The organism is Micromonospora sp. WMMB482, assembly GCF_019038635.1.
GTDB classification, from domain to species: domain Bacteria; phylum Actinomycetota; class Actinomycetes; order Mycobacteriales; family Micromonosporaceae; genus Micromonospora; species Micromonospora marina.
This window is the reverse complement of sequence record NZ_JAHOPD010000020.1, coordinates 4308955-4363885: the sequence shown is the minus strand read 5'-3', so window position 1 is coordinate 4363885 and position 54931 is coordinate 4308955. Positions and strand designations below refer to the sequence as shown.

Here is a 54931-nt window from a genome sequence, read left to right as displayed (position 1 = left end):
ACCGGGCAGCCTGGCGAGCAACTACTCGGCCGGCGCGTACGACGTCAACAACAACATCGCCAGCTTCTCGTCGCGGGGCACCGGGCAGAACGGCGAGATCAAGCCGAACATCTCGGCGCCGGGTGTGAACGTGCGCTCCAGCGTGCCGACCAACTCGTACGCCAGCATCAGCGGCACCTCGATGGCGGCGCCGCACCTGGCCGGCGCGATCGCGCTGCTCTGGTCGGCGGCGCCCACCCTGGTCGGCGACGTCACGGCCACCCGCGCGCTGCTCAACGACACGGCGATCGACAAGGCCGACGCGCAGTGCGGCGGCACCACCGACGACAACAACGTCTACGGCGAGGGCCGGCTGGACGCGCTCGCGCTGCTCGCCGCCGCCCCGATCGGGGACAACGGCACGCTGGCCGGCAAGGTCACCGACGCCGCCACCGGGGCCGGGGTCGCCGGCGCGACTGTCACCCTGACCGGCGCGGCGGACCGCACGCTGACCACCGGCGCGGACGGGACGTACTCCTCGCTCCTGCCGGCCGGTGACTACCAGGTGGTCGTCTCGGCGTTCGGGTACGCGACCCGCACGCTGCCGGCGACGATCACCGCGAACACGACCACCACGCTCGACGTGGCGCTCACCGCGGTAGCGAGCGTCACGGTCAGCGGGCAGGTCACCGACGGGTCCGGGCACGGCTGGCCGCTGTACGCGAAGGTGAGCGTCGAGGGCACGCCGATCTCCGACTACACCACGCCGTCGACCGGCCGCTACAGCCTGTCGCTGCCGTCCGGGACGACGTACCGGCTCACCGTCGAGCCGCAGTACGCGGGCTACCTGACCACCACCGAGGAGGTCACCGTCGGCACGGGCAACGTGACCGCTGACATCGCGGTGGAGGCGAACCCGGAGGCGTGCGCCACCGCCCCCGGCTACACGGTCAGCTCCGACGGCGAGTACGAGACGTTCGACGGCACGGGTGTGCCGGACGGCTGGACCGTGGTGGACAACGCCGGCAGCGGCCAGGTCTGGGAGTTCGCCGACGCCGGTGAGCGCGGCAACCTGACCGGCGGCAGCGGCAACTTCGCCATCATCGACAGCGACAACTACGGCAGCGGCGGGCGGCAGGACACGTCGCTGGTCAGCCCGGTGGTCGACCTGACCGGCGTGACCGCGCCGGTGATCCGGTTCAACCAGGACTACAACTGGCTCAACAGCGACCGCGCGGACGTCGACCTGAGCCTGGACGGCGGTGCCACGTGGAGCAACGTGCTCCGCCAGGCCGCCGACGTACGCGGTCCGAGGGTGACCGAGGTGCCGATCCCGCAGGCGGCCGGCCAGTCGCAGGTGCAGGTGCGCTTCCACTACTACGAGGCGAGCTGGGAATGGTGGTGGCAGGTCGACAACGTCCTCATCGGCAGCAAGCTCGTCTGCAAGCCGGTCAAGGGCGGCCTGGTCCTCGGCCACGTCCGGGACGCCAACGACAACGGCTATGTCAACGGCGCGACGGTGACCAGCAAGGACCGCCCGGCGGAGAAGGCCACCACAGTCGCCACGCCCGACGACACCGAACTGCCCGACGGCTTCTACTGGATGTTCTCGTCGCTGACCGGGAGGCACCCGTTCACCGCCAGTGCCGGGAACTACGTGAGCCAGACCAAGCAGGTCACGGTCGAGGAGGACTGGGCCACCGCGGCCAACTTCCGGCTCGCCGCCGGCCGGCTGTCGGTGAAGCCGACGTCGATCACCGGCACGGTCCGGATGCCCAGCGGGAAGGTCAGCAAGACGTTCACCGTCACCAACACCGGCGGGGCCCCGGTCACCGCCGAGTTCAGTGAGCGCGACGGCGGGTTCGTGCTGCAACGGGCCGACGGCTCCACCCTGTCCGAGCAGCAACTGCTCGGCTCCACCGGTGCGCCGGTCCAGCGGCTGACCGCCGCCACGTCGCTCGCGGCCCGCTCGTCGGGCAAGTCGTCGAACGCGATCGCCGCCGCCGCACCGCAGGCGGACCCCTGGACCACCATCCCGGGCTACCCGGCGAACGTGATGGACAACCGGGTCGTCAACGTCGACGGCACCGTCTACTCCATCGCCGGTGGCGACGGCACCACGTCGAGCGCCAAGAACTACAGGTACGACCCGATCACCCAGGCGTGGACCGGCATCGCCGACCTGCCCGGCGCGCGCAACGCCATGACTGTGGGCGTGATCGACGGCAAGATCATCGCCACCGGTGGCTGGGGCGCCGCCGGACCGGACGCCGCCACCTTCTCGTACGACCCGGCGGCGAACACCTGGACCCGCAAGGCCGACAATCCGGCGCCGCGCGCGGCGGCCGGCCAGGCGGTCGCGGGCGGCAAGCTGTACGCGATCGGCGGCTGCACCACCGCGAGCTGCACGCCGATGGCCAACTCGGTGGTCCGGTACGACCCGGGCGCCGACGCCTGGGAGACGCTGCCGGCGTACCCGAAGTCGGTGGCGTTCCTGTCCTGCGGCGGGATCGACGGCACCGTCTACTGCACCGGCGGCAACGACGGGACGGTCTCGCAGAAGGCCGGTTACGCCTTCGACCCGGGCGCCGGCGCCTGGACCGCCATCCCGGACGCGCCGGCCGACAGCTGGGCCGCCTCGTACGCGGTGGCCAACGGCAAGCTCCTGGTCGTCGGCGGGTCGCAGGGCGGCGCCATCACCAACGCCGGCTTCGCGTTCGACCCGGCGACCGGCTCGTGGGCCAACCTGCCCAACGCCAACACCCCCCGCTACCGGGGTGGCGCGGCCTGCGGGTTCTACAAGATCGGCGGTTCGTCGGGCGGCTTCACGGCCACCAAGGACAGCGAGGTCCTGCCCGGCTTCGGCGAGTGCGCCGAGGGCTCTGCGGACGTGAGCTGGCTGACCGTCGACAAGTCCAAGGTCACGCTGGCGCCGGGTGAGAAGGTCACCGTCACGGTCGGCATGACCGCGAACGTCGACCAGCCCGGCACGTACTCCGCGTCCGTGGTGATCAAGGAGAACACCCCGTACACGGTGGAGCCGGTGGCGGTCACCATGATCGCGCAGCCGCCGACCACCTGGGGCAAGCTGTCCGGCACGGTCTCCGGCAAGAGCTGCCAGGGCGCCACCGCGCCGCTGGCGGGCGTGACCGTGCAGGTCGACTCCTGGGCGAACTCGTACACCTTCACCACCGACGCCGAGGGCCGATACGCCTACTGGATGGACCGGCGCAACAACCCGCTGACGCTGATCGTCGCGAAGGACGGCTGGAAGCCCCAGACGCGCCAGACGAAGATCAACAGCAGCACGCCCACCGTTGAGGACTTCACCCTCTCCCCCACCCGCTGCTGACCCAGCACCCGACGAGGACGGCCCGCCCGGCGCACAACACCGGGCGGGCCGTCCCACTCTTGTCGATCAGTGAGTGAGGGTTGTCAATCGGCTCCCGGAGAGATTTTGGTACCAAACGGCCCCCATAGGGCCCTTTCCTACCAAGATCCTCGACCCTCCCATCATACGGAACGCCAATCTCGCGGGGCGGGAGGCAGCCGAGGCAGCAGCCAGCCGAACCAGGATCTCCAGCCCGTACCGGCCCACGAGCTGCGAGCGGCGGGCAGGCCCGAGTGGAACATCACGGGTGTCAAACCGCCCTCGACACACCCCTCACGTTCCACTCCCGCCGCACTCACCCCTGTGCGGCGTGATCTTGCGCTTTCGGCCCTGGCAAAGCGCGCCAAAGGGGTATCCCGAGGGCCGGAACTGCAAGATCGCCGGGGCGGGGCGGCGGGGCGGGGCGGGGTTACGGGGTGAGGCGGAAACCTACGCCTCTCACCGCGTGGATCGTGGCGGGGGCGTCCAGGCGGCCGAGCTTGTGCCGGATCCGGCGGACCACGGAGTGCATGTCCGAGCCCCGGCCGAGGTGGTCGTTGCCCCACACCGCCCGGTGCAGTCGGGCGTACGGCCACACCTGGCCGGGCGTACCGGTGAGGCAGACGAGCAGGTCGTGCTCCAGCGGCGTCAACCCGATCTCCCGCTCCCGCCAGCGCAGCACCCGCCGGTCGGAGTCGACGGCCAGCTCCCGCCCGGACGGCTCGGCCGGCGTCTCGTCGGCGGAGGGCGGGGGCGGCGCCGGGGCCAGCGCGGGCCGGCGCACGAGGTCGAGGAATCGGCGGGCCTGATGGGCACTGGAGACGATCAGGAACGACTCGGTGCCGCCGAGCAGTTGGGCGAGCTGCCGGCGCTCGGCCGACGAGGACGCGATGCCGATGACCAAGGACGGGAGCCCTGTCATCCGTTCCCACCTTTCCGGCAGGCCGAACCACAACGCCGGGTGGTCGCCAGGCACGACGTTGCGGAGGCACCTGGCTTGCGGAGTTCGACCCGAGGGGTGCGGGAGCTGCGGCTTCGTGAGGCTTCGGGGTGAACTACCGGGATCATATAGCCGAGCACCGATGATTGGTATAGCAGTTAACGTCGATGTAACTACCTGCAACAAGGTGTTCGAGGCAAGGTGCGCGGGCCGCACGCGTACCGATGAGAGCCGGGACGTACGGCGGTCCAATGCATGTGATCACGCACATGCTCTGCCTGGCCGACGGGACACCGACCCGCGCGGACATCGCGGCCCGCTGCGCCGAACTGGCCGAGGCGCTGCGCGGCCGCGACCGGGGCGTGGTGGTGTGCGACGTGTCCGCGGTGACCGCGCCCGACCTCGTCACGGTCGAGGTGCTGGCGCGGATGCGCCTGACCGCCCGGCGGTTCGGCTGGCGGCTGGAGGTACGCGGCGCGGGCGACGACCTACGCGAGCTCGCGGGCCTGCTCGGGCTGGCCGGCGCCCTCCTCGAGCCGGTCGGGCAGCCCGAACAGCGGGAACAGGCGGTCGACGTCGAGGAAGTTGTTGAGCGACGTGATCCGGCCGCCGGAGACGCCGACCACGATCAGCGCCCAGGGCACGTGGCCTGATCCGTCCGGGTCGCGCCGGTAGTGACCGAACGCGGGCATGCCGTTGGCGGCGGTCGCGACCAGGCGGGAGCCGCGGCAGCCGCTACCGGTGCCGGACATCCACGCCGCGATGTGCTCGGGCCCGCGCAGCCACAGCGGCAGCGGCGGCATCGACAGCGTCGCGTCCTCGTGCAGCAGCGCGGTGAGCGCCGTCAGGTCGTACGCCTCGAAGGCGCGCACGTAACGGGCGAGCAGTGCCTGCTGCTCGCTGTCGAGCGGCCGGCGCACGTCGGCCTCGGTGTCGGCCGAGGCGAGCGTGGCGCGCGCCCGTTGCAGCGCGCTGTTGACGCTCGCCACCGACGTGTCGAGCAGGTCGGCGACCTCCTGGGCCGACCAGGCCAGCACCTCGCGCAGGATCAGCACGGCCCGCTGCTTCGGCGGCAGGTGCTGCAACGCCGCGACGAACGCCAGCCGGACCGACTCCCGGCCGGCGACCACCTCGGCCGGGTCGGCGACCTCGGGCAGCACCCGGTCGTCGGGCGCCGGGCCGAGCCAGATCTGCTCCGGTCGCGGCTCACCGGGGTGGGTGGCGGTGCCGCTGCCCGCCGGGCCGAGGTCCATCGGCCGGATCCGGCGCTGCGCGCTGGTGGACATGGTGAGGCAGACGTTCGTCGCGATCCGGTAGAGCCAGGTCCGCAGCGCGGACCGCCCCTCGAACCTGTCGAAGTTGCGCCAGGCCCGGACGAACGTGTCCTGCACCGCGTCCTCGGCCTCGAAGGCCGAACCCAGCATCCGGTAGCAGTAGCCGGTCAGCTCCGACCGGTACGCCTCGAGTTGCGCCTCGACGGGGACGCTCGCCACCTCGCTCACCTGGCTGAAACTAGCCCACATGCTGCGTGAACGCGAGCACGGCGGGCTCGCACCGATGAATCCGGCCCGCCCGCCCGGTCCGACAGTCGTCAGGTCACCACGTCCGAGGAGCACCGATGACCACAGCGCAGCGCGACGAGACCCACGCCCCGGGACGGTACGCCGACGTGAACGGCGTCCACCTCTACTACGAGACGCACGGCGAGGGCCGGCCGATGATCCTGCTGCACGGCGGTCTCACCTCGGGTGAGATGTTCGCGCCGATCCTGCCCGCGCTCACCGCGAAGCACCGGGTGATCCTGGTGGACCTGCAGGGGCACGGCCGCACCGCCGACGTGGACCGGCCGCTCGACATGGCGCTGATGGCCGACGACGTCGCCGCGCTGATCGACCACCTCGGGCTGGACCGGCCGGACGTGGTCGGCTTCTCCCTCGGCGGCGGCGTCGCCCTGCACACCGGTTTCCGGCACCCGGGCAAGGTGCGCCGGCTGGTCGCCGCGTCCGCGCACATCCGCCGCGACGCGGTGTACCCGGAGATGCTGGCGCAGCAGGGCCAGGTCGATGCCGCGGCGGCCGAGTACATGAAGGACACCCCGATGTACGAGCTGTACCAGCGGGTCGCGCCGCGTCCGGAGGACTTCCCCCGGCTGCTCGACAAGATCGGCGAGGCGATGCGGACGGACTTCGACCTGACCGAGCAGGTCCGTGCCCTGCGGGTGCCGACGCTGGTGGTCGCCGCGGACGCGGACATGGCCCCGCCGAGCCACTTCGTCGAGGTGTTCGGGCTGCTCGACGGCGGCCGGCGCGACGGCGGCTGGGCCGGTGAGGGTCGGCCGGCGGGCGGGCACGCGCTGGCGATCCTGCCCGGCCTGACCCACTACGACATCGACCAGTCGCCGCTGTTCGCCGCGGTCACCCTGGACTTCCTCGACCGGGACCGCTGACCCGTCAGCGCTCCGGGCGCCACGGTCCGGTCGCACCGCCCGACCAGATCCGCCGATCATGGAGTGGTGGCACCAGGCAAAATCCGCATCGAAGACATCTGAGGCGCCACAAGTCCAGGATCGACGAAATCGGCCGGGAGCGTCGGGCGCGTTCGGCACTACGATGCGAGCGTGGCTCGGGTTCGGCGTCCGTACGGGATGGTTGCCGCCGTCATGGCGGTGCTGGTGCTCGGCGCGGGCGCGGCCTGGGGAGTCGACGACGCGTTGGGGCTGAGCCACACCCCTGCCGACGTGCCCCGGGAGCTAGCCGTGGCAGCGCCGCCGCGGCCGGCCGCGGCGGTGCCGCCGCTGTCCTCGATTGTGGTGCCCGACCACGTCCGCACGCGCAAGGCCGCCGCGGCCGTGGCAGACGCGCTGTCCGCACGGGGCCGCCCCCGCCCCACAGTCACCCGGACCGCGCCGGACCGGCCCGCGCCGCCCACGGGCACGAGCAACAGCCCGGGCGGGGCCGGCATGTCGACGGTGACCACGCTGCGGGCGGACCTGCGGCCCGGCGGCGCCGCCGAGTCGTACCGGATCGACGCCGGCCGGGCCGCGCTGACCGTCACCGGCGACCTCGCGGGCGTCACGGCCGGGCTCTACCGGCTGGCCGACCGGATCCGCTCGGGCGCGGAGGTGCTACCGGCGGCGGAGGCGGGCCGTCCGGTCACGCCCAGGCTGGGGCTGCGGTTGACCGACGCCGGCTCGGTCGGCCGTGAGCCGGACCCGGCGGCGTTCGCGGCCGGCGACGACTACAGCCTGAACGCCGACGTGGTCGCTCCGGCGCTGCTGCCCCGAGCGCCGTGGGTGGACGCCGCCGCGGTGGCCCGCATCGGCGCGCAGTTCCGGCAGTTCGTCGACCACGCGGTCGCGCGGGGCTACAACGGCGTCGTGGTGCCGGGCTTCCTGGAGTACGTCACGTTCGCCGGAGTCGGCGACGGGCACGCGGTCTACCCGGCCGGGGACCCGCACGTCGACCGGGCGCGAGCGATGGTCGCGGCGTTCGGCCCGGTCTTCCGGTACGCCGACGAGATGGGCCTGCGGGTCTTCCTGCTCACCGACATGCTCGCGGTCTCGCCGCCGCTGGAGAGGTACCTGGAGCGGACCGTCGGCGGGCTCGACCCGACCGACCCGCGCCTCTGGACGGTCTACCGGGCCGGGCTGACCGAGCTGTTCGGGAGCATGCCGTTCGTCGCCGGTCTGATGGTCCGCGTCGGTGAGGGCGGCGAGGTCTACGCCGGCAGCGGCTGGGACTACACGTCGAAGCTCGCGGTCACCACGCCCGCCGGCGTACGCGCCATGCTGCGGGCGCTGCTCGACACGGCGGCACAAGCCGGCAAGGAGATCGTCTTCCGGACCTGGACGGTCGGTGTCGGCGCAGTCGGTGACCTGCACACCAACCCCGAGTCCTACGAAGAGGTGCTGGGCGGGTTCGACGACCCGCACCTGATCGTGTCCACCAAGTACACGCTCGGGGACTTCTACAGCCACCTGCCGCTGAACACCACCCTGCTCGGCGGCGCACACCGCAGGATCGTGGAGTTCCAGGCCCGGCGCGAGTTCGAGGGGTTCGGCGCGCTGCCCAACGACCTCGGTCCGCTGCACCGCGACGCGCTGCGCGCGTTCCTCGCCGCCAACCCGCGCGTCGAGGGGGTGTGGAACTGGACCCAGGACGGCGGTCCGCTGCGCGCCGGGCCCATGTCGCTCTACCTGCGCACCGGCTTCTGGCAGCTCTACGAGCTGAACACGGCGGCGGTGGCGCGGCTGGCCTGGAACCCGGACACCGACCCGGCCCAGGTGACCGCGGAGTGGGCGTACCGGACGTACTCCGCCGACCCGGCCACCGTGGCGGCGATCGGGCAGGCGATGGCCCTTTCCCGGGCGGCGGTCACCACCGGTCTCTACATCGGCCCGTACGCGGACACGTCGGTGCGGGCCCTCGGGCTGGAACCGCCGCCGATGATGTGGATCTTCGAGTGGGACATCGTCACCGGCGACTCGGCCGCGCTCGACAGCATCTACGCGGTCGCCCGCGACCGGGTGGACGCGGCGGTCGCCGAGGGCGACGAGGCCGTGGCGACCGCCCGGCGGATGCGCGACCTGGTGGCCGGCACCGACCCGGCCACGTGGCGGGACGCCGGCCTGCGGCAGCGGTTCGTCGACACGCTCGACTACCAGGTGGACCTGTTCGTGACGCTCGGCGCGTACCGGACCATGGTGCTGCGGCACGCGCAGTGGCTCGACACCGGCGCCGACGCCGCGTACAAGCGCTGGCGGTCCGCCGCCGACGCCTACCGGGAGGCGCGCGACCACCACCGGCAGCGCTACGGCGGGAACCTCGACCTGCCGGCGTACCGCTTCACGGCGGCCGACCTCGGCGCACAGCGGGCGGACCGCGACCCGGCGATGGCCTGGGCGGCGCGGGCGCTGCTGATCCTGGTCGCGGCCCTGGTGGGGTGGGGCCTGTGGGGGCGCGGACCGGGCGGCGCGGCGGCGCGGGCGCTGCTGAGCGGCGCGCTGCGCCCGTGGCGGCCGGCCGAGTTGCCGACGCCGGCGGCTCGGGTGGACCGGGTGCTGGTCTGGCTGGTGCCGGCGGTGGTGCTGGTGGCGAGCCGGTTGGTGTTCACCTGGTTCGCCGCACCCGCGCACCTGCTGGTCACGCTCGGCGGGTGGGCGCTGTTCGCGCTTGTCGCCCGGCTGGCGGTGGGCCGCCGGGATCCGTTCGCACTATGGGCGGTCCTCGGCGGGGTGGCGGTGCTGCGCAGCGCCCTGCTGCTGGCGGTGCTGGCCGGGCGGGGCCCCGGCGGCTACTGGTTCGTGTTCTGGACCGCGCCGGCCCGCCGGGCGGTCTACCTGACCGTGGCGGTGGCGGCGTTCTGCTGGCTGTTCGTGGCGACCGCGCTGGTGCTGCGTGACCGGTACGGCATGACCCGCCGCCGCGCCGCCGGGCTGGTGCTCGCCGCCGCCGGGATGCCGCTCGCGGTGCTCGGCGGGCTGGTCGCGTGGGCCGGCGCGGAACGCGCGCTGACCGTGTGGAACGACCAGATGGCGCTGCTGCCGTGGGGGTTGTCCCGGATCCTCGGCATCACCGTTCATCTGGGCATCCCCACCGGGCTGCCCGGGTACGCGGCCGGCGCCGGGGTGGTCCTGGCCGCCGCCGGGCTGCTGCTGTCGGCCGGTCGTCAGGTCAGCGGGGACGGCGACTCCGCGCCCGGCACCAGCAGCCGGGGATCGCCGGTCCCGTCGGCCGGCACCGACCAGACGTCCGGGCGGCCGTCGTCCTGGCGCAGCGTGTAGGCCAGCGTCGCGCCGTCCAGCCAGGCTGCCTGGTCGTCCACGCTGGCGCGCTCGGCGGTTGCGGTCACCCCCATGGTGCGCAGATCGAGCACGGACAGCCGCCAGCCCTTCGCCGGGTCCGCGTCGACCGCCTCCTTGAACGCGATCCGGGTGCCGTCCGGCGACAACGACGGGCACTCGACGTTCTCCCGTACCGTCGTCACGGTCCGGGCGCCGGCGTCGCCCCGGACCAGCCAGCGCTTCCCGGCGCTGGACATGGTGGCGTAGAAGACGTTGTCGTCGTCCGCGAACGTGACGCCCCAGAAGTTGACGTCGGCGCTGCGGTAGGGCCGGCCGCCGAGCCGGACCGCGAAGTCCTCCAGCGTGGTCACCTCGGCGCCGGTACGGGTGTCGAGGAATCCGGTGCGGGTGGAGAAGCCGCTGCTGGTGTAGGAGTCCCCGCCGACGAACGTGGTCCAGGAGACCATCCGGCCCGACGCCGACACCCGGGCCCGGTTGGGCAGCCCCGGCACGTCCAGCCGTCGGATCGGGCGCAGCTCCGCGTCCAGCACCACCACCTGGTACGACCACGGGCTGCTCGGGGCCAGGCAGACGCCGGTGCCGGCGGCCGCGTACACCCGCAGGCACTCCTGGTGCGAGATTGCGCGGGGGCCGGTGGGGTCGGCCAGCGCGGCGGTCGACACGTGCCGGTCGGTGACCGTGAGCAGCCGTGGGCCGGGGCGCAGCGTCACCGCCCGGTCGGCGGCCGGCGCGGGGGCGGCGCGCGGCGCGGACACGACGGCGTAGCCGGTAGCCAGCGCGCCCAGCGCGACCGCCGACGCGAGCACCGTGGCCAGCTTCGCTCGGGTCGACATCATCGGGACCACCTCGGGGTAGCGGACACGGGAGCGAGTAGGAGCACGCTGACCAGCAGCGCGGCGGCCACGGCCACGGCGGCGACGCCGGTCGCCACGCGCGGACCCCAGACCTGCCAGGCCAGGCCGAACAGGACCGAGGAGACCAGGTACGCCAGCGCCTGGCCGGTCTGCACGAGCGCGATGCCGGTGGTGCGGACCCGGGCCGGCAGGACCGGCCCGGCAAGCGCGATCAGCACGCCGTCGGTGGCGGCGTAGAACAGGCCGTAGAGCCCGAGCGTGAGCACGAGCAGCGGCCAGCCGTGCACCGGACCGGCGAGCAGCAGGTACGTCCCGCCGAGCGCGACGTAACCGCCGACCACCACCGGCAGCCGGCCGATCCGGTCGGCCAGCGCGCCGAGCGGCCCGGCCAGCAGCAGGTACGCCAGGCTGGTGCCGACGGCGAGCAGCGGGAACCAGCGCAGGCCCACGTCGGCGCGCCGTTGCAGCAGGAGGTAGACGAAACCGTCGCCGACAGTGGCCAGTCCGAGCAGCGCGGCGGCCAGCACCAGGCGGCGGGGCGCGCGATCGCGCAGCAGGTCGGCCGCCTCGCGTACGGTGACCCGCCGCTGCGGCGGGCCGGTGGGCGGGGCGGGCGGGCGCTCGCGGACGAACAGCACGAACACCACGACGGCGAGCGCGGCGACGCAGAAGCTGGCGACGAACACCGCGTCGTAGTTCGGCCCGGCGACGAGCAGTACCGCCAGAGCGACGAGCGGACCGAGGAACGCACCGACGCTGTCCATGGTGCGGTGCACGCCGAACGCCCGGCCGAGCGCGTCGGGCGGGGTGGCCAGCGTGATCAGCGCGTCCCGGGGCGCGCTGCGCACGCCCTTGCCGAGCCGATCCACGGCGATCACCGCGCCGATCGCCGGCACCGACCGGCCGGCGAGCAGCAGCCCGAGCTTGGCCACGGCGGAGAGCGCGTAACCGGCGCCGGCGACGAGTTTGCGCCGCCGGAACCGGTCGGCCGCGAAACCGCCGGCCACCCGCAACACCGCTGTCGCGCCGCCGTAGAGGCCGTCGAGGACGCCGAACGCCAGCGGGCTGAGGTTCAGCCCGAGTACCAGGTAGAGCGGCAGCACCGCGGTGACCATCTCGGCGGAGACGTCGGTGATGAGGCTGACCGTGCCGAGCGCGAGCACGGTTCCGCCGATCCCGGCCAGGCGGCGGCGCGGCCGCCCATCCGGCGACGGGTCGGTCACCGGACGGGACACGGTCGACAGGTACACGGGCGGTCCCTCCGCGGTCGGCGACGTGACGAGCAGCCATCGTGCGAGCGGGATCGCGCCGCCACAACGGACGGCGGGTGCCGGCCGGGCGTGCGGCCGGCAAACGATTCACGAACATCGAGGATTTTCCCTGCCCGGACGCGTCGTTCACGTGTTCGTCGCCCGCCGGCCCATCGACACTCCTACATTCCGTGAGCTGTCATCACCCCCATGGAAGGAGCCCCTGGATGGGCATCCGACTCCCCCGCCCGCCGGTCACGCTGGGCGCGGCCGCGCTGCTGGTCGCGGCCGGCACCGCCGTCGTCCTCACCGGCCCGGGCTCCGCGTCGGCGGCGAGCCTCACGTTCACCCCGGTCGCCGACACGTACGTGCAGAGCGACACGGCCGGCACCGGTTACGGCTCCGCCACGCAGATCGTGGTGGACAACTCCCCGGTCCGCCGAATGTTCCTGCGGTTCACGGTCAGCGGCGTCAGCGGTACGGTCACCGGCGCCAAGCTGCGGCTGCGCACGATCAGCGGCAACAACGGCAGCAACGTCGGCGGCACGGTGCGGGCGATGTCGTCCACCACCTGGTCGGAGACCGGTACCACCTGGAACAACCAGCCGGCCATCGACGGTGCGACCATGGGCTCGATCGGTTCGGTCAGCGCCAGCAGCTGGTACGAGGTGGACGTCACCGCAGCGGTCACCGGCAACGGCACGTTCAGCTTCGGCGCCACCTCCACCAGCAGCGACGGTGCCTACTACAGCTCCCGGGAGAGCGGCGGGAACGCCCCGCAACTGGTGATCACCACCGGCAGCACGCCGCCGGCCGGTGACCCGGTGCTGGTCGGCGCCGGTGACATCAGCAACTCCGGCTCCGGCGACAGCGCCACCGCGACGCTGCTCGACGGCATCTCCGGCACCGTGTTCACCACCGGCGACAACGTCTACAACAGCGGTACCGCGTCGGAGTTCAGCAGCTACTACGACCCGACCTGGGGTCGGCACAAGTCGCGCACCCGCCCGTCGCCAGGCAACCACGACTACAACACCTCCGGCGCGAGCGGCTACTACAACTACTTCGGCAGCCAGGCCGGGCCGTCCGGACGCGGCTACTACTCGTACGACCTGGGCAACTGGCACGTGGTGTCGCTGAACTCCAACATCAGCATGTCCGCCGGGTCGGCGCAGGAGCAGTGGCTGCGGTCGGACCTCGCGGCCAGCACCAAGCCGTGCACGCTGGCCTACTGGCACCACCCGCTGTACACGTCCAGCTCCAACCACGCGCCGTCGACCGGCACCCGGCCGCTCTACCAGGCGCTCTACGACCACGACGCGGACGTCGTCGTGTGGGGTCACAACCACGTGTACGAACGGTTCGCACCCATGAACCCCAACGGCGGCCTGGACACCGCCCGAGGGCTGCGCAGCTTCGTCGCCGGGATGGGGGGGTCCAGCCACTACAGCTTCGGCACCATCCAGCCCAACAGCGAGGCCCGCAACAGCAGCGCGTACGGCGTCCTGAAGTTCACCCTGCACGCCACCACGTACGACTGGGAGTTCGTGCCGGTGGCCGGGCAGACCTACCGGGACAGCGGCACCGGCAGCTGCCACTGACGGCGTGTGCCGCGCCTCGTCCCGGGGTACCGCCTGAGCAGGAGCACCGGTGAGGAGGACGAGATGACCGACCCCAGGTACGCACCGATCGGGCTGGCCGCCGCCGGACGGCTGGTTGCCGACGACGAGGAGACCGGCGGCGGCGAGGTCGTCGGCGCTGACGACGCGGCGGCGGACGCCGCCCGGGCCGGCGCCGACGTGGACCTGTCCCGGGCCGACCGGGACAGCGACGGCACCCCGGTCGGCGCCGCCGACGCCGAGGCCGACCGCAGGCGCGCCGCCGGCGAGTGACGCTCTCCGCCCCGCCACCCGTGCGACGGTGGCGGGGCGGAGACGTCCTCAGCCGTCGACCGGCAGCTCCATCTCGGGCAGGTGCCCGAGCGCCCGGACCGCGGTCACCGCCGCGTACCCGTCGGCGAGCCAGGCGATGTCGGTGCCGGGGACCGCGCGGACCGCGTTCTCCTCCACCGCCGTACGCACGAAGCCCTCACCGCGCTCGGCGATCGACACCTGCACCTGACCGAACGGCGCCAGCGTCGCCTGGCGCAGCCCCGCCACCTGCTCGGCCGGCAGGTCGGGCACGTTGAGGTTGAGCACCGTTCCCGGGTTCGCGCCGGCCAGCCAGGGCAGCAGCGTCCCGGCCAGCTCGGCGGCCGTCGACCAGTGGCGGGACTCGTCGTCCACGCTGTCGAGCACCGCGATCGCCGCGCCGCCGCTGCCGGCGCTCGCCTGCGCCGGGGTGAGCACGTCGAGCGACACGGCGAGCGCGCGGATGCCGTTGTTGCCGGCGGTCAGCGCCGCGCCCACGGTGCCGGAGTGCAGGACCGCGTGGCCCGCGTTGGCGCCCCGGTTGATGCCGGACAGCAGCAGGTCCGGTACCGGCCCGAACACCCCGAGCCCGGCCAGGATCGCGATGTACGCCGGGGAGGCGGCCACCGCGTACGCGGGCACGCCGGGCAGCCCGTCCAGCTCGGTCTCGCGGAACACCAGCCGGCCGTCCTCGGTCACCGCGGACAGCGCCGCGCTCATCCCGCTCGCCTCAGCCTCCGGCGCCGCGACCACCACGTCCATTCCACTCTCGTACGCGGCCCGGGCGAGCGCGCGGATGCCCGGAGCGTGCACGCCGTCGTCGTTCGTCACCAGCACCCGGGGCCGGTCAGCTGTCATCGTCGCCACCGTCCAGCGGGGTCAGCCGGACCCGGCCGGCCAGTTCCCGCACCGCCTCGGCCCGGCCGGTGCCCAGTCCGTGCCGGGTCACGTTCAGCGCGCCGGCGGCAGCGCCGATGCGCAGCGCCTCCCGCAGGTCACCGCCCCGGGCCAGCACCGCTGCCACCCCGGCGGTCATCGAGTCACCGGCGCCCCGATGGTCGGCCAACTCCAGCGGCGGGGCGTGCACGAGCAGTGGCTCGCCGTCCTCCGGCAGCGCCAGCGCGGGCTCCCCGGCGCGGCTGATCAGCACCGTGCGCGCGCCGCGTTCCTGGCACCGACGGCCGGCGTCGCGCAGCGCCGCCACGCTGTCGTCCTTGGCCAGGCCGTCGTCGAGCAGCTCCTCGTGGCTGACCTTCAGCACTGCGACACCGCCGTCGAGCACCGCCTCCAGGTACGGCCCGGACAGGTCGGCAACCACCTTGCCGCCGTTGGCGCTCAGGTCGGCGGCGAGCCGGCGGTAGATGTCCGGGTCCACCACCTGCGGGTCGGCCGGGCCGCTGAGCACGCTGACCGGGGCGCGCAGCCCTTCGGTGAGCGTCACCGTGTACAGCTCGTCGATGTCGTGCCGCACCATCGGCGCGCCCGGGTGCTCGGCGATCTCGGTCCGCTCGCCGTCGCGCCGGTCGTGCACGTACCAGCCGGTGCCGGACTCCCGGCGCACCACCCGTACCGTGACGTCCTCGTCGTCGAGCAGCTTGCGGACCGCGTCGCCGACCTCGCCGCCGAGGCCCACGCACATGGTCACCGGCACGCCGAGCGCGGCGATCATCCGGGTCTGCCACACCCCCTGCCCGCCCGGGTGCAGGTGCAGCTCGGGCACGTCACCCTGCTGCTCGATGGTCACCGTCAACAGCGGGGCCGGGGCGAACACCATCACCTTCTGGTCCATCCGCCAGTGTTGCCCGCTGACCGGCCCCGGTAATCCCCCAGGTCAGCGCGGGCGCGCGGCGGTACGGCGGCGCCGCAGGTACGGCAGCGCGAACAGGTAGAGGCCGCTGATCAGGAGCAGGGCGAGCGGGAGCAGCGGCACGTAGGAGACCCACACGATCGGATCCTCCTGGGCCAGCGCGACGAAGGTGATCACGACGGTCGCGGTGAAGGCGACGGAGAACCAGCGGTGCAGCTGACGGATGCGCGTGTCCATGGGTCGACGACCTTTCCCCGGTGGCCGCCCTGGTGGGAGGCCCGTGCCGGAAACGCTAGGTCCGCCCACCCGCGCGACGCTTCTCGATTCCTGACCGGTCCACGCCGCGCTGCTCCTGGTCAGTCAGCGGCCAGCTCGGGCCGATTCTCCTTGATCCACTTCTGCACGTCCGACTTCAGCCAGACTTTGCCCTGCACCAGGTCGGCCACCGGCTCCGGGAAGTTGCGGTGACTGGTGATCACGTAGACGCGCTGCTTGCTGATGCCACCCAGCATCACGCGGATCTCGGCTGCGCCCACCAGCTCCATAAGCCGGACGCTAGACAGTTGCCCTGGCTCCTTGACTCGGGTCAACGCCTCGGTCACCGTATGGGGTATGCCGACTTCCTCGCCGACCCAGGGCCGCCCACCCAGAGCGATCCGGCCGCACGTGGTGATCCGGCCGCTGTGGCTGTGCCGGGTCTGCGCCGGCCCGTGGCCGCGTCAGCCCGCGCGCCTGCTGTTGCTGCTGGAGTACCGCCGCGACGCCGGGCTTGCCGTGTCGGAGCGCCGGACGAACCCGGCAACGGCGAGCGCGCTGATCGTGGTCGCCACGGCCGCGGCGAGCACCAGAAGGGTGGTCTCCACCTGCACCGTACGCATGTATTCGCCGCCCTCGGCGGTGGCCGACGCGTAGCGCACGGCTGCCAGCGGGTTGAGCAGCGCCGCGGCGACACCGGCGGTCCACGCCGCCGCCGGTAGCCGCTCGTCGTCGGGGCGGACGGTCCGCCGGGCGGCCCACCGGCCGAGGGCCGCGAACGTGACGAGCAGCGTGAGCGGCAGCAGCCAGAGCACGGCGGGCAGCAGGTCACGCAGGGTCACCACGGCGTCGAGCAGCTCCACCAGGAAACCGGAGCCGTCGTGGGTCACCAGGCCGATCCGGTGGCTGTAGGCCGCGAGCGCGACCACCGTGCAGCCGATGTGGACGCAGATCAGCGCGATCAGAGCGGACAGCGCGACACGGCGGGCGGACACCGGGCCGAGGTTACCGCCCGTGCGCTCCGACGGCGGGCCGACAGTTCGCCCCCGCCGGGACGGTCAGACGCCCAGGGCGAGATCGGCCACCTCGGCGGCACAGCCCCAGGACAGCGTCACCCCGGCCCCGCCGTGCCCGTAGGCGTGCACCAGCCGCCCGTCCGCCGGGTCCACCTCGACGCGGGGGCCGCCGTGCCGGACGGGCCGCAGCCCGATCCGCTCCCCCAGCACCGGCGCGTCCGCGATCTGCGGCACCAGCGCCACGCACCGGCGCCGGATCGCCGCCGCCTCCTCCGGGTCGGGGCCGGTCTGCCACACCCCCGCCTCGTAGGTGCCGCCGAGCACCACGTCGCGCCGCCGCGGGTGCACGTACGTGATGCCGGCCGGGTCGTCCTCGTCGCGCACCGAGACGGTCAGGCCCGGGTTCGCCACCAGCAGGACGTGCCCGCGCGCCGGGAACACGGCCGGGTCGGCGGCGAGCCGGCCGGCGGCCAGGCCGGTCGCGTTCACCACGACCGGCGCGAACTCGTACGCCTCGGCGAGCGTGCCCAGCGCGCGGCGCACGATCCGGCCCCCGCCCGCCTCCAGGCGCTGCCGCAACCAGGCGAGATAGCTGGTCATCTCCACCGACGGGGCGGTGAACCGCAGCAGCGCGGTGTACGGCGGATCCGCCGGCTCGGCCGTCAGGTCGCCGCAGGCGTCGGCCCACCAGGGCGGCCCGGCGAAGCGGTGGCGCAACCACATCCGGGTGGGCCGGTCGACCACCCCCGGCACACCGCCGGCCGCCTGGCGGCGCAGCTCGGCGTGGGTGTCCCGGGCCCAGCGCAGCACCCGGGGATCCTCCTCGGTGTGGCTCGGGTACCAGACCGCGGCGGCCACCGTCGACACCGTGTCCGCCGGGTCGTGGGCGGTCAGCACGGTGACGTGTGCGCCCCGCCGCTGGAGCGTGAGCGCGGTCGTCATCCCGATCACCCCGCCGCCGACCACCACCACGTCCGCCGTCGTCATGATCCGCTCCCGTCACCAGTACCCGCGTGTTCCCGCCGATGGTGGCCGCCCGGACGGCTGGTGTTCAAGACGGATCGGGCGGCGCACGGGACAAATCGCTTTGTCCGTCTCGGTTACGCTCGTGGCGTCTGGCCTTGGGGGGTGACAACTGCTGGTGTGTCGGGTCCTCAGTAGTCGGTGCTACGAGTCCGGGACGCTGCCCGTTCCGGCTGACCGCCTCGGTCGTCTGATCATGGTCGGGGAGCCGGTCACCGGCACGGCGGCCAAGGCCCGGGCCGGGTGGACGGTGGTGTACGCCCGGGAGTCGTCGGCCGATCAGAAAGCCGACCTGGACCGGCAGGTCGCCAGGGTGACCGTATGGGCCACCGGGCAGAAACTCGGCATGGACCGGGTGGTGACCGAGGTCGGCTCGGCGCTCAAAGGGCACCGTGAGAAGTTCCTCACGCTGCTACGTGATCCGACTGTGTCGACGATCGTGGTGGAGCACCGGGACCGGTTCGTCCGGTCACTGAAAGGTTACGGCTCATGAGTGCAGACTCTTCGATGAGTGGCGACTTCACCCGCATGCTCGACGCGACGATGGCGGCACTTCGGACGGTGGGTCCGCCGCCGGAGGGTGAGGCGGAGACACCCGCGGTGGGCGAGGCCGCCGACGGACAGGTACGCGCCGAGATGGGGCGCGACGGCAAGCTCCAGTCGCTGCACGTCGAGCCGCGGCTGATGCGGCTCGGCTCCGAGGAGCTGACCGCGCACATCGTCACCGCCGTCAACGCGGCGATCGACGGGCTGCGGACCGGCCCGGCCCCGCAGGTCGCGGACATGTCGCAGTTGCGGGAGCAGTTGCAGGAGGTACGGGACACCGCCGTACCCCGGCTCGGGTCGTTCCTCGACGCGCTCACCGAGGCGCAGGAGCGGCTGGCACGCGGCGGGCAGCGATGAGCGGCGGCGGCTTCGAGGTGCACCCGCCGCTGATCCGGGCCGCCGGGCGTGGCGTCACCGACCTCGCCAAGCGGTTCAACGGCGAGCTGGAGGCGTTCGAGGCGCGGATGCGGGGGTACGGCGAACCGTGGGGCGCCGACGACATCGGGTCGCTCATCGGCATCGCCTACACCGAGGTGGCGAACTACATCTTCGACTGCGTCGGCATGGCCGCCGACGAGTTCACGTCCGCGGGCGCCGACATCACCGGGATGGCCGACGCGTACGAGCGGGTCGACGAGGACGGCGCGGGCACCATGCGCTCGCTCGCCGGCGGACTGGGGTGAGCCGTGGGACTGCAACTACCCGGTGAGCTGGTCACCGCGCTCGGCTGGATCGGCTACACCTGGCCGGCCGCCGACGAGGAGAAGCTCTTCGAGATGGGCCAGGCGTGGCTGGAGTTCGGCGGCCGGATCGGCTCGGCGGCCGGTGAGGTGGACGCGGTGGCCGCGCAGGTCTGGACGCAGAACGTCGGCCCGGCGATCACGGCGTTCCAGAAGTGGTGGGGCGGCGAGCAGAACGGGCCGCTCGTGCTGCACGACAGCATGCCCGCGGCCATGCTGCTCGGCACCGGGCTGATCATCTGCGCGGCGATCGTCCTGGCGCTGAAGATCGCGGTGATCGTGCAGCTCGCCATCCTCGCGTTCCAGGTCGCCCAGGCGATCGCCACCGCCGTGGTCACGTTCGGTGCCTCGCTGGCCGAGATCCCGATCTTCCAGATCATCACCCGGGAGATCGTCGGCGCGCTCATCGACCAGGTCATCGGGAGACTGCTCGATGCCTAGCCCGAGGCGCGGCCGGGGCGCCGCCGCGAAACCGGCGGCCGGCAAGATCGTCCGCAAGGCGGTCGAGAAGCTGGAGAAGCCGATCGTCCGGGTCACCGGGCCCGACCGGAGCCTGCCGACGAAGGTGGTGCGGGTCGAGCGCCGGAACTTCCACGCCACCGCCCAGTTCCGGCGCAAGATGGCCGCGCTGAAGAAGCTCAGCGACGAGGACAGGCTCTACAAGGCCACCAACCCGGTGGAGCGGGACAAGAGCATCACCGACGGATACAAGGACCGGATCCGGCAGAAGATCTGGGACAAGTACTGGCCGCACGACAAGGACCTCGCCAACCGGCTCAGTCAACGGCTCAGCGACTACCACCCCGATCACGTGTGGGAACTGCAGCTCGGCGGGCCGGACACCGTCGGCAACCTCAAGCTGCTGCATGGTAGAACCAACACGGACATCGGCTCCCAGATCTGGGGGCAGATCCAGAATCTGCCGGACGGAACCCCGATCCGAATAGAGGTAGTGGATTGACTTCCGATCTCGCGCAGCTTCTCGGCGAACTCCGCGCCGATCTGGCCGCCGACGAGCCGGCCAGCCTCGCGTACGCGCAGATCGGCGACCCGGCCGACGCCGGTGACGTGCCGGCGGAGCTGCCGGCGGGCCTGCGTGATCTGCTGCTCGCCGCCGACGGCCTGCGGGCCGGCGCGTTCGAACTGGCCTCGGCCGGCCGGCTCGCCGGGGTGCAGTACTTCCTCGACTACGCGCCCGACTTCTCCCCCGTCGGCCAGGACAAGACCGGCTGGCTGGTCGTCGGCACCCGCAGCGACGAGCCCATCTTCCTGGAGCGGGCCACCGGCGCGGTGTGGCATTTCCCGCCGACCGGCACCGAGTGGTTCATGGGCGACGCGTTCGAGGAGCTGGCACCCGACCTCGACTCGTTCGTGCACTACTACGTGCTCGGACCCGGCTACGCCGAGCTGGTGACCGACGACGACGGGTGGTACGCGTTCCTCGACCGGCAGGGCCTGCTCGACGAGGCGGACGAGGTCGACGAGGACGAGGCGCAGCCGTGACCGTGACCCGGGAGCAGCTCACCGCGCTGTGGGGTGAGCGGGGGGTCATCTACTTCCCCGACCAGCGCTTCGACGCGATCCTCGGCCCGCTCGGGCCGGAGGTGTTCCCGCCCGGCGGGGCGCTGCCGGTCGAGGTGCCGATCCTGTTCACGGTCGACGTGTCGGTCCCCGACGTCGAGCTGTTCTCCACGCTGTCGATCGAGCTGGGCGACCGGGGCCCCCGCCCGTACGTGGTGCTGGGCTCCTCGCCGGAGGACCCGGCACTGCTGTTCTGCCTGGACGCCGGCACCGGCGCGGTGATCCTGCTGGATCTGGAGACGCCGAATCTGGAGACGGTGAACAGCACGTTCGCCGCGTTCGTGGAGTTCCTCTACCGGCTCGGGCAGCTCATCGCCACCGACCCGGGCGGGCGGGAACGGGCCGCCCGAGCGGCGGCGATCCGTGACGACCTGCGCCCGGTCGACCCGGTGGCGTTCGCGGATCCGGAGTCGTGGTGGACCATGGCCTTCGACGAGCTGGAGTCGACCGCCTGACGTCAGCCGGCCGCTGCCGGGGCGGGCACCGCCGCACGGTGCGAACGGGTCAGGCCCGCGACGAGCAGCAGGTACGCGCTCAGCTCCACCACCGCCACGAGGGCCGGTACGGGCTGCGGCAGCATCCGGGTGGGTGTGACGGCGTACCAGGCGAACAGTGCGGTGCTGTCGACCGAGTAGGGCAGCGGCACCGCCTCGATGGCCGCGTCGAGCAGCGGCAACGCGAGCATCGCCAGCAGTGCCGCGCCGGTCGCGGCGAGCCGCCGGCCCCGCCCGGCGAGCAGCACGGCGAGCGCCAGTGCGGCGAGTGCGAGCGCCAGCGGCGGCAGCACCGCGAGGACGAGCGCGGGCACGACATCGGCCTGGTCGTGCCCCGGGCCGCCCACCCGGGTCAGCGTGCTCTCGGTGCGGACCTCCACGACCCGGGTGCTCGCGGCCACGGCGGTGCCGATGCCGGTGACCCGGACGGCCGCGTACCCGACGACGGGGGCGGCGGCGACCGCCGCGGCGATCAGGTGCCGGCGCCGTCCGCGGCCCCGGAACGCGACCAGCAGCACCGCCACCGCGACCAGCGCCGCCCAGCTGCCGGCGAACGCCGCGTCGAAGCCGGCCGTACTGTCGAAGGCGCTGTCGCCGCTGCCGTACACCACCCAGCCGAACTCCCCGGCGCCCGGCTCGGCCGGCATGGTGCGGGCCGCGTCCACGAGCAGCGGTACGAGCGCCGCCGGCACCGCCCAGCGCGGAGCCGGCAGTCCGGCGGCCACCGCGTACGCGAGCAGCAGCGCCAGGCCCAGCACCTCGGCGCCGCGCCAGAGCGGGGCGGCCACCAGGACGCCGACGACGTGGGCGACGGCGGACACCGCCGCGAGGATCAGCAGCAGCGGGGCGCGAGGCACCGGCGGATCCTTTCACGACACACCGGTCCGCCGCCGCCCCGTGATCGTCAGCTGCCGGTCGGCACCTGGTCCTTGACCTCGTCGTAGCCGACCGCGCCCGGCGCCGGGGCCGGGGTGTAGATCACCCGGATCACGCCGGTCGGGTACGCCTCCGTAGCGGCCACCCGCAGGTGGTACGGCGCGTCGCCCTCGTCGAACAGCCGGCGGCCCTTGCGTGCGGCCACCGGGTGCACCAGCAGCCGCAGCTCGTCCACCAGGCCCGCGGCGAGCAGTTGCTGCACCACCGAGATCGAGCCGGGAATGAGGATGCCCTTGACGCCGCTGTCGGCCTTGAGCGCGCGCACGGCGTCCACCAGGTCGCCCTGGATCAACTCGGAGTTGCGCCAGGAGAACTCCAGCGGCTGGCGCGAGACGACGACCTTGCGCATGTCGCCGAGCTGCTTGGCGAACGGCGCGTCCTCACCGCCGGCGGCCTCCCGGTCGGGCCAGGCGCCGACGAAGCTGTCGTACGTCTCGCGCCCGATCAGCAGCACGTCGGAGGTGTCGTAGTCCTCGCCGACGGCGCGGCCCATGTTGTCGTCGAAGTACGGGAAGTGCCAGTCGGGGTCGATCTCGGCGACGCCGTCGGCCGAGATGAACAGCGTGGAGATGACGTTGGCCATCGCGGTGCTCCTTCACAGATGGGTTCGACGGGTTGACCGCCGTACCGGGTCGAACTCATCGGACCGCGACGACGTCACCCGGGGGTCAGAACGTGAATTCCGGCGGAGCGCCCTCGCCCACCCGCCCGTCGACCGCCTCGCGGAGCAGGTCCGCGTGGCCGGTGTGCCGGGCGTACTCCTCGATCATGTCGAGGAGCATCCTGCGGACCGTGGGGGTGCGTCCGTCCGGCCAGGTGAACGACGACGGCCCGGCCAGTCCACGCTCGGCCACGACGGCGTCGACCAGCCGACGCGACCGCTGTACCGCTGCCCGCCACAGCGCGTACACGTCCTCCGGTGCGGCCTGCGCGCCGAAACGCCAGTCCCAGTCGGGTTCGGCGTCGAAGTCGACGCCCTCCCACGGCGGTCCGTACCCCTGACCGGCCGTCTTCACGGCCAGCCAGTCCGCCTCGACCAGGGCCATGTGCGCGATCAGGCCGCCGAGTGTCATGGTGCTGGCGGCGGTGACCGCGCGCAGGCCGGTCTCGTCGAGCCCGTCGGTCTTCCAGGCGAAGGTCCGCCGGTTGCGCTCCAGGACGGCCAGCAGCGCCCCGGCCTCGGTCTCGGTGTCGGTGCTCGCGTCACCCATCACCGAAGCATAGGCAGCCGGCGAAATCCGCGGGGGCGGCGCGACGGTCGGCGTCAGCCCGGGGTGAGGACGCAGAACTCGTTGCCCTCCGGGTCGATCAGCACCCGCCACGGGATGTCGGCCCCGCCCAGGTCCGCGGCGGTGGCGCCGAGGGCCCGCAGGCGGGCGGTCTCGGCGTCCAGGTCGTCCGACGGGTACGGGCGGACGTCGAGGTGGACGCGATTCCAGCCGGTCTTCGCGTCGGCCGTGCGGGCGAACCGCAGGTACGGCCCGACACCCTGAGCGGAGCGCAGCACCGCCTTCTGGTCGGTCGCCTCGTGCACTGTCCAGTCGGTGGCCCGGCTCCAGAACCCGGCCATGGCACGCGGGTCGGCGCAGTCGACCACCACCTCGGCGATCGGTCCGGTGTCCGCATGCCGCGGGTTCGGCTCCCGTACGCAGAACTCGTTGCCCTCCGGGTCGGCGAAGACCGTCCACGGCACGTCGCCCTGGCCCACGTCGGCGGGGGTGGCGCCGAGCGCGGTCAGGCGCGCGACCAGCTCCGCGTGGTGCGCGGCCGAGGTGGTCGCGAGGTCGACGTGGACGCGGTTCTTCGCTGTCTTCGGCTCGGCGGAGACGACGAGGTCGACGTAGACGGCGCGGGGGTCCGGGTACGTGAAGCCCTCGGGCTCGAGGTTCGTCACGCCGGGGGCCTCGCTGGACATCTCCCAGCCGAGCACCTCCGCCCAGAAGCCGCCGAGCGCCACCTCGTCGTGGGCCTTGATGTTGATCTGTACGAGCCGGGTTGCCATGGCGGCGATGGTAGGTGCCGCGCCGGGTCGCCGTGGTCCCGGCAGGTGATCAGGAATCGAGAAGCGCACCGTCACCGCCGCGCCATAGCGTTGTCCCCAGGCGGTCGGCACCACGCGGACCGCGAGCCACGAAGGGGGATCGAGATGTCCGACGGTTTCAGCGCCGAGGAACGCGCCGCGATGAAGGAGCGCGCGGCCGAGCTGCGCACCGAGGGCAAGAAGGGCGCGAAGAAGGCCGACGACCTCCAGGCGGTGCTCGACCGGATCGCGCAGATGGCGCCGGAGGACCGGAAGCTGGCCGAGCGCGTGCACGCCACGATCACCGCCGCCGCGCCGGACCTGTCGGCGAAGACCTGGTACGGCATGCCCGCGTACGCCAACGCGGCCGGCAAGATCGTCGTCTTCTTCCAGGACGCGGGGAAGTTCAAGTACCGCTACTCGACGCTGGGCTTCCAGGACGCGGCCAACCTCGACGACGGCGACATGTGGCCGGCGTCGTTCGCGCTGGTGAAGTGGAGCCCGGAGGTGGAGAAGAGGATCACCGAGCTGGTGCGGGCCGCTGTGTCCTGACCCCGTGCCGTCAGGCGGTCGGCACCCGTGCCTCCCCCGGCGTCCCGGGAGGCGCTCCAGGAGGTACGCGAGGTGGACCGGCACGTCCGGACGTACGGTCATGGCGGGCTCCCATCGCGTCGCGGCGGTCCATCCGTTCTGCACCGCTGGTGGCACCCTGCCGCCGCTAGCGCTGCCAGGAGTCGAGGCCGCTGACCGCGGCCCGGGCGACGTCGTCGGCCAGGCCGGGGTCGTTGCTGCTGCCCTCCCAGCCCTGGTCGTGCACGACCGTGACAGCGTCGGCGACCCGGATCACGAGGATCTGGCTGGTGGTCCGCCCCTCGGCCGGGCTGCCGTTCAGGTTGGTCGCCGGTCGGCTCACCGTCACCAGCAGGGCCTCGTCACCGGTCCCGGGCATCTGCTCGGACCGGACGGTGACGGTGCCGCCCGGCGCCTGGAACGACCGGCAGTCCGCCACCGCGCCGCTCACCCGGCGCAGGTAGTCGGCGGCGCCGTTGTCCTCGAAGGCGAAGACGGTCTGGTGCAGCGTGCCGTAGGGCACGTTCTCCGGCGGATCCTTGGGCTGCTTGTAGGTGCTCATCATGGCGGCGCTCGCGGTGACCGACCGCCCGCCGCTGCGGAACTCCTGGTCGCACAACTCCGGCAGCGCGTCGGTGACCTCCATCGGCTGCGCGTCGGTCTTGCGCAACTCCGGCGGCAGGTCGGCGAAGGCTGACGTCGGAATCGTCACGCGCCCGCCGGACGACTGTGACGCCGACGGCGTCGCCGACGTGGGCGACGGGACCGCCGAGGTCGCGCCCGGAGCCGCGTCGCCGCCGTCGTTCTCACCGCCGCCGCCACACGCGCCGGCCAGCAGCGCGGCGACGAGCAGGGGTACGCCAAGCATCCGCCTACGGCGGCTCGGTGTGCTCACGTCGACCTCCGTCCCGTGCCCGTCCCGAGGACGTTCCCGATGCCACGTCCCGCGAAACAGCGCCTGCCTTCCCAACGCCCGCACCCCCTGCCACGTTCCGGGGCGCAGGCTCGGCGCTTGGAAAGTCCAAAAGTTGTTTGCGCAAATGGTAATTTGCGATAGCGTGAGGGGCATGCGTTCGACCGGTGCGGACCTCGACCTCGACCTCGACCTCGCATTCGCGGCGCTCGGCGACCCGGTCCGCCGCGCCCTGGTGACCCGCCTCGCCCGTGGAGAGGCCACAGTGGGCGAGCTGGGTGAGCCGTTCGACCTGACGCCGCAGGCCATCTCCCACCACGTCGGCGTGCTGCGCCGGTGCGGCCTGGTGGAGCAGCGACGGGAGGGCACGCGGCGACCGTGCCGGCTGCGCGTCGACCGGCTCACCGGGTTGGGTACGTGGATCGACGAGCAGCGCCGCGCCTGGGACGACCGTCTCGACGCGCTGGAGACGCACCTCGGCGATCCGGAGACGGCCCGGTGAGGGCGGCTACCGAACGGCACGGCGACGAGCTGATCGCCCGGCGCCACCTGCCCGCCGGGCCGGACCGGGTGTGGGAGGCCTTCACCTCACCGTCCGGCCTCGCGGCGTTCTGGGGCGGCTCGCACGCCACGGTGCCGCAGGCGTCGGTGACCGTCGACCTGCGGCCCGGTGGGGGGTTCGCGCTCGACACCCGCGCCCCGGACGGCCGGACCGGGCGGCTGCGGTTCGTCTACGTACGCGTCGACCCGCCGCGTGCGCTGGTGTTCGACGAGCCGGTCACCGGTCTGCGCACCACAGTCACGTTGCGGCCCGCCGGGAACGGCACCGACCTCACCGTCCACCAGCGCAAGCTCCCGCCCGAGCTGCGTACCGACCAGGCGGCCGACGGGCTCGCCTCGATCCTCGACGCCCTCGCCGCCCACCTCCGACCCGACGATGGAGACACCAGTGACCCGAGCATCCCAGCGTGACCTGGTCGCCGAATACTTCGCCGGCTTCCGGGCGAGCGACCACGAACGCATCCTCGCCACCCTCACCGACGACGTCGAGTGGGTCATCCACGGCCACCGGACCACCCGGGGCCGGGCGGAGTTCGACGGCGAGATCGAGAACCCGGCCTTCACCGGCAGCCCGCAGCTCGACGTCGAGCGCGTGCACGAGGACGGGCCGGTCGTCGTGGTGACCGGGGAGGGACGGGGGGTCAGCGTCGAGCACGGGCCGTTCCGCTTCGCCTTCAACGACCTGTTCACGTTCCGGGACGGGCTGATCGCCCGCGTCGACTCCTACGTCGTACCGCTGGCGTCCGCCGGGCCGTGAGCGCGGCGGCCGCCGGACCGGGTGAAGGCCCGGCGGTACGCCGACGGCGAGGTCCGCATCGCGGCGGCGAAGTGGTGCCGGAACGTCACCGCCGTCTCGAACCCGACCGCTGCGGCGACCTCCTCGATCGGCGCGGTGGTGGTCTCCAGGAGCGGCAGGCTGGCCTGGACGCGCCGGTCGATCAGCCACCGGATCGGGCTGGTGCCGGTGGCCCGCGCGAAGTGCCGCAGGTAGGTGCGGGCCGACATGTGCGCCCGCCGCGCCAGCCCGTCGACGGTGATCGGGGCGTTGAGGTTCGCCAGCGCCCAGGACATGCTGGCGGAGAGCCGGTCGTCCTCGGGGTCGCCCGGCACCGGCGCCTCGACGAACTGCGCCTGGCCGCCCTCGCGGTGCGGCGGCACGACCAGCCGCCGGGCGACCGCGTTGGCGATCGTCGGGCCGTGGTCGCGGCGTACCAGGTGGACGCAGAGGTCGAGACCGGCCGCGCTGCCGGCGCTGGTGAGGATGTCCCCGTCGTCGACGTAGAGCACGTCCGGGTCGACGCGTACCGCCGGGTGGCGCCGGGCGAGCAGGTCGGCGTACCGCCAGTGGGTGGTGGCGCGGCGGCCGTCGAGCAGTCCCGCGCCGGCCAGCGCGAACGCGCCAGAGCAGATCGACACGATCCGGGCGCCGCGCCGGTGGGCCGCGCGGAGCGCGTCGGTGAGCGCCGGCGACGGGTCGGCGTGCACGTCGGCGACGCCCGGCACGATCAGCGTGCCGGCGGCGGAGAACGCGTCGAGGCCGTGGCCGGTGTGCAGCGTCGCGCCGCCGACCAGCCGCACCGCGCCGGGCGTCTCCGCGCAGACGGTCAGTTCGTACCAGGGCACGTCGAACTCCGGGCGGGGCAGGCCGAAGACCTCCGTGACGATCCCGGTCTCGAACACCGACATGCCCTCGTACGCGAGCACCGACACCGTGGCGCGGTCCATGGCGGGATCTTAGCGAAGGGCGTCACTCGCGCCACTGGAGCGGCCGGACGGCGGCCACCACGATGGATGCCATGTCGAACGTCCTGCGCATCCCCGCCGCCCGCCCCGCCGACGCCCTCGCCCACTTCGCGGCCCGCCTCTCGTTCGAGGCCGACGTTAGCGACGTGCACGCCGACCTGGAGGCGGGCGTCCCGGGCCTGGTCGTGGTCGACTCACGCTCCCTTCCGGCGTGGCGGCAGGGGCACATTCCCGGTGCCCTGCACCTGCCCACCGCGGAGATCGCCGGCCGGGCGGGCGAGCTGGTCCCGCCGGACGCCACAGTCGTCACCTACTGCTGGGGGCCGGGCTGCAACGGCGCCACCCGCGCGGCGCTGGAGTTCGCCCGGCTCGGCCGGCCGGTCAAGGAGATGATCGGCGGGTACGAGTACTGGGTGCGGGAGGGCTTCCCGGTACGCACCGGGACGGGGCTGGTCCGGCGGACCGCCGACGACCTCACCGCCCCGGCCGGCGCTTCGTGCGGCTGCTGAGGCGTGTCGGTTCCGTACAAGACAGCAGGTCGGGCCGTTTCTAGCATGGCCGCATGCGTGATCTTGTCTACACCGGATTCATGTCGCTCGACGGCGTGGTGGACTCCCCCGGCGGCGGTCCGGGCGAGGAACACCGCAGCGGCGGCTGGGTCGTCAAGGACGTCGAGTTCCTGCCGGAGGCGTTCTCGCTCAAGGGCGAGGAGCTGGCGCAGACCACGGCGCTGATGTTCGGGCGGCGCAGCTACGAGGCGTTCGCGTCGACCTGGCGCGACTCCGAGGACCACGCCGCCTACCGGGACCTGCCGAAGTACGTGGTGTCGTCCAGCCTGTCCGAGGACGCGCTGATCGACGGCTGGGGACCGCTGACCGTCCTGCGGAGCACCGCCGACGTCGCCGCGCTCAAGCAGGGCGACGGCGGCGACATCTTCATCCATGGCAGCGCGGAGCTCGCCCGTCGTCTCGCCGAGGCGGACCTGATCGACAGGTACCACCTGCTCGTCTTCCCGGTGCTGCTCGGCGCCGGCAAGGGCCTGTTCAGCCAGGCGGACCGGGACCGGCAGGCGCTGCGCCTGCGGGACTCGGCCGCCTACCCCAACGGCGTCGTCAAGCTGATCTACGACGTGACCCGCTGAGCCGGGTCCAGCGCTATCGCACCACCGGCGCCCGCGCGCAGCTCACCGGCCGTCCGCCCGACGTACCGGCGCAGCGCGCGGGCCAGGTGCGGTTCGTCCACGTACCCGAAGGTGGTGACCGCGTCGGCGGGCGGGCCGCCCGCGGCCAGCAGCACGGCGGCGCGACGCGCGCGGTCGATCTGCCGCACCGCGCCCCGGGTCAGCCCGGTCGCCGCCCGGAACCGGCGCTCGAGGGTACGCGGTGACGCCGGTGGACGGCCGCCGCGCAACGTCTCGGTGACGAGCGGGTCGCGGACCACCACACCGGCCCGGACCAGCCGCTCCACCAGGGCCTCGGCGTCGTCCGGGCCGGGCGTGGCCCACCGGCCGCCGTCGAGCCGGAAGGTCCTCCGGCTCACGTCGGGCAGCTCGGCGCCGCCGTCCACCAGCGCGGGCGTGGGTACAAGCCGCAGCGAGGTGCCCACCGCGAACTCGATGCCGACGAACGTCGCCCCCTCGGGCACGGGCGCGGTGCCGGTGGCGGTCTCCGGGCCGGAGACGGCCGCGTACGAGCGCCCGTCGCGCTGCCAGAACACGAGTCCCCAGCACGGCGTCGCCACCGAGGTCATCTCGTCGACCCGATCGCTGGTGCAGGTCCACACGGTGTCGATCCAGGCCGAGTCGGACGCCCGCGTGGTGAACCGCAGCTCCACAGCGGGAGCATACGGCGGTCGTCAGTGGGCGGGGGTCTCGTCCCGGGCGGGGTAGCCGAGGATCTCGGCGAGGTCACCGGCCGCCTTCGTGTACGCGGCGTAGATGTCGTCGTCGAAGTGGTTGCGCCAGTCGCCGGACGCGCCTTTGCGGTAGTGGGAGATCCGCCCCGGGGTCTCCTTCGACTTCTTCATCTTGGTGAAGCTGTAGCGGGCCAGCAGGGCCTCCAGCTCGGCCGGTGGCAGCGTGATACCGCAGTGGCGCATGAGCTGGTCGACCTCGTCGGCCTGCCGCTCTCCGGTCAGGTCCTCGTAGCGGAACAGCCGGAACGTCTCGTCGCTCGGCGCGGCCGCCCAGGACCGCATCTGCCCGAACTGCTTCTTGTCGCGCAGGCGGTCGATGACGTAGAGCATGCCCTCCTTCTTCGGCAGTTCCTGGAGGGCCTTGCGCGCCTGCGGGATGTCGCCCATCGGGGCGTGCGAGTTGCGCAGCGAGAAGTAGCTGGACACGACCACGTCGCGCGGATCACGGATCACGAAGAACGCGCGGTAGCTGCCGGCCTTGGGCACCGCCTCGAACCGCTTGTGGGAGAGGAAGATCGCCAGGCCGATGCGGCCGGCCGGCACCGGCGCGGTCACGCCGCCGGAGTAGAAGCGCGGGTCGTAGGGCAGCAGCCCGCAGTGGCGGTAGACGGCCGGGTCGCTGAACAGCGCCTTGATCCACTGGCTGCCCGTCTTGCGGACGGTGCAGTGGAAGATGTTGGCGAACTCGCTGCGGGCCACCACCGGGACGGTGAGCCGCATGCGGGCGTTGCGCGCTTCCATCTGCGCCCGCCGGGCCTTGACGCGCAGAGAATTCGGCGAATTGTGCTTGGCGAATTCAACGGCCCGATTAATCATTTCCCAACCTCATCCGGACCCCGCGGAGCAGGGGCAGCACGAACACCTTTCCGCACGTCACGCAGGTGAAGTCCGCAGACCTGGCCTGCTCCGCCCCGCGCCCCGACGCGCCGCTAGGAATATCCCCGACGGTCCGATTAATGTCAATCCCGGCCCCCTGGGAGCCGGCTCTCGACCCGAGCTGACGCCTACCCGGCGTCGACCGCGGCCAGCACTGTCATCGCCTCCCGTTCGCGGACGGCCAGGTCGGCCAGGACCGCCGACGCGCGAGTCAGGTGGGTGGCGTCGCCGCTGCGCCCGGCGGTGGCGATGTGGTCGGCGACGGCGGTCCACAGCGGCGCGATGCCGGCGTACATCCGCTGCGCCCGGCGCAGCCGCGCGTCCCCGGTGACGGTGGCGGCCTCGGCGAGGAAGTCGCGGTACACGGCGCGGAACAGCGCGCCGCCCGTGCCGCCGCGTTCCATCAGCGTCGCGGCGAGCGGAAGGTCGCGTGCCGGGTCGGCGGCGCGGTCCAGCCAGCGGGTCACCCGGGCGGCAGTGGTGGCGATCCCCCGGTGGCCGAGGTTGGCGATCGGCGGGTTGAGGAACGCCGCGGCGTTGGCGCGTACCGCCGCGCGGACGGCGGCGGCCAGGTCCGGCGGGCCGCCGGGAGCGGTGAGCGTGTACGACAGGTGCCGCGCGGTCATCGGTCCGCGCGCGGCGCGGGCCCGGGCCAGGCTGTCCAGCGTGGTGGTCACCGCGCCGCCCTGCTGGGCGGTGTCGACCAGGTGGGCGTGGGTGTCGTCGTAGCCGTACATCGCGACTGTGTGCCCGCCGAAGTGGACCTTGGTGGTGAAGTAGTCCAGGTGGTACGAGTCCAGTTGCAGGCCGACCGGCTGCCCGGCGTCCAGCGCCTCGGTGACGTCGCGCCACGCCTTGGCCGCCGACGTCGTCTCCCGGACGCGCAGGTCCAGCCCGAGGCGACCGGCGGCGGCCCGGGTGACGCACAACGGTTTGGTGCGCCCGCCGAGGAACGGCACGTCCATGCCCTTGGCGTCCCAGTAGACGAAGCCGAGCCCCTCGCCGAGGCCGAACAGCATCGGCTCGGACAGGTCCAGCCCGGCGTGCCGCGTCAGCACGCCGAGCGTGGTGGTCTCGCAGTGCGCCCCGCCGGTCGGCGTCACGTCGTCGAGGATCACGTCGGCTCCTGTTCCGCCGTCACGGCGTTCGGGTCGTGCACCACTGCCGCGCTCGGGTCATGCGTCGCGACGAGGGCGCTCGGGTCGTGGTCGGGGGCCGGGGACAGCAGTGGGCGCAGCGGCCCGTCGCCGGGGACGCCGGGCATCCGGCGGGCCACCCCGGCGAGCAGGTCGGCGGCCTGGACGCGCGGGTCGTCGCGCGAATCGGTCATCACCAGCCCGGCCAGCGGTGACGGCCCGGCCGGGTCGCCCGGGGCCAGCGCCGCCTGGAGCCGGCGCAGCCGGTCCTCGGTGAGCGCGCTCTGCTCGTCGTGGACGACCAGCACCCGTCGCCCGTCGCCGCTCCAGTGCAGGACGGTCTCGGCCAGCGCCGGCAGCAGCGGCTCCAGCGGTGGCGGGATCGTCCGGTCGCCCGCGTACAACCGGGCCTGCACGGCTGCCACCCGGGCCGGGTCGAGCGCGTCGAGGACCGCGCCGGCCGGTCCGTCGCCGACGTGGCGGCGCAACTCGTCCCGGGCGGCGAAGAACCGTGCCACGCTCCGGTCGTCCGCCCGGTCCCGCCGCTTGGTGCGCAGCATCTCGACCACGGCGGTGAGGAAGACCGCCCAGCCGGGCCCGGCCGCCCGCCCGGCCCGGTGCAGCGCCGCCGCGGCCGGACGCCGGTCACCGGCGCGGCGGGTGCCCGCCGCGTACGACGGATCGGCCAGCAGCAGGTCGACGACCCGGGTGGCGAGGAAGAACTCCTTGTCGACCAGGTGCACGTGCGCCCGGCCGCGCAGCGCCGACAGGAACCACTCCACCACCTCGGCGGCCTCGCGGCGGCGCAGGAACTGCCGGGACTTGACCTCGTCGGGCGAGAACCGGAACCCGGACCGCAGCGTACGGATCACCGCGGCCGCCTCGTCGCGGCTCAGGTCGACGCTGGCGTGGACGATCACCGGGGTGGCCGGGTCGAGCAGGTTGGTGCCGGAGAAGCCGGACTCGTCGCAGGCGATCTCCCGCACCGCGCCGGTCGTCACCTCGCCGGGTGGCAGCCCGCCCTGGAGCGGCAGCCTCGCACCCGTCGACCCGGCCATGCCGACCATGCTCGCCCACCCGGCCCGCGACGGACCAGCGGTTGACCCGGATCGGGCCGCAGGCGGGTCGTGCCGCCTCATTCCACCGGCCGGTAGATCGCCGCCAGGCGCGGAAGACGGGCGCGCATCTGCGCGTCGTCGCCGAAGTCGAAGTCGTCACCGGCCGGGTCGGTCGGCGCCCGGTCGGGAGCAGCCCGGTCGGCGGCGTCGAGCGCCTCCCAGAACGCGTCGGTGCCCGCACCGGTCGCCTGGGCGTAGGCGTCGCCCGCCGCGCTCAGCACCGCCTCACAGTCGACCGCGTTGTCGTCCGGGTCGACGCCGGCCCCGGCGAGCGAGTCGGGATCGGCGACGGACCGCTCCCAGACCGCCCGCCCCTGCGCGACCAGCCAGCCGCGGAAGTAGTCGAATCCGTCGTCCGAGCAGCCGCCGCGCATCAGGTAGGCGGCCGCCCACAGGTTCCAGCGCCACGCCTCCAGATTCACGTCGTCGTACGCCTGCTCGAATCCCACGATCGCCGCCGGGCTCAGCACCGACAGCTCCGCGACCAGGTGCCGGGCCACCGACCGGGCTCCCTCGGCGGTGACCGTCTCGCGTCCCGCGGCACGACGCGCCCGCTCCACGATGTCCCAGAACGTCTCCCGATCCACGGCGGGACCGTACGCCCACCCACCGACAAGCTGTCAGCGGCCGTGTCAGCGCCGTGTCAGGGCGGTGGCGGTACGGCCACCCATGGTGGTCGCATGACGAGCTCAGCGATCGCGGTCTCCGGACTGCGCAAGGCGTACAAGGACCGGGTGGTGCTCGACGGCATCGCCCTGGACGTCCCCGCCGGGACGATCTTCTCCCTGCTCGGCCCGAACGGGGCCGGCAAGACCACCACCGTCAACATCCTGACCACCCTGATCCGCGCGGACGCCGGGTCGGTGCGGGTGGCCGGGCACGACGTGGCCACCGAGGCCAAGGCGGTCCGCGCGGCGATCGGCGTGACCGGGCAGTTCGCGGCGGTGGACGAGCTGCTCACCGGGCGGGAGAACCTGCAACTGATGGTCGACCTCGGCCCGCGCAACCGCGTGACCGGCAAGCGGGTCGTCGCCGAATTGCTGGAACGGTTCGACCTGGTCGAGGCCGCCGACAAGCTGGTGTCGACGTACTCCGGTGGCATGCGCCGCAAGCTGGACCTGGCGATGACGCTCGTCGGCGAGCCGCGGATCATCTTCCTGGACGAGCCGACGACCGGGCTGGACCCGCGCAGCCGCCGCACCATGTGGTCGATCATCAGGGAGCTGGTGGCCGACGGCGTGACCGTCTTCCTCACCACCCAGTACCTCGACGAGGCCGACCGCCTCGCCGACCGGATCGCGGTGCTCGACCAGGGCCGGCTGGTCGCCCAGGGCACGCCGGAGGAACTGAAGCGCCGGATCCCCGGCACGCACGTGCGGTTGCGGTTCGGCACCGTCGCCGAACTCGACGCGGCGGCGCTGGTGCTGCCCGAGGCGGTACGCGACGAGGAGTCGCTGGCGCTGCGCGTGCCCACCGACGGCGGAACCGAGGCGCTGCGCGCCCTGCTCGACCGGCTCGACGCACACGCGATCAGCGCCGCCGACCTGTCCGTCCAGACCCCCGACCTCGACGACGTCTTCCTGGCCCTGACGGGCCGCGCCCCGGAGGTGGCCGCCAAATGAGCAGGAACCACTCGGTCGTCATGCTGCGACGCAACCTGACGCACCTGCGCCGCAACCCGACCTCGGTGTTCAACGCGGTGCTGATGCCGATCATCGTCATGCTGATGTTCGTGTACATGCTCGGCGACGCGTTCTCCGTCGGCGTCGACTACGTCGACTACGCGACGCCGGGCCTGATGCTGCTGGCGGTCTGCTACGGCCTCGGCGGCACCGCGACGGCGGTGAGCTCCGACATGACCAAGGGCGTCATCAACCGGTTCAAGGTCATGCACGTCTCCCGGGGCGCGGTGCTGACCGGCCACGTCGTCGCCACCGTGCTGACGAACGTCCTCGCGGTCGCGGCCCTGGTCGGGGTGGCGTTCCTGCTCGGCTTCCGCCCGGCCGCCGATCCCCTGCACTGGCTCGGTGCGACCGGCATGGTGGTGCTGCTCAGCGTCGCCGTCAGCTGGTTCACCGTCGCGCTGGGCCTGTTCGCGAAGTCGCCGGAGTCGGCGGGCATGGCCGCCGTGCCGCTGGTCCTGCTGCCGTTCTTCAGCAGCGCGATCGTGCCGGCGGACAAGATGGGGCCGGGACTGCGGCAGTTCGCCGAGTACCAGCCGTTCACGCCGATCATCGAGACCCTGCGCGGCCTGCTGGGCGGCGCGCCGTCGGCCGGCGACGTGATCCCCGCGATCGCCTGGTGCGCCGGCATCGCGGTGGTCGGCTACCTGTGGGCACGGTCCACGTTCACGAAGCGAGCGTGATCTCCACCAGCCGCTCCCAGCCGGTCTCCCGGCCCTGTGCGACCGCCTCGGCGAACCTCGCGTCGCCGAGGCGGTCGCGCGCCGCCGCCTCGATCCGGGGCACGTCGGGGTGGGCGCGGTCGGGCAGCCCGCGTACCGCGGTGGCGGCACCGAGCAGCCGCGCCGCCTGGTCGGGCCGGTCCAGCCGGAGCGCCAGGTCCGCGACGCCGACGAGCACCTGCGCGGTCAGCGGCGCGTAGCCGCCCTCGCGCGCTGCCCGGCACGCCGCCGCCCGATGGGCACGCGACTGCTCGACGTCCTCGGCCAGGTGACCCAGCAGATCCTGAATCCCGGCCCGGACGCCGGCCAGGTCCGCCTCGTCGCCGAGCAACGCCGACACCGACCGCAGTTGCGCGTACGCCTCGTCCGCGTCGCCGTCGTGGCGGGCCAGGTACGCCTTCGTCAGCGCCAGCTCGGCCAGCGCGCCGGGCCACGCCACCCGGGCGGCGAGCCGCTGCGCCTCGGCCACGGCGGCGCCACTCGCCGCCTCGTCGCCGGCCAGCCGGTACAGCCAGGCCAGCCGCGCCCGGATCCGGATCACGTCCTCGACCGCGCCGACCTCGGTGACCGCCGTGACGGCCTGCTCGTAGTGGTCGCAGGCGGCGGCGACGTCACCGCGTACGGCGATCAGCTCGGCCAGCTCGCTGAGCGCGAACGAGATCCCGAACCGTTCGCCCACCGCCCGGAACTCGGCGAGCGCCTGCCGCAGACACGCTTCCGCCTGCGCCGCCTCGATGCCGAGGATGACCCGCAGCTTGCCCAGGTGCAGCCGGGCCAGCGCGCGTACCCACGGATCCTCGTGGTCGAGCAGCGACTCCCAGGCGGGTAGCAGCCGGTCGGGTTCCCGGAGCATCCGCTCCAACGGCACGACCAGCGCCAGCTCCGGGTGACCGCCCCGGCCGTCCCCGCCCAACCGGTACGCCTTGTGGATCCACTCCGCCGCGTGCTGCGCGTCGCCCGGCCCGGAACTGAGGAACAGCACCACGAGCCCGTACACCACGGCACGGATGTCGTCGGGCACCTCACCCGGCGCCGCGGTGGCCGCGATGATCAGTTCCATGCCCTCGGCCCGGTGGCCGCCGAGCCACCAGTACCAGCCGGCGCCGGCCGCCAGCCGCATCGCCTCGCGCCCCTCGCCAGCGGCGAGCGCGCCGCGCATCGCGGCGGTGATGTTGTCGTGCTCGGCTTCCAGCCGGGCGAGCCAGGTGAGCTGGTCGGCGCGGCGCAGCCGCGGAGCCGCCGCCTCGGCGAGGCCGATGAAGTACGCCAGGTGCGCGTGGCGCGCGAGGTCCACCTCCCCCGCCTCGGCGAGCCGCTGTGCGGCGTACTCCTTGATCGTGCCGAGCATGCGGTAGCGCGGCGCGACGTCGCCGGCGGCGACCAGCAGCGACTTCTCGGTCAGCGCGGTGAGCAGGTCGAGCACGTCGCCCGGCTCGACGGCGCCGCCGGCGCAGACCCGCTCGGCCGCGTCCAGGCTCGCCCCGCCGGAGAACACCGACAGCCGGCGCAGGGCCGCGCGTTCGGCGTCGGTGAGCAGTTCCCAGCTCCAGTCGACCATCGCGCGCAGCGTCCGGTGCCGGGGCAGGGCCGTCCGGCTGCCGCCGGTGAGCAGCCGGAACCGGTCGTCGAGCCGGGTGGCGAGCTGGTCGGCGGACATGGTGCGCAGCCGCGCCGCGGCCAGCTCGATCGCCAGCGGCATGCCGTCGAGCGCGCGGCAGATCCGCGCCATCGTCGTCGCCGTGCGGGCGTCCGGCGCGAGGTCCCGGCGGACCGCGGCGGCCCGGTCCCGCAGCAGGCGCACGGCGGGCGACGACTCGACGTCGGCGGCAGCGGCGTCGCCGTCCGGCAGGCCCAGCGGCGCGACCGGCCACAACGTCTCCCCGGTGATGCCGAGCGGTTCCCGGCTCGTGGCCAGGATCCGCAGCCGCCGGCACTCGCCGAGCAGCCGGTGGGCCAGCGCCGCCGCCGGTTCGACGACGTGTTCGCAGTTGTCCAGGATCAGCAGCATCTCCCGGTCCCGGATGGCCGCGACGAGCCGGTCGGCGGGCTCCGCGCTGCCCGCGTCGCCGAGCAGCGCGTCGCGCAGGCCGAGCCCGGAGATGGTCGCCTGCACCACGTCGCCGTCGGCGCTGACGGCGGCGAGCTCCACCAGCCACACGCCGTCCGGCAGGTCACCGGTCAGCCGGCGCCCGGCCTCCGTGGCCAGCCTGGTCTTCCCGGAGCCGCCCGGACCGGTGAGCGTGGTGAGCCGGTGCTCGGCCACCAGCGCGCCGACCGCGGCGAGGTCGGTGTCGCGGCCGACGAAGCTGGTCAGCTCGGCGCGCAGGTTGGTCCGGCGGGTGTCCTCCCGGCGTACCGTCTCGCCGCGCAGCAGGGCGACGTGCAGCGCCGACAGCTCCGGCGACGGATCGGCGCCCAGCGCGTCGGCGAGCGCGTCGGCCGTGCGCTGGTAGACCAGCAGCGCCTCGGTGTCCCGGCCGGCCGCGACGAGCGCCCGCATCAGCGCCATGGCCAGCCGCTCCCGCACCGGATGGGCGGCCACCAGGTCGGTCAGCTCCGGGATCAGGTCCGCTTCCCGGCCGAGCCCGATCTCGGCGTCGAACCGGTCCTCCGTCGCGGTCAGGCGCAGCCGTTCCAGCCGGGTGGCCGCCGCGTCGAGCGCCGGACTGTCCGGCAGGCCGATGTCGCGCAGCGCGTCCCCGCGCCACAGGCCCAGCGCCTCGCGCAGCAGCCGTACCCGCTGCGGCCCGTCGCCGTCGCGGGCCCGGCGGACGAGACGTTCGAACCGTACGGCGTCGACGGCGTCGGGCTCGACGGCGAGCCGGTAGCCGTCCGGCAGCCCGTCGACGGCGCCTGCTGGCAGCGCCTTGCGCAGCCGCGACACCAGCCGTTGCAGCGCGTTCGCGGCGTCGGCGGGCGGCTGCTCGCCCCAGATCCAGTCGACGAGCGTCGTCTTGGGGACCACGCGGCCGGGCGCGAGCGCGAGGGCGGCCAGCAGTCCGCGCAGCCGCGCGCCCGGCACGTCGGCCGGTACGCCACCGTCCGTGGTGACCTGGAACGGCCCGAGCAACCCGATCTGCACGCGCCGATCCTGCCACGCCCGGCGGCCCGGCCCGGTCCGCCGCCCCCGCCGGTCAGGTGGCCAGGCGCAGGTGCCGGCGCTGCCGCAGCCGCACCGCGGCGGCCGCCACGACCAGCAGCGTGAGCGCGACACCGAAGACCAGCCCGTGGATGAGGCCGCGGGTGAGGTAGCCGCCGTCGGTGTGGTCGACGGCGTACGTGGCGAGCTCGCGGCTGAACCAGAACGGCAACGCCCGGGTGGCGCTGCCCTCGGGGTTCATCACCATCTGGAGACCGACCACCGTCAGCAGCACCAGCGTGCCCTCCAGCTCGCGCGGCAGCACGGCGCTCAGCAGCAGGCCGAACGGCACCGACACGAACACGGTCAGCGCCATGATCAGGGCGATCGCACCGTACCGGACGTCGCGCTGGTCGGCCAGGACGAGCAGGAAGTACGGGGTGGAGAGCAGCACGCCGACGGTCCACAGAGCGAGCAGCCGGCCGAGCACCAGGTGCCGGCTGCCGTAGCCGGACATCCGCAGGCGCGGCTCGATGCCGCGCGCCGCACTGCCCGCGAACAGCGCGGCGGTGCTGAGCGCCCAGGCCAGGCCGAGACAGACGAAGCGGATCGACTGCCCGAGATGGTCGCCGCGGCGGCTCAGGTAGAACGCCAGCGGCATCAGCAGCAGGATGACCAGCACGGTACGGCGGCGTAGCAGCTCGCGCAGGGCGGCCTCGGCCACCACGAGGGTCCGGCTCATGCCTCACGCTCCCCGGCCAGGTCGAGCACCACGTCGACCCGGTCGAGCTGGTTGAGCAGGTGGGTGACGACCACGACGGCCTTGCCGGCGTCGCGCCACCGCCACACCTCGTGCCAGAAGTCGAGGTAGGTGCCCCTGTCGAAACCCTGGTACGGCTCGTCGAGGAGCAGCACGTCCGGCTCGCCGAGCCGGGCCAGCACCAGGTTGAGCTTCTGCCGCGTGCCGCCGGAGAGGTGCCGTGCCTGGGTGCGTCGCGGCGGTGTCCACGCCAGCCCGGACGCCTCCACGCGGCCGGCCCGGCGCGCCGCCGTGCGGCTCAGCCCCCGGCCGGCGCCGATCAGCACGAAGTGCTCGTCGGCGCTGAGGAACTCGGCGGTGCCGCCGTCCTGGGGGCAGTAGCCGAGCGCGCCGTGCACCTCCACGGTGCCCGCGCCCGGGCTCAGCAGGCCGGCGCAGATCCGCAGGAACGTGCTCTTGCCGGCGCCATTGGCACCGACCACCGCCGCGATCTGACCCGCCCGGACGGTCAGGTCGACCCGGTCCAGGACGGTCCGCCCCCGGTAGCGCTTGGTGATGCCCCGCGCGGCGAGCCGCACCGGTCCGGGCTGGCGGCGCGGCGGCCGCACGTCGGGCCCGCCGAGGCTGTCGACCACCGCGCGGGCGTACGTCTCCGGCGCGCCGAACACCCGCAGCGGCGACTCCCCGCTGTCGAGCAGGTGGGTGGCCGCCTCGGCGACGACGTGACCGGTCAGGTCGGGCCCCACCCCGTGCCGGCGCAGCTCGCCGGTCAGGGCGGCGAGCCAGGGTTCGTGGTTCACCGCTTCGGCTCCTCGAGCAGTATCGTGCCCACGCTCGACGCGAAGGCGCTCCAGTCGATCGCGGCCGCCCGCAACGCCGCGCTGCCGGCCGGGCTGATCCGGTAGTACTTCCTCGCGGGCCCGGTCCCGCCCTCCCGCCAGTGCGCGGTGAGCAGGCCGGAGCGTTGCAACCGCAGCAGCACCGGGTAGAGGGTCCCGCCCTGCACGGCGCCCAGCCCGTGGGCGCGCAGCGCCTGGGACAGCTCGTAGCCGTAGGACTCGCCGCGGCTCAGCAGCGCGAGCACGCAGAGGTCGAGCACCCCGCGCAGCCACTGCGCCCGCCGTTCCTGGTTCATCCCGCTCCGCACCGTCCGGACGACATCCGCGGATGAAGGTAGCGCCGCCATCTAGATAGCGCAACCACCTAGTACGCTCCTCCGGCCCGCCCATCCCGATACGTTGCGCGGGCTCGCCGAGGGCGGCCGTGCCCGGGCAGGCGGCGACGCCGGCGCCGCACGCTCCTGTGAGCGCTCACCCGGCGGCCCACCCGGCATTCCTGCGGGCCCGGCCGGTTGAGTATGTTATCGATAACCTGCTATGTTCCGGCATGGGAGCGAAGGGCACGCTCCCCGTCACCCCGCAATCGGCACGGCGACCCGAGGCACCGTCCTCGCCGCCCCGCCGGTCGGTGACCAGTCCGGGCCGCTCCGCCGATGCACGCCGACGCAGGCGGCCACGGACGACTTCGGCCCCGGCCACACGCGCGGCTCCGCGCCCTCTCCGCAGGCGACGTCGGCATCGACGGACGGCCCGGCCTGCACCGCCACCCAGGGCAAGGAGTCAAGCAATGGCGAACCGAACACCGCTTCTCTCATCCATCGCCGCCGCGGCCGTGCTCCTCGCGGCGGTCGCCGGCGGCGCGATCGACGGCAGCCTCGGCGAGACGGCGCAGGCGTCGACGAACGGCACGCTCGCCGCGACCGCCGGTTGCGGCAAGGCGCCGACGCTGTCCAGCGGTACGCGCACCATCTCCAGCGGCGGCCAGAACCGCAGCTACATCCTGCGCATCCCGGACGGGTACGACCGCAACCGCCCGTACCGGCTGATCTTCGGGTTCCACTGGCTGAACGGCTCGGCGAACAACGTCGCGTCGGCCGGCTACTACGGCCTGCTGCCGCTGTCGAACAACAGCACGATCTTCGTCGCGCCGCAGGGCATCGACAACGGCTGGGCCAACACCAACGGCCGCGACCTGACGCTGTTCGACGACATCTCCCGGCAGGTCGAGAACGACCTCTGCGTCGACACCAGCCAGCGGTTCGCGCTCGGCTGGAGCTACGGCGGGGCGATGAGCTACGCGGTGGCGTGCGCCCGGTCCACGATCGTCCGCGCGGTCACCGTCATCTCCGGCGCCAACCTCAGCGGCTGCAACGGCGGCACCCAGCCGGTCGCCTACTTCGGCATCCACGGCACCTACGACAGCGTGCTGAACATCTCCATGGGCCGGTCGCTGCGGGACACGTTCGTCCGCAACAACGGCTGCACCCCGCAGAGCCCCCGCGAGCCGAGCCGGGGCAGCCTCACCCACATCACCACGGCGTACTCCGGCTGCCGCGAGGGCTACCCGGTGCAGTGGGCCGCGTTCGACGGCGACCACACCCCCAGCCCGGTCGACGGGTCGCCCAGCCCGAACGACTCCCGGACCTGGACGTCGGCGGAGATCTGGCGGTTCTTCAGCCAGTTCGCGTCCACCACGCCCCCGCCGACCACCGCGCCGCCGACCACTGCCCCGCCCACGAGCGCGCCGCCCACCACACCGCCGCCGACCGGTGACCCGGGCGCGTGCACAGCCACCTATCGGACCGTGAACACCTGGCCGGGCGGCTTCCAGGCCGAGGTCACCGTGGCCAACAACGGCGCCACCACACTCAACGGCTGGACCGTACGCCTGACCCTGGCCTCCGGCCAGGCGATCAGCAGCCTCTGGAACGGCGTCAACACGGGCACCAGCGGCTCGGTGTCGGTCCGCAACGCCGCGTACAACGGCACGCTGGGCGCGAACGCCTCGACGACGTTCGGGTTCACCGCCACCGGAAACGGCGCCACCGCGCCCGGCGGCGTCGGCTGCACCAGTCCCTGACCACCGATCCCCGCACGGGGTGCCGGGCCGGGCCGGGGGCGGCACGCCGCCGCCCCCGGCCCGGCGGCAACACCCAGAAATGGAGCCGGGCGTGACGGCCCGGCCGACCACACCCATCCGCCGCACCCATCCGCCGCGGCGCGGCCTACCGGGGAGATGACCTGTGACCTCAACGCTTTGGAGAACCGACCGCCGGACCCGACGACGGCTCGCGCTGGCCGTGACCATGCTCGCCCTGCTCGGGCTGGCCCCGGTCGTCGCCGGAGGGCTGACCCCGACCGTCGCCCGGGCGGACAACCCGATCGTGCAGACGATCTACACGGCCGACCCGGCTCCGCTGGTGCACAACGGCCGCGTCTACCTGTACACCGGGCACGACGAGGACAACTCGACCTGGTTCACCATGAACGAGTGGCGGGTCTTCTCGTCCGACGACATGGTGAACTGGACCGACCACGGGTCACCGCTGAGCATCGCCACCTTCAGCTGGGCGAGGTCGGACGCGTGGGCCGGTCAGGCCGTCCACCGCAACGGCAAGTTCTACTGGTACGTGCCGATGACGGTCCGGGCGACCGGCCAGATGGGCATCGGCGTGGCGGTGTCGGACAGCCCGACCGGGCCGTTCCGCGACGCCATCGGACGCCCGCTGGTGAGCAACGGTGAGATCGACCCGACCGTTTTCATCGACGACGACGGCCAGGCGTACCTGTACTGGGGTAACCCGCGCCTGTGGTACGTGCGGCTGAACGCGGACATGATCTCGTACTCCGGCAGCCCCACCCAGATCCCGCTGACCACGGCGGGCTTCGGGGCGCGAACGGGAGACGCGAACCGGCCGACCCTCTACGAGGAGGGGCCGTGGGTGTACAAGCGCAATGGCCTCTACTACATGGCGTTCGCGGCCAGGTGCTGCTCGGAGTTCGTCGCCTACTCGACCGCACCCGGGCCGCTGGGCCCGTGGACGTACCGCGGAACGATCATGCCGACCCAGGGCAGCAGCTTCACCAACCACCCCGGGATCATCGACTTCAGGGGCGGCTCGTACTTCTTCTACCACAACGGGGCACTGCCCGGTGGCGGCGGTTTCACCAGGTCGGTGGCGGTGGAGAAGTTCTCCTACGGCGCGGACGGCTCGATCCCCACGATCAACATGACCACCACCGGCGCGCCGCAGATCGGCACCGTGAACCCGTACTCCCGGCAGGAGGCCGAGACGATGGCCTGGGGGCAGGGGGTCGAGACCGAGTCGTCCTCCCTGGGCGGGAGAAACGTCGGTTACATCGACAACGGGGACTACATCAAGGTCAAGGGCGTGGCCTTCGGCGCCGGCGCGACCACGTTCACCGCCATGGTGGCCTCGGCCGGCAGCGGAGGGTCCATCGAGTTGCGCCTGGACAGCGTGACCGGCCCGGTGGTGGGCACCTGCCGCGTGACCCCCACCGGCGACTGGCAGACCTGGACCAGCCTGAGCTGCCCGGTCAGCGGCGCCACCGGCACCCACGACCTCTACCTGCGTTTCACCGGCGGCAGCGGCTCGCTGTTCAACATCGACCACTGGTGGTTCACCTCCGGCCTCAGCGGCACCCCGCCGCCGGTCCCCCCGACGACCTCGCCGCCCTCCACTCCCCCGCCGCCCACCACGCCGCCGCCGACCGGCGACGCCTGCACCGCCACCTACCGCACCACCAACTCCTGGTCCGGCGGCTTCCAGGCCGAGGTGACGGTCACCGCGGGCGCCGCGGCGATCAACGGCTGGTCGGTGCGGTGGAACCTCGCGGGCGGCCAGAGCATCAGCCAGGTCTGGAGCGGCACGCTGAGCACCAGCGGTTCCACCGCGACCGTCCGCAACGCGGCGTACAACGGCTCCGTGCCCGCGTCCGGCTCGACCACGTTCGGCTTCGTCGCGAACGGCTCGCCGTCCACGCCGTCCCTGACCTGCACCAGCCCGTGAGAGGGGCGTACATGCGTGCCGGAGGGAGGAGATGGCTCACCGCGGGCGGCGCGCCGCCCGGCATCGTGCGGTCGAAGGTGAACGCCGGCAAGCGGGTCCATCTGGTCGACCAGTACTCGGCGCTGGCCACCGCCGACCTGATCGACGGCATCCACCCGACCGCCACCGGCTACGACAAGATGGCAGCGGTCTGGTACCGCGCGTTGCAGGCGGTCCCCGGCAGCATCGGCACCCCTGGTGGCGGCGGAGGCACGCACCAGAACGTGCAGCTCGTCGGCGCCGGCCCGGCCCGGTGCCTCGACGCCAGCGGGCGGGGCACCGCCGACGGGACCAGGATCAACCTCTGGGACTGCCACGGCGGCTCCAACCAGCGGTGGAGGGTACGCGCCTGACCGGCACGCGACGGGCTCCCCGGCCTCCGCCGCCGGGAAGCCCGTCCGGGCGGCGCCCGCCGCACGACCAGCGGCGGGCCCGACGGGTACGTAGAGTGAGAACCATGTCGAAGCCGCCGCTGCCGGAACCCGCCGTCGCCATGCTGGGCAAGCCGAATCCCGCCGTCATCGCCACTCTGCGCGACGGCCAGCCGGTGTCCGCGGCCACCTGGTACCTCTGGGAGGACGGCCGTGTCCTGGTGAACATGGACGAGGGCCGCCGCCGGCTGGCGCACCTGCGCAGCGATCCCCGGGTGTCCCTGACCGTGCTGGACGAACAGAACTGGTACACCCACGTCAGCCTCATCGGGCGGGTGGTGGAGCTGCGCGACGACGAGGGCCTGGCCGACATCGACCGGATCTCGCAGCACTACACGGGGCGGCCCTACCCCCGGCGGGACCGCGCCCGGGTCAGCGCCTGGATCGAGATCGAGCGATGGCACGGGTGGGGCGCGCACAAGGACAACAGCCAGACCGGCTGACCACCGCCCCCACGATGTCCGACCCGTACGGCAGAGTGTCGGGCATGACCGAACCCAAGGATCCGAAGGCCGCACTGCACCGCTACCTGCGCGGGATCCGGGAGGACCTGGTCTGGAAGCTCGACGGGCTGAGCGAACGCGACGCCCGGCTTCCGCGCACCGCGAGCGGCAACAATTTCCTGGGCCTGCTCAAGCACTGCCTGAACGTCGAGGCCGGCTACTTCGGGACCACGTTCGGCCGCGAGTTCCCCACTCCGGAGGAACTGGTCGCCGCCGAGACGTTCGACGCGGACCCGCAGGCGGACTGGTACGCCCGGGACGACGAGAGCAAGGACGGTCTGATCGACCTGTACCGCCGGGTGGGGGCGTTCGCGGACCAGACGATCGAGGCGCTGCCGCTGGACGCGCCGGGGCGGGTGCCGTGGTGGCAGCCAGGCCGGCAGGACGTGACGCTGCACCAGGTCATCGTGCACGTCTGCGTCGACCTGGCCCGGCACGCCGGGCACGCGGACATCATGCGCGAGCAGCACGACGCGGCGATCGGGCTGCGCCGGGACAACACGAACATCCCAGGCGGCTACGACTGGCCGGCGTACGTCAGTAAGCTGTCGGCGCTCGCGGACCGGTTCGCGTAGCCGGCTTTCCGGTACTCCGGCCGGAAGTTTCAACCACATTTCGGACAGCGGATCGACAGGACCAGCAGCATCGTGAAGCATCTATCCCATGAAGATCCGGCCCGCCGTCGCCCCGCCGACCGCTGAGGACACCGGTCCCGGGCAGGCCCTCGCCGACCGGCCCTCGGACGACCGCCCCTCAGACGAGCGCCCCTCGGACGGCAGACGCCGGTGGCGGCCGAACCCGGAGTGGACGCTGGCGATCCTGGGCAGCCTGCTGCTGGCGGTGGTGCTGACCTGGCCGACGATGCGGCACCCGGCGACCACGATCCCCGGCGACCTCGGCGACCCGACGTTGCAGGCGTGGCAGGTCGCCTGGTCGGGGCACGCCCTGCTCAACGATCCGGCCAACCTCTGGAACTCGAACACGTTCTATCCGGAGCGCTACACCTACGCCTACAGCGACACGCTGCTCGGATACGCCCCGTTCGGGATGCTCGGCTCCGGCTTCGAGGCCGCGGTGATCCGCTACAACGTGCTCTACGTGCTGCTGCACGCGCTGGCGTTCCTCGGGGCGTACGCGCTGGCCCGGCAGCTCGGTGCGAACCGCTGGGGCGGGGCGGTCGCCGGGGTGGCGTGGGCGTACGCGCCCTGGCGGCTGGCGCACTCCGGCCACCTGAACATCCTGTCCAGCGGCGGGATCGCGCTGGCGCTGGCGATGCTGGCACGCGGCCACGGCTGGTCGCTGCGCCACGGCTACCGGCCGGAACGCCGCAAGCCCGGCTGGGCGGTGGCCGGGTGGCTCGTCGCGGCCTGGCAGGTCACGCTCGGCTTCGGCATCGGGCTGCCGCTCGTCTACTTCCTGCTGGCCGCCGCGCTGGTGGCAGCCGGCTGCTACGGCTGGTCCTGGTGGCGCAAACGGGAGCGGCCCCCGTTCGGCAGGCGGCTGCTCGTCGCCGACCTGGCCGGCGGCGCCGTGTTCGGCACCGTGACGCTGCTGCTCGGGCTGGTCTACCTGCGCGTGGTCGATCTCAACCCGCAGGCCGTACGGTCGCTGGACTGGACCAAGATGTTCTCCCCGCCGCTGATCGGGTTCGTCACCGCGCCGGGCGACTCGTGGCTGTGGGGGGAACGGCACGCCGCCGCCCGCGAGCAGCTGACCTGGCCGCCGGAGATGGCGCTGCTACCCGGGATGACGCTGATCGGGCTGGCCGCGGCGGGGCTGTTCGTCTCGGCGTACCCGGTGCGGCACCGCGTCGCGCTGGGCCTCGGCGTGGCCGGCACCGTGCTGCTGGGCCTGGGCGCCACCCTCGGCGGGGACGGCGACCCCGGCTACCTGACGTTGTCCACGCTCCTGCCCGGCTGGGACGCGTTGCGCACCCCGGGCCGGATGATGCACTGGACCAGCCTGCTGCTGGCGGTGCTGGCGGCCGGGCTGGTGACCGCGCTGGCGGAGTCGTGGCGCCGGCCCGCGGCCGCGCGCGCGTCGCGGGCCGTGGCGGCGCTGGTCCTGCTGGTGCCGCTCGCCCTGGTCACCCTGGAAGGCGTCAACCGCACGCCGCACCCGGCAGTGCCGACGCCACCGGCCGCGATGCGGACCGCACCGGAGCCGATGCTGGTGCTGCCCGCCGGTGGGGTGGGCGACCTGAACTACATGCTGTGGTCGACCGACGGATTTCCCCGGATCACCAACGGGCTCGGCGGTTTCGAGCCGGTCACCCAGGCCCAGACGCGGGTCGCCGTGGCGACGTTCCCCGACGCGGGCAGCGTGGCCTACCTGCGCGGGATCGGCGTACGGTCGGTCGTCGCGGTGCCGAGCCGCGCGGCGGGGACGCCGTGGGAGGGCATCGAGACCCGGCCGGTCGACGGGCTGGGCATCACCCGGGAGGATGTCGATGGCACGCTCGTCTACCGACTCTGACAGCGTGGACGCCCGGTGCGTGTGCCAGGGCCGGGCGAGGTGAGCACCGTGCGGTTGTCGGTGGTGGTGCCCTGCTTCAACGAGGAAGCGTCGGTGGAGCGGCTGCACGAGATGCTCAGCGCCGCGCTCGCCGAGCTGTCCGACGTGGACGTCGAGGTGGTGTACGTCGACGACGGCAGCGAGGACGGCACACTGGCGGCCCTGCGCCGGCTCGCCGCGGCCGACCCGGCCGTCTGCTACACGTCGCTGAGCCGCAACTTCGGCAAGGAGGCGGCCATGCTCGCCGGCCTGCGCCGGGCCACCGGTGACGCGGTCGTCATCATGGACGCCGACCTGCAACACCCGCCGCGTCTGCTGCCCGAGATGGTGATGCTCTACCGCCAGGGGTTCGACCAGGTGATCGCCCGCCGGGACCGGCGTGGTGACCGGTTCATCCGGATGGTCGCCTCGCGCTCCTTCTACCGCCTGGTCAACTGGTGGATAGACGTACGCCTGCTCGACGGCGCCGGTGACTTCCGGCTGCTGTCCCGGCTCGCCGTGAACGCGATCCTGGCGATGCCGGAGTACAACCGTTTCTCCAAGGGCCTGTTCTCCTGGATCGGTTTCCGCACCGCGGTGGTGGCGCACCGCAACGAGACCCGGCAGGCCGGGCGGAGCCGCTGGACGTTCGGCAAGCTGTTCAACTACGCGTTCGACGGCCTGCTGTCGTTCAACAACCGGCCGCTGCGCCTGGCCATCTACGGCGGCCTGTTCCTCACGCTCATCGCGGTCGGCTACATGGCCTGGGTGGTCGCGGACGCCGTGGAGAAGGGCATCGACGTGCCCGGCTACACCACGATCATCGTCAGCGTGATCGGGCTCGGCGGCATCCAGATGATGATCCTCGGGGTGATCGGCGAGTACATCGGCCGGATCTACTACGAGACCAAACGCCGCCCGCACTATCTGGTGCAGGAGACCGAGCACGTCGTCGACACCCCCGGCCGGGTGTCCCGGATTCCGGAGCAGCGTACGGCCACCGGCGAATCGATGGCCGGCGAAACCGGCTGAGCGACGTCGATCGGTGGCCGCCGACGGGGAGATCCTGGTACGAAAGCGCCCTCACGCGGGCGGTTCCGTACCAAGATCGGCAGCGGAGCTGCCCCGGTGGGTCAGCAGCCGATGCGGGTGGACCCCAAGGCCACGTCGTCGTACCAGAGGGTGTCGGCGCCGCCGCCGTAGCTCTCCCAGCCCAGCTTCAGGTCGGTGAGCTGCGGTCGCCAGGTCCGGTTGTACCACTGGCCGTCGATGTCGTGCGTCGGTACGCCGTCGGCGGTCAGCCCGGTCACGGCGACGCCGTTCAGCCAGGTACGCAGCTGACCGGCGGAGCCGTCCACCATGAACTCCAGGCAGGCCCAGCGGTTGGTGGGCAGCGGCACGCTCTGCGCCACGCCGGCCGGACTCTGCTCGGGCAGCGTCGCGTCGTCGGAGGCGCGGTTCCACTGGAGCGCGCCGTTCTGGCCGCCCAGCCGCAGGTCCCGGTTGCCGTCGGCGGCGTCGGACATGGTGATCATCGTGGTGTGGTCGGTGGGCTGGGCGGTGGTGTGCCGGACCCAGATCCGGGCGTACCGGACGCTGCCCAGGCCGCTGAGGTTCTTCGTGGTCCGGACGAAGACGTGGTTGCAGTAGCCGGCGGCGCCGTTGATCCGTATCGCGCGGCTGCCGCTGTGCGCGGTGGACGTGTCGACGGTGGCCGTACCGGCACCCGAGCAGTCCGGGCTCACCACACTCCAGTCACCCGACGGGGTCGAGCCGGTCTGGTTCTCGAAGCCGTCGCAGAGCACCGCCCCCGCGCACCCGTTTGGCGGCGGCGGGGTGGTCGGCGGGGCCGACGTGGGCGGCGCGGTCGTCGGCGGCGCGGTCGTCGGCGGGGCCGACGTGGGCGGCGCGGTCGTCGGCGGGGCGGTGGTCGGCACCGCCGTCGTGGGCGGCGGCGTGGTCGGGCCGGGCCCTGCGCCGTTGCACGGTACGCCGTTCAGGCTGAACCCGGTCGGCGCGCCGCCCGCGGTGCCGTACGTGCCCTGCACGCCGAACTCGGCCGAGCCGCCGGCCGGGATGCTGCCGTTGTACGACATGTTGCGGGCGGTCACCGTCGCCCCGGACTGGCTGACTGTGGCGCTCCAGCCGTTCGTGACGCGCTCGTCCCCGGCGTACGTCCAGGTGACCGTCCAGCCGGAGACGGCGGTGTCACCGGGTGACACCGCGATGTTCGCGGTGAACCCACCGGGCCACTGGTTGGGGGTGTAGTCGACCCGGCAGCCCGGTGCGGCTACGGCCGGGCCGGTGAGCAGGGCCGTACCGGCCGCGGTGACGGCGGCCAGCGCGGCGACGGCCGCCACGAGCGGGGCGGGGCGGGCACGGAGAATCGTCATGGGAAATCCTTCGGCGTCGGGCAGGGCGCAGCAGCGCGCGTCCTCGTCGGACGCGGCGGTGCGCGAGGGTGCGGCGCGGCGATGCGCCACGTGGTCGATGGGTACGACCCGATGTGCCCGGCTCGACGGCGGCCCGGTCAGCCGCCGCGGTCCGGTTCTCGCGGACCTCGGCGGCGCCCGAGCCCAATCTATTTACCGCCGCCTATCCAAGCAAGGTCTCCGCCCGTGCGGATGACCCGTCATCCCGGATCGGCGCCCGCGCCGATCAGTGGTGGTTGCCAGCCGTCGCGATAGCGCACACCGCCGGGTCGCAGCCGGATCCGGTCGTGCGCCGTACCCGGGACCGGCTCGGTCCGGATCACCTGTGGCCGGTCCACCACGACGCAGACCTCCTCCCCCGGCCACCACCAGCCGCAGGAGCGGGCCAGGTCGGCCCAGGTGTCGAGATGTCCGGCCTCGTCGGGCCCGTACCGGCCGAGGCCGAGCCGACGCAGCACGTCGTAGTAGGCGATCCAGGACGCGTCCTGCTGCCCGTACCAGCACACGGGCACCGGGCCGTCGCTCGCGAGCGCCGCACGCACCGGCAGGTAGAACCCGTGCGCGAGACTCCGGTGCAGCGCCGCGCGTACGCCCTGGTGCAGCACGACGGCGAGGGGTACGCCGCTGTCGAGGGCCCGCACCGGCGCCAGCTCGGGCCACGGCTGCTTGGTCTTGCCCGTGCGCGCGGGCGACAGCTCGGGGTCGCTGTGCACGACGCCCGCGCTGAGGGCACCCCGCAGATGGGAGACGATCATCGCGATGTCGCTCGCCGGCATCGGCTCCCGGGGCGGACGCACCGCCCGGACGCGCTCGTGCAGCCGGTCGAGGGTGGGCCATCCGCTGACCAGCGCCATCGCCTTCGCCGGCGAGTCGACCCATTCGAACCGGGGCCGCGGCCGCGACGCCCTCGCGTAGACGGCGGTCAGGCAACGCTCGGCGGTCGGCTTGTCGGCCGGTTGCGTGGACAGGGCGTGGTCGAGCCATTCCTGGCGGATCCGGACTGCCTGCTGCCACAGGTCGTGCGGGATCTTCGCGGCGTCGTCGCGCCGCGTGGGGGCGCTCATCGCGCCCGGGCGTCGCCGCCCTTCCGGTTGGAGATCATGGAACGACTCTGACGCACGTCGCGGCGCCGCTCAAGCGAATTCCGGTCCTTCCCCCAGTCATATAGTGACCCTCGTGGACAGTGACCGCCTGACCCGACCCCCTGTCATCACCGCGCAGATGCTCATCCGCCGGCCCGCCGCCGAGGTCTTCCAGGCGTTCGCCGATCCGGCGGTGACCACGAGGTTCTGGTTCACCAGGAGCAGCGGCCGGCTGGAACCCGGCGCCGTCGTCACCTGGGACTGGGAGATGTACGGCGTCTCCACGGTCGTCACCGTCAAGGAGGTGGAGGAGAACCGCCGCATCCTGGCCGAGTGGGATCCGGAGTCCCCCACCCGGGTCGAGTGGCGGTTCCTGCCGGGCGAGGGCGACACCACGCTGGTCCGGATCACCGAGACCGGCTTCGCCGGCACCGCCGACCAGGCCGTGAGCAAGGCGATCGACTCGATGGGCGGGTTCACGATGGTCCTCTGCGCCTGCAAGGCGCTGCTGGAGCAGGGTGTGCCGCTGAACGCGGTCGGAGACGCCCATCCGGCCGGCTTCGAGGACTGACCGCGCCCGCGGTGGGTGGGCCTCGGCCCACCCACCGCAGACCAAAGACTCCCTGGCCCATCGGACGAAGAGCGCAGCCAGGCCGGGGGCGGTAGGAGCCGGCCCCCAGGCCCCCGCCGTCCGGCCGCGGTATTCGCCACAACCGCCTGCCCAGCGGACCGGTCAGGCGCGCACGGCCGACACCGGCGCGAACAGGGCCGGCGCCGGCTCGGCGGCCCGGATCGCGGCCACGAGCTGAGCCAGCTGCGGGTAGTCACCGGGGGCCGCGCGGAGAAGATGGTCCGCGTCCGCATGGTTGCCGAGATACGACTCGGCGGCCGCTCGCAGAAGAAGCGCGAGGGCGCAGAGGTCGGACGGCCCGGCACCGGGACGAACGTCGAGAAGCAGCGATCGCGCATCCTCGGGCCGCTGGTTGAGCAGGTGAGCCAGGCTCATCGCGATCCGGGCGGACAACAAGCCCGGCTGCGACCGGACGGCGATCTGTGCCAGTTCGGAGATCTCCCGCACCTCCCGGCGATCCACAGGCGATCCGTGCACCACCGCGGCGTACAGGTACCACAATCCGAACTGGACGCTCAGCGCCTGCCCGATGGCCGCGGCCGCCACGGGATCGGTGCCGCCCGCGCGAGCCAGCGCCGCGAGCCGCTCGGCCTCCTCGACCAGCTCCGGGGACTGCGTGTGGGCCGTGCGCAGTCTCTGCTGGTAGCCGGCCAGGGCCAGGAGCGGATCGCTGCCGAGGCGAGCCTGAATTCCGACCCGGTGGACGTCACCCGCCGCTCGGGCGACCGCCCGCAGCGCACTGACCACCTCTTCCTGGTAGTAGCCCGCCCGCAGCCCTTCACGGGTGGCTGCCGGAGCCCGGAGCCAGCGGAGCAGGTGGTGGCCGTCACTGCCGGTCGAACGCCCCGGAACGAGGTTGGTCAAGGCGAGCAGCGCCCCGACGAACGCGGCGCCGAGCAACGTCAAGCGCGTCAACGCCGTACTGGTGGACGCCGACGCGACGACGAGTGCCGTCGCGGCGCACAGGTTGCTCAGCGGGCCACCGAGATAGAACAGCACCATCCGCAGCGGCAACGCCGTCATCGACGGCGCAGGCCGGACGGACACCTCGTTACGCCAACCGTTGAAGGGCGCGATACGGACCGCGACGACCGGCAGGCGCAGCAGCTTCGCCACGACGAGGTGCCCGCACTCGTGCAGGACGAGGTGCAGCCACAACGACACACAGGTGAGGCCGGCGGCGGTGATCGCATCCGTCACGGACTCGGTGACGAGCAGCGCGAACGCCGCCGCCTCCACCGCCAGGAGAAGTGACACGGCGACCAGCCGACGGCGGAGCTTCACGAGGAGATGGTACGGGCGGACAGGCGGCGGCAGGGGGATCCGCGCTCGTTGACGCCGGATGACGCGCTTGCGCCGATGGATGCGTTCGTCTCACAGTTGCCGGCGCTGCTCGGCGTCGTCGTCGGTGCCCTCGGTACGGGTCTGGTGACCTTCCTGTCCACCAGAAGTCAGTGGAAGCGCGGCCAGTCCGTTCGGTGGGACGAACGACGACTGGAGGCGTACAGCGAGTTCGCACAGGTGCTCAAGGAGATCCAGGCGATCTCACTGCGCGTCCTGGCCGCGACGGACGGCGACAAGTAACGCTCAGGATTGGACAAGGCCGCCGTGCTGCCCCGGCTCGCCGACGCGGACATCAGGCACACCCTCGCGTGGGAACGCCTGTTGCTGCTCGGGGACGCCGCCACAGTCGCCGCCGCGCAGGACTGGCGCGAGGCGGTGTGGCGGCTGGAGCACCGGGCCCGCGAGGTCGGGGAGACCACCGAGCCGCTGACCGTCCTCTTCCAGCAGGCCAACGCAGGCCGTGATCGCTTCTATGACGCGGCTCGGCTCGGCCTGGGCGTGAGCGGCGGATCAGTCGCGCAGTCCGACCGCCTGCAGCAGCGCCTCGCATCCCCCGAGAACCACCAGCCCGCGTCCTCCGGCAGCTGATTCCGGACTTCGTCCCCTCCCGGCGCGATGAGTTCGCGCGCCCTCGCCGGTCTGAGCTGGTGCATCCGATCGGATGCGGGAGACCGGCCGACCACCAGGAGGGACGAGAACCATGACCGTCGCCGACACCACTCCCCCACCCGTCGCGCGCGGGTTGCACCTGACGCTGTGGGCGCTGCAAGGCGTCCTCGGGGTCTTCGTCATCGTCGCCTCGGCCGGTCCCAAGCTGTTCGGCGAGGCGAACGCGGTTCAGACCTTCGAGGACATGGGCGCGGCGCCCTGGTTCCGCTACCTCGTCGGCCTGCTGGAGCTTGCCGGTGGCATCGGGCTGCTCGTGCCGCGGCTGGCCGGCCTGGCCGCCGTCGGGCTCGCGCTGCTCATGGTCGGCGCCGCCGTCACCCAGGCGTTCATCCTGCACGGCGGCGCGCTGGTGCTCACCCCCGTCGTGCTGTTCGCGCTGTTCGTGTTCATCGCGTGGGGCCGCCGCGACTCGATCCGCCGGCTCCTGCGGCGCTGAACCGGGGCGCGCCGGGCCGGCCCGTCAGGGCGTCCAGCGCGCCCCGGCGTTGCGGGCGGCGTTCTGGACCCAGTCGAACTCCTGGTCACGGTATTTTCTCTCAGCCGACAGCGCAGGGGGCGCCGTTGAGCGAGAAGCCGGTCGGCGGCGCGTCGCTCGCGCTCCACCGCCCCTGGAAGCCGAAGGTCGCGGAGCCGTTCGGCGCGATGACGCGGTTCCAGTCGGCGTTGCGGGCGGTCACGGCGGCCCCGGTCTGGCCGACGGTGGCGTTCCGGACCGTCACCGCGGCCACGAAGCCGCCGGGCCACTCGGACTGGTTCCGGTAGGTCACCCGGCAGGTCGGGGGCGGCGGGGGCGGCGGCGTGGACGTCGTGGGCAGGGTGACCGTGCCGGACGCGATCGA

General features: G+C 73.1%; 59 protein-coding genes and 2 pseudogenes (2 of these 61 running past the window's edge). 32 read left to right on the top strand and 29 right to left on the bottom strand.

What is annotated here, in order from left to right:
* A protein-coding gene (locus tag KSK32_RS21785; protein WP_216932865.1) for a S8 family serine peptidase crosses the window boundary here: on the top strand, positions 1-3331 show its 3' portion. 1061 nt of this gene lie to the left of the window's left edge; only the last 3331 of its 4392 coding nucleotides appear in the window; its start codon lies off the left edge, out of view; it ends in the stop codon at positions 3329-3331.
* A gap of 448 nt (positions 3332-3779) precedes the next feature.
* Here the strand turns inward: KSK32_RS21785 and KSK32_RS21780 are convergent, their stop codons facing one another.
* A complete protein-coding gene (locus KSK32_RS21780; protein WP_216932864.1) occupies positions 3780-4271 on the bottom strand; it encodes a winged helix-turn-helix domain-containing protein in 492 nt (163 codons plus the stop codon).
* A gap of 242 nt (positions 4272-4513) precedes the next feature.
* On the opposite strand from KSK32_RS21780, the pseudogene KSK32_RS35000 reads away from it, so the two are divergent.
* A pseudogene (locus tag KSK32_RS35000) lies at positions 4514-4747 on the top strand (hypothetical protein); the annotation flags it as partial.
* Between the two features lie 30 nt (positions 4748-4777).
* Here the strand turns inward: KSK32_RS35000 and KSK32_RS21775 are convergent.
* Positions 4778-5812, bottom strand: a complete 1035-nt coding sequence (locus KSK32_RS21775) for a sigma-70 family RNA polymerase sigma factor (protein ID WP_216932863.1) — start codon at positions 5810-5812, stop codon at positions 4778-4780.
* A 95-nt stretch (positions 5813-5907) separates the two neighbouring features.
* On the opposite strand from KSK32_RS21775, the gene KSK32_RS21770 reads away from it, so the two are divergent.
* A complete protein-coding gene (locus KSK32_RS21770) occupies positions 5908-6735 on the top strand; it encodes an alpha/beta fold hydrolase (protein ID WP_216932862.1) in 828 nt (275 codons plus the stop codon).
* Positions 6736-6906: 171 nt separating this feature from the next.
* Positions 6907-10071, top strand: a complete 3165-nt coding sequence (locus KSK32_RS34600; RefSeq protein WP_289256358.1) for a hypothetical protein — start codon at positions 6907-6909, stop codon at positions 10069-10071.
* Here the strand turns inward: KSK32_RS34600 and KSK32_RS21760 are convergent.
* Together KSK32_RS21760 and KSK32_RS21755 are read right to left on the bottom strand one after the other, a co-directional pair.
* Entirely contained in the window at positions 9957-10928 is a 972-nt protein-coding gene (locus tag KSK32_RS21760) for a hypothetical protein (protein WP_254187142.1), read from the bottom strand. The genes KSK32_RS34600 and KSK32_RS21760 overlap by 115 nt on opposite strands.
* Positions 10925-12196 carry an MFS transporter gene (locus tag KSK32_RS21755; RefSeq protein ID WP_216932861.1) on the bottom strand — a complete coding sequence of 424 codons (1272 nt, stop codon included), beginning with the start codon at positions 12194-12196 and terminating at the stop codon, positions 10925-10927. The genes KSK32_RS21760 and KSK32_RS21755 overlap by 4 nt, the downstream gene beginning before the upstream one ends.
* A 227-nt stretch (positions 12197-12423) precedes the next feature.
* Between KSK32_RS21755 and KSK32_RS21750 the strand changes: the two genes are divergently transcribed.
* Together KSK32_RS21750 and KSK32_RS21745 are read left to right on the top strand one after the other, a co-directional pair.
* A complete protein-coding gene (locus KSK32_RS21750; protein WP_216932860.1) occupies positions 12424-13797 on the top strand; it encodes a DNRLRE domain-containing protein in 1374 nt (457 codons plus the stop codon).
* Between the two features lie 63 nt (positions 13798-13860).
* Positions 13861-14088: a hypothetical protein gene (locus KSK32_RS21745; RefSeq protein ID WP_216932859.1), complete on the top strand. Its 228-nt coding sequence runs from the start codon at positions 13861-13863 to the stop codon at positions 14086-14088.
* Between the two features lie 48 nt (positions 14089-14136).
* On the opposite strand, the gene surE is transcribed toward KSK32_RS21745, so the two are convergent.
* From surE to KSK32_RS21715, 6 genes are all read right to left on the bottom strand, one after another.
* Positions 14137-14964, bottom strand: coding sequence for a 5'/3'-nucleotidase SurE (surE, locus tag KSK32_RS21740; RefSeq protein ID WP_216932858.1), 828 nt, complete (start codon positions 14962-14964; stop codon positions 14137-14139).
* Positions 14954-15880 carry a PfkB family carbohydrate kinase gene (locus KSK32_RS21735; protein WP_216936270.1) on the bottom strand — a complete coding sequence of 309 codons (927 nt, stop codon included), beginning with the start codon at positions 15878-15880 and terminating at the stop codon, positions 14954-14956. The genes surE and KSK32_RS21735 overlap by 11 nt, the downstream gene beginning before the upstream one ends.
* A 57-nt stretch (positions 15881-15937) precedes the next feature.
* Complete coding sequence (locus KSK32_RS21730; protein ID WP_216932857.1) at positions 15938-16150, bottom strand: hypothetical protein; 213 nt, start codon at positions 16148-16150, stop codon at positions 15938-15940.
* A 119-nt stretch (positions 16151-16269) separates the two neighbouring features.
* A complete protein-coding gene (locus KSK32_RS21725; protein WP_216932856.1) occupies positions 16270-16458 on the bottom strand; it encodes a hypothetical protein in 189 nt (62 codons plus the stop codon).
* A 174-nt stretch (positions 16459-16632) separates the two neighbouring features.
* Entirely contained in the window at positions 16633-17163 is a 531-nt protein-coding gene (locus KSK32_RS21720) for a hypothetical protein (RefSeq protein WP_216932855.1), read from the bottom strand.
* A 63-nt stretch (positions 17164-17226) separates the two neighbouring features.
* A complete protein-coding gene (locus KSK32_RS21715; protein WP_216932854.1) occupies positions 17227-18171 on the bottom strand; it encodes an FAD-dependent oxidoreductase in 945 nt (314 codons plus the stop codon).
* A 148-nt stretch (positions 18172-18319) separates the two neighbouring features.
* Between KSK32_RS21715 and KSK32_RS21710 the strand changes: the two are divergent.
* The 7 genes and pseudogenes from KSK32_RS21710 to KSK32_RS21680 all read left to right on the top strand — a co-directional run.
* A pseudogene (locus KSK32_RS21710) lies at positions 18320-18676 on the top strand (recombinase family protein); the annotation flags it as partial.
* Between the two features lie 20 nt (positions 18677-18696).
* Complete coding sequence (locus KSK32_RS21705) at positions 18697-19110, top strand: YbaB/EbfC family nucleoid-associated protein (RefSeq protein WP_216932852.1); 414 nt, start codon at positions 18697-18699, stop codon at positions 19108-19110.
* On the top strand, positions 19107-19436 hold the full coding sequence (locus KSK32_RS21700) for a hypothetical protein (RefSeq protein WP_216932851.1): 330 nt from the start codon (positions 19107-19109) through the stop codon (positions 19434-19436). The genes KSK32_RS21705 and KSK32_RS21700 overlap by 4 nt, the downstream gene beginning before the upstream one ends.
* A gap of 3 nt (positions 19437-19439) precedes the next feature.
* Entirely contained in the window at positions 19440-19934 is a 495-nt protein-coding gene (locus tag KSK32_RS21695; protein ID WP_216932850.1) for a hypothetical protein, read from the top strand.
* Positions 19927-20454, top strand: coding sequence for an endonuclease (locus tag KSK32_RS21690; protein ID WP_216932849.1), 528 nt, complete (start codon positions 19927-19929; stop codon positions 20452-20454). The genes KSK32_RS21695 and KSK32_RS21690 overlap by 8 nt, the downstream gene beginning before the upstream one ends.
* The gene (locus KSK32_RS21685) at positions 20451-20996 is read left to right on the top strand and encodes a hypothetical protein (RefSeq protein WP_216932848.1); all 546 of its coding nucleotides are present in this window, start codon (positions 20451-20453) and stop codon (positions 20994-20996) included. The genes KSK32_RS21690 and KSK32_RS21685 overlap by 4 nt, the downstream gene beginning before the upstream one ends.
* Positions 20993-21529: an SUKH-4 family immunity protein gene (locus KSK32_RS21680; RefSeq protein WP_216932847.1), complete on the top strand. Its 537-nt coding sequence runs from the start codon at positions 20993-20995 to the stop codon at positions 21527-21529. The genes KSK32_RS21685 and KSK32_RS21680 overlap by 4 nt, the downstream gene beginning before the upstream one ends.
* A 2-nt stretch (positions 21530-21531) precedes the next feature.
* On the opposite strand, the gene KSK32_RS21675 is transcribed toward KSK32_RS21680, so the two are convergent.
* The 4 genes from KSK32_RS21675 to KSK32_RS21660 all read right to left on the bottom strand — a co-directional run bounded on the left by KSK32_RS21675 (position 21532) and on the right by KSK32_RS21660 (position 24506).
* The gene (locus KSK32_RS21675) at positions 21532-22425 is read right to left on the bottom strand and encodes a hypothetical protein (protein ID WP_216932846.1); all 894 of its coding nucleotides are present in this window, start codon (positions 22423-22425) and stop codon (positions 21532-21534) included.
* A 47-nt stretch (positions 22426-22472) separates the two neighbouring features.
* A complete protein-coding gene (locus KSK32_RS21670; RefSeq protein WP_216932845.1) occupies positions 22473-23087 on the bottom strand; it encodes a dihydrofolate reductase family protein in 615 nt (204 codons plus the stop codon).
* Positions 23088-23172: 85 nt separating this feature from the next.
* Positions 23173-23715 (bottom strand): DinB family protein, encoded by a 543-nt coding sequence (locus KSK32_RS21665; RefSeq protein ID WP_216932844.1) that lies wholly within the window; start codon positions 23713-23715, stop codon positions 23173-23175.
* A 53-nt stretch (positions 23716-23768) separates the two neighbouring features.
* Positions 23769-24506 (bottom strand): VOC family protein, encoded by a 738-nt coding sequence (locus tag KSK32_RS21660; RefSeq protein WP_216932843.1) that lies wholly within the window; start codon positions 24504-24506, stop codon positions 23769-23771.
* A 144-nt stretch (positions 24507-24650) separates the two neighbouring features.
* Between KSK32_RS21660 and KSK32_RS21655 the strand changes: the two genes are divergently transcribed.
* The gene (locus tag KSK32_RS21655; protein ID WP_216932842.1) at positions 24651-25076 is read left to right on the top strand and encodes an iron chaperone; all 426 of its coding nucleotides are present in this window, start codon (positions 24651-24653) and stop codon (positions 25074-25076) included.
* A 166-nt stretch (positions 25077-25242) separates the two neighbouring features.
* On the opposite strand, the gene KSK32_RS21650 is transcribed toward KSK32_RS21655, so the two are convergent.
* A complete protein-coding gene (locus KSK32_RS21650) occupies positions 25243-25989 on the bottom strand; it encodes a hypothetical protein (RefSeq protein WP_289256357.1) in 747 nt (248 codons plus the stop codon).
* A 172-nt stretch (positions 25990-26161) separates the two neighbouring features.
* Here KSK32_RS21650 and KSK32_RS21645 point away from each other — a divergent pair, with 172 nt between their 5' ends.
* From KSK32_RS21645 to KSK32_RS21635, 3 genes are read left to right on the top strand one after another with little or no spacing between them, the layout of a single operon-like run.
* Positions 26162-26509, top strand: a complete 348-nt coding sequence (locus KSK32_RS21645) for a helix-turn-helix transcriptional regulator (RefSeq protein WP_216932841.1) — start codon at positions 26162-26164, stop codon at positions 26507-26509.
* Positions 26506-26979 carry an SRPBCC domain-containing protein gene (locus tag KSK32_RS21640; RefSeq protein ID WP_216932840.1) on the top strand — a complete coding sequence of 158 codons (474 nt, stop codon included), beginning with the start codon at positions 26506-26508 and terminating at the stop codon, positions 26977-26979. The genes KSK32_RS21645 and KSK32_RS21640 overlap by 4 nt, the downstream gene beginning before the upstream one ends.
* Entirely contained in the window at positions 26957-27325 is a 369-nt protein-coding gene (locus tag KSK32_RS21635; RefSeq protein WP_216932839.1) for a nuclear transport factor 2 family protein, read from the top strand. Before KSK32_RS21640 ends, KSK32_RS21635 begins: the two co-directional genes overlap by 23 nt.
* On the opposite strand, the gene ftrA is transcribed toward KSK32_RS21635, so the two are convergent.
* Positions 27292-28293: a transcriptional regulator FtrA gene (gene ftrA, locus KSK32_RS21630; RefSeq protein WP_216932838.1), complete on the bottom strand. Its 1002-nt coding sequence runs from the start codon at positions 28291-28293 to the stop codon at positions 27292-27294. The genes KSK32_RS21635 and ftrA overlap by 34 nt on opposite strands.
* A gap of 62 nt (positions 28294-28355) precedes the next feature.
* On the opposite strand from ftrA, the gene KSK32_RS21625 reads away from it, so the two are divergent.
* On the top strand, positions 28356-28820 hold the full coding sequence (locus tag KSK32_RS21625; protein ID WP_216932837.1) for a rhodanese-like domain-containing protein: 465 nt from the start codon (positions 28356-28358) through the stop codon (positions 28818-28820).
* A 53-nt stretch (positions 28821-28873) separates the two neighbouring features.
* Positions 28874-29452 (top strand): dihydrofolate reductase family protein, encoded by a 579-nt coding sequence (locus tag KSK32_RS21620; RefSeq protein ID WP_216932836.1) that lies wholly within the window; start codon positions 28874-28876, stop codon positions 29450-29452.
* Here the strand turns inward: KSK32_RS21620 and KSK32_RS21615 are convergent.
* The 5 genes from KSK32_RS21615 to KSK32_RS21595 all read right to left on the bottom strand — a co-directional run bounded on the left by KSK32_RS21615 (position 29434) and on the right by KSK32_RS21595 (position 33942).
* Positions 29434-30144, bottom strand: a complete 711-nt coding sequence (locus KSK32_RS21615; RefSeq protein WP_216932835.1) for a helix-turn-helix domain-containing protein — start codon at positions 30142-30144, stop codon at positions 29434-29436. The genes KSK32_RS21620 and KSK32_RS21615 overlap by 19 nt on opposite strands.
* A gap of 21 nt (positions 30145-30165) precedes the next feature.
* Positions 30166-31041, bottom strand: coding sequence for a sulfotransferase domain-containing protein (locus KSK32_RS21610; RefSeq protein WP_216932834.1), 876 nt, complete (start codon positions 31039-31041; stop codon positions 30166-30168).
* A gap of 188 nt (positions 31042-31229) precedes the next feature.
* Positions 31230-32219, bottom strand: coding sequence for a BtrH N-terminal domain-containing protein (locus KSK32_RS34595; RefSeq protein ID WP_216932833.1), 990 nt, complete (start codon positions 32217-32219; stop codon positions 31230-31232).
* On the bottom strand, positions 32216-33295 hold the full coding sequence (locus tag KSK32_RS21600) for a DUF3800 domain-containing protein (RefSeq protein WP_216932832.1): 1080 nt from the start codon (positions 33293-33295) through the stop codon (positions 32216-32218). The genes KSK32_RS34595 and KSK32_RS21600 overlap by 4 nt, the downstream gene beginning before the upstream one ends.
* Before the next feature lie 77 nt (positions 33296-33372).
* Positions 33373-33942: a DUF4240 domain-containing protein gene (locus KSK32_RS21595; RefSeq protein ID WP_216932831.1), complete on the bottom strand. Its 570-nt coding sequence runs from the start codon at positions 33940-33942 to the stop codon at positions 33373-33375.
* A 93-nt stretch (positions 33943-34035) separates the two neighbouring features.
* Between KSK32_RS21595 and KSK32_RS21590 the strand changes: the two genes are divergently transcribed.
* Together KSK32_RS21590 and KSK32_RS21585 are read left to right on the top strand one after the other, a co-directional pair.
* Entirely contained in the window at positions 34036-34977 is a 942-nt protein-coding gene (locus KSK32_RS21590; protein WP_216932830.1) for an ATP-binding cassette domain-containing protein, read from the top strand.
* Positions 34974-35720, top strand: a complete 747-nt coding sequence (locus tag KSK32_RS21585; RefSeq protein ID WP_216932829.1) for an ABC transporter permease — start codon at positions 34974-34976, stop codon at positions 35718-35720. Before KSK32_RS21590 ends, KSK32_RS21585 begins: the two co-directional genes overlap by 4 nt.
* On the opposite strand, the gene KSK32_RS21580 is transcribed toward KSK32_RS21585, so the two are convergent.
* From KSK32_RS21580 to KSK32_RS21565, 4 genes are read right to left on the bottom strand one after another with little or no spacing between them, the layout of a single operon-like run.
* Positions 35704-38841 (bottom strand): BTAD domain-containing putative transcriptional regulator, encoded by a 3138-nt coding sequence (locus KSK32_RS21580; RefSeq protein ID WP_216932828.1) that lies wholly within the window; start codon positions 38839-38841, stop codon positions 35704-35706. The genes KSK32_RS21585 and KSK32_RS21580 overlap by 17 nt on opposite strands.
* 52 nt (positions 38842-38893) lie before the next feature.
* On the bottom strand, positions 38894-39580 hold the full coding sequence (locus KSK32_RS21575; protein WP_216932827.1) for an ABC transporter permease: 687 nt from the start codon (positions 39578-39580) through the stop codon (positions 38894-38896).
* On the bottom strand, positions 39577-40398 hold the full coding sequence (locus KSK32_RS21570) for an ATP-binding cassette domain-containing protein (protein WP_216932826.1): 822 nt from the start codon (positions 40396-40398) through the stop codon (positions 39577-39579). Before KSK32_RS21570 ends, KSK32_RS21575 begins: the two co-directional genes overlap by 4 nt.
* The gene (locus KSK32_RS21565) at positions 40395-40733 is read right to left on the bottom strand and encodes a PadR family transcriptional regulator (protein ID WP_216932825.1); all 339 of its coding nucleotides are present in this window, start codon (positions 40731-40733) and stop codon (positions 40395-40397) included. The genes KSK32_RS21570 and KSK32_RS21565 overlap by 4 nt, the downstream gene beginning before the upstream one ends.
* Positions 40734-41224: 491 nt before the next feature.
* On the opposite strand from KSK32_RS21565, the gene KSK32_RS21560 reads away from it, so the two are divergent.
* The 7 genes from KSK32_RS21560 to KSK32_RS21530 all read left to right on the top strand — a co-directional run bounded on the left by KSK32_RS21560 (position 41225) and on the right by KSK32_RS21530 (position 48966).
* Entirely contained in the window at positions 41225-42517 is a 1293-nt protein-coding gene (locus KSK32_RS21560; protein ID WP_216932824.1) for a cellulose binding domain-containing protein, read from the top strand.
* Positions 42518-42743: 226 nt separating this feature from the next.
* Complete coding sequence (locus KSK32_RS21555) at positions 42744-44468, top strand: family 43 glycosylhydrolase (protein WP_216936268.1); 1725 nt, start codon at positions 42744-42746, stop codon at positions 44466-44468.
* Positions 44469-44479: 11 nt separating this feature from the next.
* Positions 44480-44860 carry a ricin-type beta-trefoil lectin domain protein gene (locus tag KSK32_RS21550; protein ID WP_374226721.1) on the top strand — a complete coding sequence of 127 codons (381 nt, stop codon included), beginning with the start codon at positions 44480-44482 and terminating at the stop codon, positions 44858-44860.
* Between the two features lie 104 nt (positions 44861-44964).
* Entirely contained in the window at positions 44965-45381 is a 417-nt protein-coding gene (locus KSK32_RS21545) for a PPOX class F420-dependent oxidoreductase (RefSeq protein WP_216932823.1), read from the top strand.
* A gap of 44 nt (positions 45382-45425) precedes the next feature.
* Positions 45426-46016 (top strand): DinB family protein, encoded by a 591-nt coding sequence (locus KSK32_RS21540; RefSeq protein WP_216932822.1) that lies wholly within the window; start codon positions 45426-45428, stop codon positions 46014-46016.
* 88 nt (positions 46017-46104) lie between these two features.
* Positions 46105-47916, top strand: a complete 1812-nt coding sequence (locus KSK32_RS21535; protein ID WP_216932821.1) for a hypothetical protein — start codon at positions 46105-46107, stop codon at positions 47914-47916.
* A gap of 48 nt (positions 47917-47964) precedes the next feature.
* A complete protein-coding gene (locus KSK32_RS21530; protein WP_374226720.1) occupies positions 47965-48966 on the top strand; it encodes a glycosyltransferase family 2 protein in 1002 nt (333 codons plus the stop codon).
* Between the two features lie 101 nt (positions 48967-49067).
* Here KSK32_RS21530 and KSK32_RS21525 read toward each other — a convergent pair whose 3' ends face one another.
* Together KSK32_RS21525 and KSK32_RS21520 are read right to left on the bottom strand one after the other, a co-directional pair.
* Positions 49068-50327 carry a cellulose-binding domain-containing protein gene (locus KSK32_RS21525; protein ID WP_216932820.1) on the bottom strand — a complete coding sequence of 420 codons (1260 nt, stop codon included), beginning with the start codon at positions 50325-50327 and terminating at the stop codon, positions 49068-49070.
* Between the two features lie 239 nt (positions 50328-50566).
* Complete coding sequence (locus KSK32_RS21520) at positions 50567-51430, bottom strand: DUF6745 domain-containing protein (RefSeq protein ID WP_216932819.1); 864 nt, start codon at positions 51428-51430, stop codon at positions 50567-50569.
* A gap of 157 nt (positions 51431-51587) precedes the next feature.
* On the opposite strand from KSK32_RS21520, the gene KSK32_RS21515 reads away from it, so the two are divergent.
* Complete coding sequence (locus tag KSK32_RS21515) at positions 51588-52019, top strand: SRPBCC family protein (protein ID WP_254188371.1); 432 nt, start codon at positions 51588-51590, stop codon at positions 52017-52019.
* A gap of 162 nt (positions 52020-52181) precedes the next feature.
* Here the strand turns inward: KSK32_RS21515 and KSK32_RS21510 are convergent, their stop codons facing one another.
* Positions 52182-53318, bottom strand: a complete 1137-nt coding sequence (locus KSK32_RS21510; protein WP_289256355.1) for a hypothetical protein — start codon at positions 53316-53318, stop codon at positions 52182-52184.
* A 120-nt stretch (positions 53319-53438) separates the two neighbouring features.
* On the opposite strand from KSK32_RS21510, the gene KSK32_RS33550 reads away from it, so the two are divergent.
* The 3 genes from KSK32_RS33550 (at position 53439) to KSK32_RS21500 (ending at position 54528) form a co-directional block, all read left to right on the top strand.
* Positions 53439-53663 carry a hypothetical protein gene (locus KSK32_RS33550; protein ID WP_254187140.1) on the top strand — a complete coding sequence of 75 codons (225 nt, stop codon included), beginning with the start codon at positions 53439-53441 and terminating at the stop codon, positions 53661-53663.
* Between the two features lie 9 nt (positions 53664-53672).
* Positions 53673-54011, top strand: a complete 339-nt coding sequence (locus tag KSK32_RS33545; protein ID WP_254187139.1) for a hypothetical protein — start codon at positions 53673-53675, stop codon at positions 54009-54011.
* A 112-nt stretch (positions 54012-54123) separates the two neighbouring features.
* Positions 54124-54528, top strand: a complete 405-nt coding sequence (locus tag KSK32_RS21500; protein ID WP_216932817.1) for a DoxX family protein — start codon at positions 54124-54126, stop codon at positions 54526-54528.
* 100 nt (positions 54529-54628) lie between these two features.
* Here the strand turns inward: KSK32_RS21500 and KSK32_RS33540 are convergent, their stop codons facing one another.
* Positions 54629-54931, bottom strand: the 3' portion of a protein-coding gene (locus KSK32_RS33540) for a cellulose binding domain-containing protein (protein ID WP_289256354.1). The gene runs 30 nt beyond the window's last position; 303 of the gene's 333 nt are visible here — the last part of the coding sequence; its start codon lies beyond the right edge, outside the window — the gene reads right to left on this strand; it ends in the stop codon at positions 54629-54631.

What these genes read in the sequence shown, in the direction of transcription:
- KSK32_RS21780 (WP_216932864.1), bottom strand. Translation starts at nt 4,271, where the DNA reads ATGACAGGGCTCCCGTCCTTGGTCATCGGCATCGCGTCCTCGTCGGCC.
- KSK32_RS21775 (WP_216932863.1), bottom strand. Translation starts at nt 5,812, where the DNA reads ATGTGGGCTAGTTTCAGCCAGGTGAGCGAGGTGGCGAGCGTCCCCGTC.
- KSK32_RS21770 (WP_216932862.1), top strand. Translation starts at nt 5,908, where the DNA reads ATGACCACAGCGCAGCGCGACGAGACCCACGCCCCGGGACGGTACGCC.
- KSK32_RS21760 (WP_254187142.1), bottom strand. Translation starts at nt 10,928, where the DNA reads ATGATGTCGACCCGAGCGAAGCTGGCCACGGTGCTCGCGTCGGCGGTC.
- KSK32_RS21750 (WP_216932860.1), top strand. Translation starts at nt 12,424, where the DNA reads ATGGGCATCCGACTCCCCCGCCCGCCGGTCACGCTGGGCGCGGCCGCG.
- KSK32_RS21745 (WP_216932859.1), top strand. Translation starts at nt 13,861, where the DNA reads ATGACCGACCCCAGGTACGCACCGATCGGGCTGGCCGCCGCCGGACGG.
- surE (WP_216932858.1), bottom strand. Translation starts at nt 14,964, where the DNA reads ATGACAGCTGACCGGCCCCGGGTGCTGGTGACGAACGACGACGGCGTG.
- KSK32_RS21735 (WP_216936270.1), bottom strand. Translation starts at nt 15,880, where the DNA reads ATGGTGTTCGCCCCGGCCCCGCTGTTGACGGTGACCATCGAGCAGCAG.
- KSK32_RS21730 (WP_216932857.1), bottom strand. Translation starts at nt 16,150, where the DNA reads ATGGACACGCGCATCCGTCAGCTGCACCGCTGGTTCTCCGTCGCCTTC.
- KSK32_RS21725 (WP_216932856.1), bottom strand. Translation starts at nt 16,458, where the DNA reads ATGGAGCTGGTGGGCGCAGCCGAGATCCGCGTGATGCTGGGTGGCATC.
- KSK32_RS21715 (WP_216932854.1), bottom strand. Translation starts at nt 18,171, where the DNA reads ATGACGACGGCGGACGTGGTGGTGGTCGGCGGCGGGGTGATCGGGATG.
- KSK32_RS21705 (WP_216932852.1), top strand. Translation starts at nt 18,697, where the DNA reads ATGAGTGCAGACTCTTCGATGAGTGGCGACTTCACCCGCATGCTCGAC.
- KSK32_RS21700 (WP_216932851.1), top strand. Translation starts at nt 19,107, where the DNA reads ATGAGCGGCGGCGGCTTCGAGGTGCACCCGCCGCTGATCCGGGCCGCC.
- KSK32_RS21690 (WP_216932849.1), top strand. Translation starts at nt 19,927, where the DNA reads ATGCCTAGCCCGAGGCGCGGCCGGGGCGCCGCCGCGAAACCGGCGGCC.
- KSK32_RS21670 (WP_216932845.1), bottom strand. Translation starts at nt 23,087, where the DNA reads ATGGCCAACGTCATCTCCACGCTGTTCATCTCGGCCGACGGCGTCGCC.
- KSK32_RS21665 (WP_216932844.1), bottom strand. Translation starts at nt 23,715, where the DNA reads ATGGGTGACGCGAGCACCGACACCGAGACCGAGGCCGGGGCGCTGCTG.
- KSK32_RS21660 (WP_216932843.1), bottom strand. Translation starts at nt 24,506, where the DNA reads ATGGCAACCCGGCTCGTACAGATCAACATCAAGGCCCACGACGAGGTG.
- KSK32_RS21655 (WP_216932842.1), top strand. Translation starts at nt 24,651, where the DNA reads ATGTCCGACGGTTTCAGCGCCGAGGAACGCGCCGCGATGAAGGAGCGC.
- KSK32_RS21645 (WP_216932841.1), top strand. Translation starts at nt 26,162, where the DNA reads ATGCGTTCGACCGGTGCGGACCTCGACCTCGACCTCGACCTCGCATTC.
- ftrA (WP_216932838.1), bottom strand. Translation starts at nt 28,293, where the DNA reads ATGGACCGCGCCACGGTGTCGGTGCTCGCGTACGAGGGCATGTCGGTG.
- KSK32_RS21625 (WP_216932837.1), top strand. Translation starts at nt 28,356, where the DNA reads ATGGATGCCATGTCGAACGTCCTGCGCATCCCCGCCGCCCGCCCCGCC.
- KSK32_RS21620 (WP_216932836.1), top strand. Translation starts at nt 28,874, where the DNA reads ATGCGTGATCTTGTCTACACCGGATTCATGTCGCTCGACGGCGTGGTG.
- KSK32_RS21610 (WP_216932834.1), bottom strand. Translation starts at nt 31,041, where the DNA reads ATGATTAATCGGGCCGTTGAATTCGCCAAGCACAATTCGCCGAATTCT.
- KSK32_RS21600 (WP_216932832.1), bottom strand. Translation starts at nt 33,295, where the DNA reads ATGGCCGGGTCGACGGGTGCGAGGCTGCCGCTCCAGGGCGGGCTGCCA.
- KSK32_RS21590 (WP_216932830.1), top strand. Translation starts at nt 34,036, where the DNA reads ATGACGAGCTCAGCGATCGCGGTCTCCGGACTGCGCAAGGCGTACAAG.
- KSK32_RS21585 (WP_216932829.1), top strand. Translation starts at nt 34,974, where the DNA reads ATGAGCAGGAACCACTCGGTCGTCATGCTGCGACGCAACCTGACGCAC.
- KSK32_RS21575 (WP_216932827.1), bottom strand. Translation starts at nt 39,580, where the DNA reads ATGAGCCGGACCCTCGTGGTGGCCGAGGCCGCCCTGCGCGAGCTGCTA.
- KSK32_RS21565 (WP_216932825.1), bottom strand. Translation starts at nt 40,733, where the DNA reads ATGAACCAGGAACGGCGGGCGCAGTGGCTGCGCGGGGTGCTCGACCTC.
- KSK32_RS21560 (WP_216932824.1), top strand. Translation starts at nt 41,225, where the DNA reads ATGGCGAACCGAACACCGCTTCTCTCATCCATCGCCGCCGCGGCCGTG.
- KSK32_RS21555 (WP_216936268.1), top strand. Translation starts at nt 42,744, where the DNA reads ATGCTCGCCCTGCTCGGGCTGGCCCCGGTCGTCGCCGGAGGGCTGACC.
- KSK32_RS21550 (WP_374226721.1), top strand. Translation starts at nt 44,480, where the DNA reads ATGCGTGCCGGAGGGAGGAGATGGCTCACCGCGGGCGGCGCGCCGCCC.
- KSK32_RS21545 (WP_216932823.1), top strand. Translation starts at nt 44,965, where the DNA reads ATGTCGAAGCCGCCGCTGCCGGAACCCGCCGTCGCCATGCTGGGCAAG.
- KSK32_RS21540 (WP_216932822.1), top strand. Translation starts at nt 45,426, where the DNA reads ATGACCGAACCCAAGGATCCGAAGGCCGCACTGCACCGCTACCTGCGC.
- KSK32_RS21535 (WP_216932821.1), top strand. Translation starts at nt 46,105, where the DNA reads ATGAAGATCCGGCCCGCCGTCGCCCCGCCGACCGCTGAGGACACCGGT.
- KSK32_RS21525 (WP_216932820.1), bottom strand. Translation starts at nt 50,327, where the DNA reads ATGACGATTCTCCGTGCCCGCCCCGCCCCGCTCGTGGCGGCCGTCGCC.
- KSK32_RS21520 (WP_216932819.1), bottom strand. Translation starts at nt 51,430, where the DNA reads ATGAGCGCCCCCACGCGGCGCGACGACGCCGCGAAGATCCCGCACGAC.
- KSK32_RS21515 (WP_254188371.1), top strand. Translation starts at nt 51,588, where the DNA reads ATGCTCATCCGCCGGCCCGCCGCCGAGGTCTTCCAGGCGTTCGCCGAT.
- KSK32_RS33550 (WP_254187140.1), top strand. Translation starts at nt 53,439, where the DNA reads ATGGATGCGTTCGTCTCACAGTTGCCGGCGCTGCTCGGCGTCGTCGTC.
- KSK32_RS21500 (WP_216932817.1), top strand. Translation starts at nt 54,124, where the DNA reads ATGACCGTCGCCGACACCACTCCCCCACCCGTCGCGCGCGGGTTGCAC.